Consider the following 57,671-nt stretch of genomic DNA (forward strand, 5'->3'; position numbering starts at 1 on the left):
GGAACTAAAAAGTATGTTGACATGGAGAAATTAAAAGAGTTAAAAACTTTAAAGCTCATGGCTTGATCGTGTGAGGAGAGCTCTTCTCAAGTTCTCATTTGTGCGAAACTTTAAGGACACTATCAAGTTCTTTGATCATACCCCGAAATACTAAAACGTAAGAGTTCCCACAACTTACGTCGCATTTGACATTCTACGAAATCCTCAATCGCTCTCTAAAAATCAAAAAAGGTGTGAGTTCCCACATTTTTAGTTTTAAAAGAATCCTTCAAGAAATCGGCGAACGAAATTCCGTCGGAACAGGAACCCGAGGAGATTCACCGGAATCGGGGATTGCGATTCTTTCCTCTCGGAAACGAATTTCGATCCCGTTCTCGGATTCCTCCAAAAAGGCGCTGAGATCCGAGAGGCAGTTCCGATCCGGTCTGAACTTAAGTTTATGATTTTTCGAAGTTCTTGCAAAAAGACAACCGTCGACATCTAAAAAAAATGAAAGGTCTTGGAGAGAAAAAACGATGTCCGACTCTGAAAGGAAGACTAACGTGCCTTCGGATTCTTTGCAGGAAGTGAGATGGATCGGATAACCGTCCAATTCTAAATAACCGTTTTCGGAGAGTTCGCCGAAACGATTGTCTATAAAAACGCCGAATTCATCCTCGCGCAGATTTTTGCGGAAGTAGGAAAGAACTTCTTTTTGAATGATCCGGTTCCCGTTAAAGATCCAACGATCCTCGGCGTCAACGTAGATCTCGCTATTGAATCTTCTCGGAGAATTTTGTCTTTGATTGTTCATAATTCGTATCTACCTTCGATCGTCTTTATATCGATAGGCGACACCTTCGATTACTCCCATTTCGTTGTTTACATAACCGATTGCAACGGTATTGCCGTCTCCGTTTCCGGATTGAACTATAGTCGGAGGAACGCTAATGATTCCCTTTCCCGTGAAAATAACGCCGTCCATGTGATTCTCAAAAAGTTCCTTTTTGAGAGATGCGATCAGATAATCCGGGACCTTCCCATTTGCAAAAGTTCGGATTAGAATTTTGCCGTAGGTTCGATACGGTTTCGGAGGAGAAGAATTTCGAATTTCGATTTCTTCCCAAGAAGACTTATGAGAAAAACCGAATTCTTCTCTGAGAACGGTTTCGGGGATAAATTCTACGGACTCACAAGAAAAAAGAGTGGAAAGTAGAATCAGTACCGGAAGAATCTTCGCAATCCGTAAAAAGAAGCGAAATCGGGACATTTTTTCCGGTTCCGGAAGCATGATTCCATTCAGAAAAAATGGAAATAAGGCGCAAGTGTTTTAATCTTGTTTCTCGATTGTCGGGAAGCGAGTTGTTCAAATTAAATTAAATGTTATGATAAAATGGGATAAGGGTAATTAGTTCGAACCTCGATTTTCGAGTCGTGCCATCCCTAAAACTTCAAATGGAAGATACAGAGTTAGAGAAAAGGTCTAGAGAGAACGTATTAAAAATCGGATACTGCTCTTTGGATGAGATTGAAGAAAAAGTAAAGGCGTTTCGAGTGATGAACCAGAACGCTGCAAAAAAGAGATATCTTATAACAAGAGAACCGATTCTTGACCCGAACGGAAGAACCATTCTCGCAAAAGCGGCGGAAATCGATATTTCTGCGGCTAAGCTCCTGAGAAGACAATTCAAAGGAAATCAGATGTTCAAAACCTTTCAACCGGACGAAGGAATTGTCATTATCTCCGATATGACTTCCGCGGAAGGAGTCTCTTTTACGATGGATATCGTAACTCAGATTATGAACCTCGGGGGAGGGGCTTACGAGGGGTTTATCGATCGTGTGGATAGTTTCGGAGAATTTATCAATCTTTTGAAAAAATCACTTTTTCCAAAATTGATCATCGTCGGTTATATTCCTCAAAGTCAGGTTCAGTCGGAGCTTTTGAATTTTGTGAGAGTGAAGCGCGTTGACAATTATCTTCGTGCAATCGAACTTTCTCACAGCCTTTTTAAACCGCAACCTTACTTTCCAAAGATCAAGCAGATTGAAATTTCTCAGAATGATCCAAAAAGCTGGGGACGGTTCGTGGTTGAGATCATTCGAGAATATACGCGTCCGTATCTTCTGGAAGAAATCTGAAAAGATTCTTTCATTCGTAAAGTTTTCCAAAAAAATATCTTGGAATCAGAAACTCGATTCCTTTGATCCAATTGGAAGCGATTGAGAAATTGTACATCAGCTTGATTACAGCCAACACTTCCATATTCTTTGAGTTCCAAAATCCTAAAAAAATAATCTTCAGAAACGGTTTTTCCAAGAAGAATTCCTTAAATAGAATCTCGCCTACGGTCGATGGAGGCGTCTTCTCTACATAGTATTTTTTTTCAAATTCTTGAATGCCGATTGCGACCGCTCACAAAATAAATTTCAAAAGAGTTCTGTATTTCAGTTGTCCTTGATCGCATAGCTTTTATCATAAAGGTCGAGTCATCTCCTAAAGGATTTGGGAGACAAACGAGGCGATCATGAAACCAAAGAAAAAATCAAAACCGACCGCGTCTCAACTTCAGATGAAAGGCGCAAAGGCTCACAGCATTACACCGTTTCTTATGTTCAACGCAAATCCCAAGGAGGCGGCGAAGTTTTACGTGTCTATCTTCAAAAAGAAATCTAAAATTCTCAGTGCGAATCCAATGCAGGCAGAGTTTATTTTAAACGGACAAAGATTTTTTTCTTACAATGGCGGACCGGAGTTTGTATTCAACTGGGGTGTTTCCTTCATGATCAACGTGGAGACACAAAAAGAAGTCGATTATTATTGGGAGAAACTCCTTGCGGGCGGCGGTAAGGAAAGTATGTGCGGTTGGGTGCAGGATAAATTCGGCGTTTGGTGGCAGGTGATACCTAATATTCTTTTGAAACTCCGTTCGGATAAAGACAGTGCGAAGGCTGAACGGGTTACACAGGCTATGCTCAAGATGGGAAAGATCGACATTGCGGCGCTAAAGAAAGCGGCCGCTTGAGACCTGAGACGATCCGTATTTGAAAAATCAAATGTAAGAATAGGATCCTTGTTCGGAAGTTTGGAGTGCACAGCGCCACATAACGTGGAAAGACTCCACATGCTCCAAGTTGCAGCCTTTTATTTCGGATAAGATTTGCATCGTATTTGCGAATCAGCGCTAAGACCCCCCCCCGTGTCCTCGCGTTAATTTTTCCGCTCAGGCGATCTGGATGGAAGAGGTGTGCGCTTATGCGAAGTTCGTATAAACGCAGCTGGTTTTTTCGATGTAGTTCTCGGGTCGTAGTTCCTGCACCGCGGGCAAAAAGAAACTCAATTCTCGCTAATGCACTTATGCGAAGTTCGCCTAAACGCGGAAAATCTAGATGATAGACAAATTGTCGTAGTTCCGACCTGCCAGCCTACAGGAAGACGCGGTTTATTCTTTACTTCATCCGCGCGTAGTCGTGCGCTTATGCGAAGTTCGTATAAACGCGGAAAATCTATATGATAGACAAATTGTCGTAGTTCCGACCTGCCGGCCTACAGGATGACACGGTTTATTTTTTACTTCATCCACGCGTAGTCGTGCGCTTATGCGAAGTTCGTATAAACGCAGCTGGTTTTTTCGATGTAGTTCTCGGGTCGTAGTTCCTACACCGCAGGCAAAAAGAAACTCAATTCTCGCTAACGCGCTTATGCGAAGTTCGCCTAAACGCGGAAAATCTAGATGATAGACAAATTGTCGTAGTTCCGACAAATCCTGCTAAAGCAAAAGATCCCTCGTGATTCGTTTCACCTCATACTTAGTCGGTTGCGCACTTATACGAAGTTCGCCTAAACGCAACTGCGGTATTTTAGTCATCCGTCATCGCACTTCCGACCCGTCGACTGTATAAGAGCGCCGTTCTATTCTTTACCTAAACTTAGCCCCGCACTTATGTGCAGTGGGGGCGGGTCCATTCCGAGGGAATTGTTATTGCATCCGGCTCAAGGAGGTCCGGGAGGATGGGACTCATTCTCGAACTTTCGAAGCATTTCTTTACGATGCCTCGCACATCGTCTTTCTCCGCAACCGAAAGTTTTGAAGAGAAAGCCATACCGCAGCTACGTTCTGGAAGTGCGATGCCGTAACCTTCGGGAAATAGCTGGTTGAGCTGAGATGCAAGGAGCAGTCGCGATGATCCTAGTCCATCGTCATGCATCATTGCTACCCACAAGAGGCTACCGTCATCGCGACGCTTTTCGTGAGTTGCGATTAAGTCCGTGCTGCGTTCTTTCAATTGCCGCAAAGAATCAATTTGAAGATCAAATCCCGATCGCCGCAATGCCTCCGACATTCCTGGATTGACGTATGACATAGACCGGTCCGCGAGCAAAACCCACGTCAAACTGAGACGTTCGTCCGGTAGTGGGTGCTGAGGTGCAGGAAAAGCACCCGTTTTAAAGTATTCAGACGGTACTATGAGTGGGTAAACGTCCGTTGTCTTTTTCTCTTTGAAGATATCTTTAAACATGAGAAATTCCTTTCGGTCCAGCCTCGCCTAACTGCGGCTTCTCGCATCGCTTCGAGATTGCTATCGTAACTCTTCGCTTGCCTTTCCGCACATTTGCTTTGTCGCTCGGTTTGCGAGACGCTCGCTAAGGTTCTCCCAAATCTCTTGCCGATTTTTCGCACGCTTATGCGTGAGAAAAATCGCGAAAGTCGGGAAGCGCATTTCGAAAATCAGAGTGCGAAACAATCGTCGCTGCTCCGACACGTCAGACCGAAGGTGAAAGTTCGCTCGTTTAGATCTGAATACTCTGAATCGTATACTTCTTCTCTGCTTCAAAGTAAAGGCGACAATGGTTCTTCTTTCGGAGTCAAAAAAACTTTCCAAGGACAATCATTGAACTTTGAACTTGAAAATCTAAAGGAGATCGACTTAGACTCGATAAAATTCCAAATTCTCCCGCAAAGGATCGGGAAGAGAACCCAGTGCGTTGAGATATTTTTTATAACGGTTTTCTAATTCGGTAAATTTACGATTTCGAATGTTGATAAAACGATTGTGAATTTCTCCAAAAGCGGGAGTTTTTGCGACCTTATCTCGGATCGGTCTACTGAAAGGAATGTGGCGGTAAAAAATACTTCTTACAACTTTGTTAAGTCTTTGAACGCCGTCCGATTCATATTTGATCCAGAGTTGATAATCGTTTGCAAAGATGTCCCTGTCATTTCGGAAACGCTTGAAGTCTCCGGCAAGTTTCTCTTTGATCTCGATCGAGAGGTCCTTATTCTTCTTAAAGAACTGGATGTAGTCGGTATAATCCGCGGTGATAGAAGGATTTCCAACGTTGTTCCATTCCGCTCCGAGAATGGATTTGGTAAGTTCCCATCGAAACGCGGCGAGCGCGTCGGAGATCATCGTTTTAAGATCGCCTTGTGAGAAGATCGGAACTACGATTCTTCCGGGACTTTCTTTCGAACCGGCTCCTCTGTGAACGGAAAGATCTTGCCACATCATAACTTTGGTTCCGATGGAAGGGACCAGAATAAAATCGGGAATCACACATTTCTGAATAAATTCTTTAGTGATTCCCAGCTCGTTGTTATTGTAGATGACTTCCCTATGAAAGACGGAGTAGTCGATCGCCATCAGATCGTGAACGATATCGGTAAGAATTTTCTTGGAAACATAAGACTTATCGATCGCCATCTGACTATGAAATTTGGTAAGAATCGGAAAGTGAGTCGCGGGACTTCCCGAAGTGAGTCTAACGTTCGCCTCGTAAAGAGACGCGAACTCGAACTTCAACCTCGTATCCGGATTATCAAGTTCGGGAGGAATGTCCGATTCTTTTTTGATGTTGATGGTTCTGTTTTCCATCTTCACTTTTTCGAAGAAGTTCTGCCCCATCTCGTCCAAGGACGTCGGAATCTCTCTCTTATAAATTCTTTCCAGCCACTCGGTTCCCAAAGAAATCGGGATATCCGAAACCGAATTCAGAGCGTCCTTATGAGTGTACATAAAGGCGATCTGAGAATCGTCCACCATCGTTTCGTCGAAAAAGCCGTATTTCAACATGAGATCGACCGCCTTGGGAACGTTCCGATTCGAGTTCATGTATTTCATGAAGCAGGCCTGATACATATCCCAATAGTGTCTTCCTAAAGTCCTTCTAATCTTTCGATTGTCGCCTTCGGGATCGAGCGGGTTTTTCAGACTTTTTACTTTCACCATAAGCGCGGAGAATTCTTTGACCCTTTCGGCGTCTAAGCCCGAGAACTGAATGATGACCGAGGCTGAATTGTCTAATTCTTTGCGGATCGCATCCACGTCCACACCGGCGGTAATGGCGGAAGCAGCAGCCGGCGCGGCTTTTGGCGCGGTCTCTTCCATCTTCTTCGCGAGGGAGCTCGCTTTTGTCTGGAACGCGCCCGCGTTAGGCGAAATGCCTGCGACAGGAACTCCGAAAAGCGCTTGATGTCCATTTTTATACTTTTCGATTTTTCCGGCCACGGCTCCCAGAACCGGAATGACGAATTCCGCGGGAGCAGTCCCGTAACCGGAAGAAGTGATGTCTAAGATGAGATAGAATTTTTCTACGAGGCTGTTCTCCCCGACAAAAAAGAGACGGAAAGCGTCGTCCAAATCCGTGAGACAGATTTTAAGAATTCCGGAAATCTGATCCAATACGTTCGCCAGTTTTACGCAAACGTAAGTTAGCATCGAAGGATCCGCCGTAAAAAGCGCGTTTAAAATCTTCGGATCCTGAAGGACGAGTTTCCGGATAAAGTTGAATTCTCCGTCTTGAAAGTCGATCTCTTCGGGATAAAGTCTCGTGAGTTGGGATTCGTGCTCTTCTTCTAAAAATTGAGGACTCGGTCTGTCGGGAAGAAGTCCTCCGTTGTCAAAAAATAATTTCAGATTTTCCCTGCAAAGTCGCATCACCGGATCCACGATGTCCGCGGATACTTCCGGAATCGGAGAACCGGGTTTGATATCGGGAAAGACGCTAGGATTGAATTGGTAGTAGAGAATGGAAAGATTATCGTTCACCTTTTCGATTTCGGAAGTGATCTTTCGGATCTGATTCGCCTTTTTAAAAAGTTCTGTGACTTCTCTCAAAAGGGTTCTTGCAACCATCATTCCTAAAGAAACTCGGGAACCCACGCTCTTCCCGATGGTTTGAGAATTCATCGCGTATGTTGAAATGACACAGGCTTCTTCGGCTTGGAGATGAAACGGATATCTTCCGCTCGTAAAAAGGGCGACGGAACCCGGAGTGAGGTTGGCGCCGTTGAGTTTGAAAAGTTCTAATTTTCTTCCGCCGGGGATTTCGGTCAGATAACGAACCGTTCCACTGTGAAGTACGTTCAGTGTGTTTGCGGGAGAACCCTCCGGAAATAGGAGCGTTCCTGCGGGAGCCTGGGCTTGTTGTTGTGGAACAGAAGGATCAAATGCCATAGTTAGATTATCGAAGGTTAAATGAAAAAGAAACTATTCCTAATCCCTGCGGAAAACACTTTTTTTCAAGGCTCAAGAAAAAACCAGTTTTCAACGCGAAGAATCGAGTTGGATTCTTGGAAAACTTGACTCCTTATGCCTCCTGAAAACCATAAAGAACGATGAATAAAATCGAAAAGCTTCTTCGAGTTTCCAGAATCGGAATGATCACAAATCAGAGCGCTTTCAGCCTCGATGGAGAATATCATTTTAAGACCGTTCACAAACATTATGATCTAAAAAAAATCTTCCTCCCGGAGCACGGACTTTTCGCCGAACTCCAGGACCAAGTTTCGGGTTCGCATCTTAGATACGATTTGGAGGGCGTGGAATTTATCAATCTCTATGGTGATCAGGAATCGAGCCTTGTTCCCGATTCCGTATCCTTGGAAGGACTGGATCTTGTGATCATCGACATCAGGGATACGGGCGCGCGCTATTATACTTTTTTGACGACTGCTTATTATTTTTTGGAAGAGATCTCGAAGTGGAACAGGGCCGGTAAAGAAGAAATTTCCGTTTTGGTTTTGGATTCTCCCAATCCGGCGGGAAGAAGAATCGAGGGAACTCCTCTTCAGGAAGAATATGAATCTTTCGTCGGAGTCAGAAGTGTTCCGCACAGACACGGACTAACACCCGGAGAATTACTCACGTACTATCGAAAGGAATTTTCCCTCGATTTGAAGATGAAAGTGATCGGCGAAGGCTGGTATTCGAAAAAAGATTCCGAATTTTTATGGATTCCTCCTTCTCCGAATATTCCTTTTATTTCCACATGTTACGTTTATTCCGGGCAGTGTCTTTTGGAAGGAACCAATCTTTCCGAAGGCCGAGGCACGACCAGGCCTTTTGAAACCTTCGGCGCGCCTTATATTGAAGAAGGAAACGAAAGGATAAGAAAGGAATTAGAGAATTTTCAAAAAGAAAGTTTCGTTCTTCGTCCTTTGAAATTCATTCCGACGTTTCATAAACACCAGGATGAAATTTGCGGAGGATATCAGATTCTTTTAAAGAAGCCTGAGAAGTTTCACAGCCTGTTTTTTTCCTTAAAGCTGATCCGATTGTTAAGAGAAGAATATCCGAAAGAATTCGCCTATCGAGACGGAGCCTACGAATTTCGATCGGATCGTCCGGCGATAGAATTGCTCGTCGGAGACCGTTTTTTATTGGATTATCTCAACGGAGAACATTCGGATTCCATTGTATTCGAATATTTGAAAGAAGAGGAAAAAAGATGGAAGAAAAAGTGTAGAAAGGTATTGGGCGGTGGTTTGTCCTAAGATTATTTTGCTCGGAATAAAATTCTCCGAAAGCGATTTCGATCGTGAGCGTCGGAAATACATCTTCGAAGCCGACTTGGAATTCTAAAGTAAAAATTCCGGAGCTTACGAATTTCGGCGGGTTTTCGGTGCGAAGTTCTTTTTTAGACGAGGTTGGGAATCGCTCGAATAAAAGTTATGCGAAACCGTTAATTCATTTGACCGGCCGAAAAACGATTGGACGATGCCGGCTGTGGTGAAAAAATTCTTCTTTTATTTGATGTTCTTTGGCAGCTCGTTTGAGGACGTCGACAAGTTTGCGAAGTTCCTTGAAATCGATCGTGGCTTTCGAAAGAACGAACTGTTTCGGAATGCGGAGGAGTTTTACGACGAATACGATTACTTGACGGGAGGAGACGAATTGGTCGAAGAGCGGGTTCTTCTGAAGATATCTAAAGATTTGTTTTTTAGTTTTATGATTTATCCTTCCGCATTTCTTTTGATCTTCTTTCTTTTAAGGGCCACTCTGGACGAGATCTCTTCGGCTCGTTTGGAAAGAAAATACACAGAGAAACAAACGACTCTCGTTAAAGTCAACGGGTGAATCCATCGACTTCCCGTTTTGAAAACTGAAATCGCGGCAATCAAGACGGCAAAAACAGGGGCAGGCTTTGATCGCTTCCTACTAAGAAGGATCGTATCAGATTTTTTTGGAAGAACTGGACTGCTTTCTTTCACAGTAAATCCCCTCGGTCGTTTTTCTAACCACCGTCAAATTCAAGTTATCCGAAAATCATGTTTGAGAGACTTGAGAATCTCGACAATCGATTGGACAAAAACGTTTTGAGACAACGGAAAAGAATCGGGTTTTACCGAATTCTAACTTTGTGTGAGTTCCTACGAATTACGTCGCATTGACTTTTTGGGGCTATCAATCATTTTCTAATATTTCAGAGGCGTGTGAGTTCCTACGAATTTAGTCCCATCCTCATCGTCGCGAAGATCTGAACCATTCTTTGCAATGGGAAGAACGTAAGAGTTCCCACACTTAATTTTCACGGAAAGCCTTGGAGTTTCGAATTTCCGAAATCGAAAGGAACGTTCTCGAATGATTCCGACAAAGTTTTTTCCACCATACAACCGGAAAGGGAAGGATTATTTAAGATCATGGATGCGTGGAAGATTTAGAGACGCCTCAAAATAAATTCTTCCTAAGAATAAATTTTGAAATCGAATTCCGAAAAGGAGGTCGCAAGCATTGGATTCTTACTCGCCGTTTTACTAAGTTTAAGAAAGCGGAAAGGATTGCTCGATCGTATCTTTTCAATCAAAGAAAATCAGTCTCGATTCTTTCCTTTGGAGTCGATTTGTTCTTTAGAAAGATTCCTGACAAATGTAGACAAAATCAAATTCCAAAAATTGAATCCTTTTGAAAATCAAAGGTCGATCTGTTTTGTCTTTCGGAAGAATTCGCGGGATATTATTCTTTCTGAGATGATTTGATTTTTCTAAGTTACCAAAGTTGAAAATAAAACCGGTTCCTTTGCGTAAGGCGGATTTTTACCGAATCGGCGACGGTTTCATAGAATCCGAAAGAAGGAAATTAGACTCGCAATCCAATTCATTTTAATAAAAATGAAAAGCAAAGGAGCCAGAACATGAACTTTGAAATTCTCGGATTGGACCACGTTCAAATCGCAATCCCCAAGGGTGGAGAAGAGCTTTCAAGAAAATTCTTTGTTGATATTCTTTCTTGTAACGAAATCGAAAAACCGGAAAATTTAAAACGAAAAGGAGGGGCCTGGTTCCAGTGCGGAGCAAATCAGATACACGTTGGCACGACGGATTCTTTTATTCCCGCAAAGAAAGCGCATCCCGCGATTCTTGTACGCAATCTTTACGAATTTAAAAAGCATCTCGAATCTCACGGTCTGACCACTCGAGAAGAAGATCCTCTCCCGGGTGCGGTTCGTTTTTACCTGGATGATCCGTTTGGAAACCGTCTTGAATTTTTAGAATGGTTGTAAAAAAGTCCGAAACAGGGTTTTCTTTTTTTTATCCGTTTTAAAAAGGAAACCGCAAAATCACAGAGAAGGAATTTGGTCGCGGTCGATACTTTATAAAATTCTCATGAACCCTCAAAGAATATCAGAGATTCTGAATGGTAAGAACGTTTTCCCCTTCCTTTCCGGAAATTTTCACTTCTAATTTTAAGCCGCTCTGATTGCTCTTTCTTCGGAAAATTTTTTCCAAAAAACTTCCTTCCGATTGAATTCTGCAATCGAGAGGAAGGGACAAAAATTCCTTCTCGTCAAATTGGAACCTTGCAAATTCTATTTTTCCCGGATCCAGATTTCTTTCGATTATATCCCAATCCTTCTCCAAACAGTTGAGGCCTTCTTGGTTGCTTAAAAGAATTCTAAACTTTCTGTCTTCTTCCGGAAATCGAAGTTCTTTCGAGTGGCCTTCGTTTTTCATAAAGAGGAAAAAAGTGGGAACTCCTTCTTTTCCTTCTCGGCTCGATTTTACGTAAACAAGGGCCGAGCCGATTCTTAATTTGGAAGAAGAGGACTGAACGGAAAACGCTCCCGGTGTCATCGTTTTTACGACCATCCCGACGACCAAAACGACCAAGACCAGATTTAAGACAAAGATCAATTTTACTCTCGAGAATCTTCCGGAGCTGGACCTCTTTCGGCTTTCCTCCAGAAATTTTCTGAATTCTTCCGGAGAACGAGAATGATAACCGCCGCCCATTTTAGTTTCCTCCCTTTTGTAAAAGTTTTCGAATTCCCGAAGCGGTCGGAAAACCTTTGGATCGTTTTGCCGCGTTCGTAAGAAGAGAAAAAGAAAGCTGAGTCGCGTCCGGGATCCTTAAATTTCTCGAAAGAAAAAAAGCCAAAATTCCGGCCAGAAGATCGCCCGTTCCCATCACCGCCAATTTCGGTTCCGTTTTTTCCCAGAAAAACAAATCTCCGTTCGGACATATTAAAAAAGATGAATGTCTTTTCCAAAGAATGTGAAGGTTATGCGCTTTTGTATATTCGGTCGCAAGGGAAATTCCCTGCTTAGTATTTCTAATTTTAGAATTCAGAAGCGTTTCTAATTCTCCCGTATGCGGAGTCAGAAGCGTTTTTTCGTGGAGTTTTTTTTCTTTGTAAGCCGGGATCGCACCCGCGTCCAGAACGCAGTATTTGTCCTCCGGCAAATCCAGGACCGGACATTCCTCCGGCTTCAAACCGGGACCGAGTAAAAAAACGGATGCCTTTTTGACAAAGGGTCTGGAAAGAATCTCGGAAGAATCTCCGATCCCGTCTACCATCAAGGAAGGATCCTTTTTTAAAACTCCGCGGACCGTTTTTTCCGAAGGACTCAAAAGCAGAGAGATTCCGCCGCCTAACTCATGGAAGGCGAGAAGCGACGACAACGCGGCTCCAGTCATTCCTTGCGAACCTCCGATCAAAAGTAAGGATCCGTTTTTGTATTTGTGAGAATCTTCTTCTCTTTTCAGATATTTTTTCAGCAAAGAATCCGGAATTCTTTTCCAAAGGGTTTTTTTCGGTTTAGAATCCGGACCTGAGACTTTACTTTCCGAGATCGGAAATCCGATTCTGTGAAACGTCTTTTTGACCTGGTTCGAAAGAAAGCGGTTTCTCCACTTTTTCATTCCGATTTCGGCTAACGCGTCGACTTCGAAAGGAGGAATCGAATCTTCTGAAAAACCCGACACTACGTCCAGGCTCAGTACGAACGTCCTTTTGGGATTTTCTTTTTTTTGTCTCCGGACCTTTTCAAAAACGGAAGAGTAGGGTTCTCCGATCGGAGGTTGAAATCCGGTTCCTAAAAGCGAGTCTATGATACAAACGTTTTCTCCTCCGAATGAAAGAAGTTCCGATTCCAGATCCAGAATTTTTCCGCCGGCCCGAAGAAACAGATTTTTATAATATTCCGATTCTTCGGAAAGTTTTCCTTTTTTTAAAAAAACGTCTGATTCTTTTCCTTCCTGAAGCAGAAAGAAGGCGAGGGCGAGTCCGTCTCCTCCGTTGTTTCCGTTTCCGCAGAGGATGTAAACGGAATCGTATTTGATGATTTTTTTCCGATATTGTTGATAGACGGACAAGGCCGCGAAGCCCATCAGATGAGAACCGGAAATTCCGTATTCTAAAATTGTTTTCCGATCCAGATCCCTGCTTTCCACATCGTCAAACAGAGATTCTGAATATTCGGAAAACCTTATTTCCATTTATGAATTTCCAGATATCCGGATTTGATTCTCGCCGAATAGATTTCGTCGTTCAAATCCATCCAGGTTTCTCTCCAGAGCCCCCTCGGAGGAAGGTAGTTGAGTCGGATATTGTTTACGTGGTTTCCTTCCTCGTCGTGGACCTGAAGACGGATCGAACTTTCCTCTTCGGTTTCCGTTTCCCAAAGAAAGAAGTTGTTGTCCTTTAGGATCCAATACAAGGATTCGGAAGGATCCTGGATCTCTTTGATCAAAGTCGCGGACTTGGTTTCGAAATCGTATTTAAAGATCTTTCTGGATTTAAAACGGGAATTCTTCTTATCAAAAACGCTAAACGACGCGACCGCGTATTTCCCTTCCAGATGCGGAAGGATCGTTTCTAATCGGACCTGGGTGGAATCCGAATCCGAAATTACGTTCGAAAAATTGGAAGCTCCGATCGATCGCAAAAGTGCGCCTTTGTCGTAAACTGAAAGTTTCATTTCACCGTTCGATCTGTGAAATACGAAAAGAAGATCGTCTTCTCCGGTTTCCATTCTTTCTATATATCCGAAAGGCGTGTTTCCCGAAGAGCCTTCCACGTAGATCGTATTCAATAATTTTCCGGCGTCGGAAAAATGAAGAATGGCCGAAGGGGTCGCTTCTCTGTACTCGGTATCGAACGAACCGCTCTTCTTTAAAAAAATATCTTCGGTCGCCGGATCCACTTTGGGTTGTTCTTCTTTTCCGGTTCTGGATTGAAGATAAATCTCTTCGTCTCCGTTTACCGTCACGAGTCCGATCTTTCCGATCTTTGCGGGAACGAGTTTGTATTTATCTCCGATCTTTTCCTTTAAAGATCCTAATATGAATTTTAATTCTCCGTCCGTTGAAAAAACTTTCAGCAAGGATTGTTCGAAATCGGGAACGTAGATCTTTCCTCCGACAACGGGCAGCGTCTGAGGAAGATTGGTCGGAACTCCGTTCAAAATTTTTGCCTGAACGTCGGCGAGAGTATTGCCTAACTTGATTCTTCCGTACAGATAAGAATTGTAGTTGTCCACTTTGAATCGGGTACAGCTTACGATTACGGCGACGATCAAAACAATTGTATAAGGAAGAATCGAAATTCTTCTTTGATAGGAACGATTGCGGGAGATTGGATTGAGATTTCTCATGAAAACCTGGTTGGATCTGGGAATGTAACGATACCATTCCAGTGGATCGATTGGAAAACAAGCAATAATCCGTGGAATTCAAAGCCTCGCGGAATCCATGGCTTTTTTTACTTTACACTGTAGCCAAATTTGAATAGTTTGATTAGGATATCAGGAAAAATTCAATCATTTGTGAGTTTTCTCTCTATAAGGCCGGGGTTTGACAGTAAGCAGGGAAGAAATCGAGACGATTCTGGATGGCGCCTTGCATTTGCCTGTCAAGCTGTACTCATTAAAGGTCAACCAAAGGCCTAACCATTCGTTGATCGAGGTTGTCTTGGACAATCTTGAACATCCGTATGGTTCAGTCAGCCTTCTGGAATGTGAGCAAGTTTCCAGAAAACTGAAAGAAGAGTTAGAACGGATCGCACCGGATCTGGATTATACTCTTAAAGTTTCCTCCGCAGGGGCGGAAAGGAAACTTGACCTTCCGGGGGACCTGGATCGATTCCGGGGAATACCGGTTCGTCTGGTTTTTCTATCCGGAGAATCAGAGAATCCTCAGGAAGGAATTTTCCGGATAATGGATCGAGTTGAGGATCAGTTGATTCTGGAAAAATTCCAGAAGGGAAAAAAATCTGCCGGAAAAAAGCAGACGACCCTGAACCTCAAGGATATACTGAAAGGGAATCTCTACGTAAGTATTTGATATGGCAGTTAAGAAGACACAATCGGAAGGAAATCTGTTGGAAGCAATCCAGCAATTTTGTGCGGACAAGTCCCTCGATAGGGAAGCCGTTATGGGAGTCATACGCGATTCTCTCATAACCGCCTATAAGAAAAAGTCCGGACTGGAAGGATTGGAAGAATCCGAAGAAGCGGATAAACCTTCTCCTGTCACAGTAGAGTTTGCGTCCGGCAAAGACAGCGTCGTTATAGCAATAGCAAAAAAAGTAGTGGAAGGAAGCGCTTCTTCCCCGCTCGAAATCGGTTTAGAAGAAGCTAAAGTGATCGATCCTTCCGCGGAAATTGGTTCCGTCGTTTCTTTTCGCGAAAAGCCGGTGGAGCTTTCTCGAATCATTTCCAGCCAAGCCAAACAGATGGTTTTCCAAAGACTCAAAGACATGGAGAAGGAACTTCTCTATAACGAGTATAAGGCGAAAGAAGGCGAACTCACTCACGGTTATTTTCAGAGATGGAAAAAAGACGCGATGAGCATCGACCTCGGAAAAGTGGAAGGAATCATGCCTCGTCGCGAGCAGAATCCGGGTGAAAAGTATCACAGCGGGGACAGACTCAAAGCAATCATTCAAAGAGTGGAACTTCGTCCGAGAGAGCCGATCCCAGTGATCACTCTCTCGAGAGCTTCCGCGGATTTTGTTCGTAAACTTTTCGAAATGGAAATTCCCGAAATCTACGACGGACTCGTTGAGATCATCAACGTAGCGAGACAACCGTCCATCCGAACCAAGGTTGTGGTGCGCGCGACCCGCGGCGACATCGATCCCGTCGGCGCTTGCGTAGGTATGAAAGGGGTTCGTATCCAGTCCATCGTAAGAGAACTCGGAAACGAAAGAATCGATATCGTGGAAGCGTCCGATGATCCATCCGAATTTATAGCGAACGCGATTTCTCCGGCAAAACCGGTGGAAGTCAAAGTGGACGGTTCCGGAAGAGAAGCGATGGTCGTCGTTCCTGACGATCAACTTTCTCTCGCGATCGGAATCAACGGATCCAACGTGAAGCTCGCTTCTCAGTTGGCCGGTTACAAAATCGATATCAAAACCGTAGCGCAGTACAACGCAGAGTTGGCCTCCCCGGAAGCGAGAGAAAGGCTGGAAAGACTTTTCTATTCTCCTTCGGAAGAATCCAAAGCCCAAGTGGAACAAGAAGAAGAGGAAGAAGGCCTGACTCCTCTCGAAGATCTTCCCGGTCTTTCAGCCCGCATCGTGGGAATTCTGAAGAGCGAAGGAATTAAAGATCTGGAAACCCTGATCGAATACAGTCAAGACGATCTGGCAAAACTGCAAGGAATCGGACATACAACCGCCGGACAGATTCTTAAACTATTGAGAGAATCCGTAGAATGGGTGGAAGATAACTGAGAAAGACCCAAAGGGTTTTTCTCAGGGCCGGAGATTTTATGATTCCGGAAAGCCAGGGTATCAATTATGGAAGATAAAAATAAGACGATCAAGGAAACGCTCCAGGGCGCGGCTGATGCGGGAAAACGCAAGAAGCTGATCATTAAGAAGAAAGGGGACGAAGCGCCTTCATCTCCTTCCGCCTCTGCATCTCCTAAAAAAGAAACGACGGCAGAATCCTCTGCTCCGTCCAAACCGGTGACGCCGCTTCCTCCTAGGGGAGATTCCGGTCAGTCCCCGATCGTTCGTCAGGCGCCTTCTTCCTCCAGAGAAGTGAAAAACGAAGAACCTCCAAGAAGACAACCGGATTCTCATTCCGGATCTCAGCAGAGACCTCCTCGCGATTCTCAGGGACATGGAGGAGATTCTTCCTATTCTCCGTCCCCATCTCCTTTTCAGAAAGAAGATTCCAGCATCATCGTATCTAGGCCGATTTCAAGACCGGCCCCGCGTCAGAACACGGGCGGCGGTTACCAAGGCAATCGTGGACCGGGTCAGGGCGGCGGTTACCAGGGCAATCGAGGACCGGGTCAAGGCGGCGGTTATCAAGGCAATCGTGGACCGGGTCAAGGCGGCGGTTATCAAGGCAATCGTGGACCGGGTCAAGGCGGCGGTTACCAGGGCAATCGTGGACCGGGTCAAGGCGGCGGTTATCAAGGCAATCGTGGGCCGGGACAAGCCCCTGGACCTGGAAATCGTTTTGGCGGCAGCGGTCCTGGAAATCGTTCCGGTGGACCGGGTGGACGTCCGATGCCGATCACTTCCGCAGAAGTGGAGCTTTCTCAGGCGAGAGGCGCCGCCGGTGCGAGCAAGAAGAAGGGACACGACAAAGAAAAATCCTCCTCCGATAAGAGAGATTTTTCAGGCGCAGAGAATACGAAATTCTTCAAACAAAGATTCAAAAAATCGAAAGTTGTGGGAGTTTCGGGAATTTCCGTTCCTAAAGAAATTACTATATTAGAAAATGTTCAAGTAGGCGAACTCGCCAAAAAGATGAACCTAAAACCGGGAGACGTCATCGGAAAACTCATGAAGATGGGAATGATGGTGACGATCAACAATATCATCGACGCTGAGACCGCGGGTCTTTTGGCGGACGAATACGGTTGTAAGGTAAAAGTGGTTTCTCTTTACGAAGAAACCATCATCGAAGAAGAAAAAGACAACCCTGAAGATTATATCAACCGTCCTCCTGTCGTTACCATCATGGGTCACGTAGACCACGGTAAGACAAAATTGTTGGATACGATTCGGACCAGTTCGGTGATCGATACCGAGTCCGGCGGAATCACTCAGCATATCGGTGCGTATCAGGTTCGAACCGCAAGAGGACTCATCACATTCTTAGACACCCCGGGCCACGAAGCCTTCACTTCGATGAGAGCGCGGGGAGCTAAGGTTACGGATATCGTAGTTCTCGTGGTCGCGGCGGACGACGGGGTAATGCCTCAGACTCTCGAAGCGATCAGTCACGCGAAAGCCGCGGAAGTTCCGATCATCGTCGCGATCAACAAGATCGATCTTCCAACGGCGAATCCGGAAAAGATCATGCAGGAATTAGCCAACCACGGTCTTCAATCGGAAGAATGGGGCGGGCAGACCATGTTCGCCAAAATTTCGGCGAGAGAGAATATCGGAATTGATAAACTTTTGGAACTGATTCTTCTCCAGGCGGAAGTGATGGATCTGAAGTCCAACCCGAAACGGAAGGCAAAAGGAACGATCATCGAAGCCAAGCTCGATCCGGGTCGCGGTTCGGTCGCAACCGTTCTCATTCAGAACGGAACTTTGCGCGTAGGAGATCCGTTCGTGGCGGGAATTTTCTCCGGTCGTGTTCGGGCGATGTACAACGATCACGGTCAGGCGATCGAAGAAGCGGGACCTGCGTTCCCGGCCCAGGTGACCGGTATCGACGGCGTTCCGGACGCGGGCGCTCCTTTTGACGCGATGGCGGATGAAAAAGAAGCCAGAAACATTTCTCAACACAGAATCGAATTTGAAAGAATCGGAAACGCGGGGGCTGCGGCCGGATCCGCTTCGAAAGTCACTTTGGAAAATATGAACGAGTTCATCAAACAAGGCGCTTTGAAAGAACTCAAGGTAATCATCAAGGCGGACGTTCGCGGTTCTGCGGAAGCGATCAAAGAATCTTTGGAAAAACTTTCCACTCCGGAAGTAAAGCTGAACGTAATCCAATCCGGCGCCGGTGCGATCGTGGATATGGACGTGATGCTTGCATCCGCATCGAACGCTCTGATCATCGGTTTTCACGTTCGTGCAAATCCGAAGACGATCGCTCTTGCGGAAAAAGAACAGGTTCAGATCAAATATTACAATATCATCTATCAAGTTGTGGATGAGATCAAACTTGCGATGGAAGGTCTTCTCGAACCCGAAAAGATCGAAGAAGTTATCGGAACCGCGGAGATCAGAGAAATTTTCAAAGTCTCCAAGATCGGAAACATCGCGGGTTGTATGGTTACATCCGGAAAGATCGCGAAGTCTGCGAACGTGCGCGTAATCAGCGACGGCGTTCTCAAGTTCGACGGAAAACTCAAATCTCTCAAACGGGTCAAAGACGACGTCAACGACGTGGTTTCCGGATTCGAGTGCGGGATCCAAGTGGACGGATTTAACGATTTCAAAACCGGAGATATCATCGAAGCGTATAACGTAACCGTAATCAAGCGTAAACTTGAGTAGTCGGAGTAGCGGACCGTGAATCCGATCCGAAGAAGAAAAATCGAAGCGGAAGCGGTTCGAACCGTTGCTATGATGATCCTTTCCGGAAAGGTTAAGGATCCGAGGGTGCACATGGTCTCCGTTCACAGAGCGGAGATCTCCGAGGACGGAAAGAATATGCGAATCTACGTGACCGCGATCTGCACTCCGAAAAAACAGATCAAGGTTTTAGCCGGACTCAATAGCGCCGCCGGATTGTTTCAGACGACGTTATCGGAAAAGCTCAGTTTAAGAATCGCACCAAGAATTCAATTCCTCTGGGACGAGGAATACATTCAGAGTTTGGATGAATCACTCAGACTTACCAGAAAACCCACCCATCCGGACTGAGTCCGGATTCTTACTCATTCACAAGCCCGAGGGAATGACTTCTTCGGATCTTGTGGTGGTGGCCCGCAAAAAACTCCGTTTAAAAAAGGTCGGTCATACAGGAACGTTGGATCGCGCCGCGAGCGGGCTTATGATTCTTCCCATTGGAAGTTGTACGAGTTTTTCCAGCGTTTTTTTGGAAAAGGAAAAATCCTACGAAGCCTGGGTAAAACCCGGAGAATCCACCGATTCCGGAGACAAGGAAGGTGAAATTTTAGAATCTCTTCCCAAAGAACAAACCGCCGCGTGGTTCCAGGAAAATCAAAACCTTTTGAAAGAACTTTTTATCCAGGTTCCAACTTGGGAAACTCAGGAAGCCCCGGACGTTTCCGCGCTCAAGGTCAATGGAAGAAGAAGATCCGACTTGTTCAGAGAAGGTGTGGCCCTCGTCCCCGCCGTCAGAAAGATTCGAGTCTATCAATTTGAACTCGGAGACTTTAGCGCTGAATCGATTCACTTTAAGATCCGAGTTTCCGCTGGAACTTATATCCGAAAGATCGTCATGGACATTTCCGACCGGGTGGGATTTCCCTTGCGGCTCGAAAGACTGGTTCGGACGAGCATCGGAAAGATTCATCTGAGTCAGGCGGATTCTTACGAGAATCTTTTAGAAGGAAGGGTCAAAATCCATCCTCCCGAGGCGATCTTAGAATTTCCGACCTTGGAAATTCCCGGAACCGAAGTTCGAAACGTCCTGAACGGACGCAAAACGAAGTTGGAATGGATTCCTCCGACGGAATTTTTGCTCGTCTCACCTGAAGGTGAGATTCTTGCGTGGTGCAAAAAAGAAGAACATGGAATTCATGAGTTAGATTATAAATATTTAAGAGTCTTCCCTAAAAATTAGCTTTAAAGGGGGACCTATGACCTGAAAAATGGTAAAAAGGTATATTCACGATATGATAGCTACTGAACAGAAAAAAACAATTATCAGTAATTTTGCCCGTAAGACGGGTGACACTGGTTCCACAGAAGTGCAAGTCGCTCTGATTGATGCGAGAATCAAAGAACTCAACGAACATTTTAAGTCCCACAAAAAAGATTTTCATTCCAAGACCGGTCTTTTAAGACTCGTGAGCAAAAGAAAGAAACTTCTGGATTATCTCAAAAGAACCGAACTAGACCGTTATAAAAAACTGATCGAAACTCTCGGACTCCGTAAGTAAGCGAGTCCGCCATGACACATACAATTTCCGGCCAATACGGTCGTGATTCTATCGTTTTAGAAACCGGTAACTGGGCGAAACAGGCTCACGGGTCCGTAGTTTATAAGTCTGGTAATCTGGTTTTATTAGCCACCGTCTGTGCGGCCGATGACGCGAAAGAGGGACAGGATTTTTTCCCTCTTACCTGCGAATATACCGAGAAACTTTATTCCGTCGGTCGTTTCCCGGGCGGTTATTTCAAAAGAGAAGCCAAACCTCCTGAACACGAAATTCTCATTTCAAGAATCATAGACAGGCCGATTCGTCCCTTATTTCCGGAAGGATATTTCTGCGAAGTGCAATTGCAAGTGCAGGTTCTTTCCGCGGATGGAGACGTTTCCGTCGCCGGACACGCGTTAAACGCGGCCAGCGCCGCATTAGCGGTTTCTGATATTCCTTTCAACGGTCCGATTGCGGGCGCGAGAATCGGAAGAATCAACGGAGAATTGATTCTCAATCCGACCACAAAAGAAATCGTAAATTCCGATTTGGATCTGGTGGTTGCCGGAACTAAAACTCATATCGTGATGATCGAAGGCGAAGCAAAAGAACTCAGCAATGAGGAAATGCTCGCTGCGCTTCGTTTTGCTCAGAAATATATCGCGGAATTCGTGACTCTTCAAGAAGAATACGCTAAAAAAATCGGCGTTGTCAAAAGAGAAGTAAAACTTAGAAAGAAAGACGAAGAGCTTCTCGCAAAAGTGAAAGAATACGCTTTTGAAAAACTCAAAGCCGCGAATCAAACGTCCGATAAAACTTCTCGTAACAAAGAAATCGCAAACGTAAACAAAGAAGTCGTGGAATTCTTCAAACAGACCGTGGAAGAATCCGAGAAGATCAAGGACATCAAAACTTATCTTCACGAATTGGAATATGAAATCGTCCGCGAACAGGTTTTGACTCAAGGAACCCGTTTTGACGGAAGAAAGTTAGACGAAATCCGTCAGATTTCCGTCGAGATCAATCCTCTTCCTGGTCCTCACGGTTCTTCCGTTTTTACAAGAGGTCAAACTCAGTCTCTCGGAGTGGTAACTCTGGGAACCGGTTCGGACAATCAGAGATACGAAACTCTCGAAGGACAAAAAGAAAAATCCTTCATGCTGCATTATAACTTCCCCGCATTTTCGGTGGGAGAAGTTCGCAGATCTTCCGGTCCGGGAAGAAGGGAAATCGGTCACGGAAATTTGGCGGAAAGAGCTCTGAAACTCGTTCTTCCAAAACCGGACGAATTTCCTTACGTTATCCGCGTTGTATCTGAAATTTTAGAATCCAACGGCTCCAGTTCGATGGCGTCCGTTTGTTCCGGATCTCTCGCGCTCATGGCGGCGGGCGTTCCGATCAAGGGCAGCGTTTCCGGAATCGCGATGGGGCTTTTCTCCGATTCTTCGGGGAAGTTTGCGGTTCTTTCCGATATCGCGGGTTTGGAAGACCATTTCGGAGATATGGACTGTAAGATCGCCGGAACCAGAAAAGGAATCACCGCATTCCAGATGGATTTGAAAGTAACCGGCGTGAGCTTCGACGTTCTCGAAAGCGTCTTTACTCAGGCTCAAAAGGGTAGATTCCATATTCTTGATATTATGGAGAAACATATCTCCAAAGCCGCGGATCATCTTGCGGGAACCGCTCCGAGAATCATCGTGAGAAACATTCCGAAAGATAGAATCGGAGAATTGATCGGACCTGGCGGTAAGAACGTTCGAGGAATCAGCGAACTCACCGGCGCTGAACTTTATATCGAAGACGACGGCCGTGTAACCATCTCCGGTTCAAACCAAGAATCGGCTGAAAAAGCCGCGAAGATGGTCGACGGATTTTTCACCGAAGTGGAAGTAGGAAAGATTTACGAAGGAAAGGTGAAACGGATCGCCGACTTCGGAGCCTTTGTCGAAATTCTTCCCGGAAAAGAAGGTCTCTGTCATATCTCCAAGATCGACTTCAAGAGAGTCAACTCCGTGAAAGATATCGTGAAGGAAGGAGATATCATCCGTGTGAAAGTCCTCAACGTGGACAAAACCGGAAAGATCGACCTTTCCAGAAAAGACGCGCTCGAAGAAGAGCAAGTCTAAATTTCAAAAGCGCCCTTGGAGCAAGAACCTTCACAGCAAGTCTATAGGAAAGTTCTTCCCGGGGGCATTACAGTCCTTTTTCAAAAAGCCCCTCATACCGTCAGTGTTTCCGCCGGCGTTTTTGTCAGAGTCGGATCCAGACACGAATCTTCTAAGAACGCGGGTTACTGCCATTTCCTGGAGCATATGCTCTTTAAGGATACGGAAAAACGCACCGCAAAAGAACAAGCCGAAGATATCGAACGAGTAGGCGGTTTTACGAACGCCGCGACTTCCAGAGAATACACTTACTTTCACGTTACGGTCGCGGGCAAACATTTAGATCTCGGATTGGAATTGTTATCCGAAATGATTTATCAGCCTTTGCTGAAACAATCGGACATCGAAAACGAAGCCGGCGTGATCTTGGAAGAATTGCAGGGTTACGAAGATTCTCCCGAGGATTATATCCACGATTTTTATTATCAGAATTTTTTTCCTAAGAATCCTTTGGGACGAGATATCATCGGTACGAGAGAATCCATTTCAAAAGTGAGTCATAAGAGTTTATTAGAATTCTATGATACGAATTATCATTCCGAAAATATGTTTCTTTCGATTTCAGGTAACTTCGAACCGGATGAAATTTTTTCGATAGCCGGAAAACATTTCAGTAAAACGAGAAAGAAAAAACAAGAAGGAAACGGTCTGATTCTTCCCAAAAAAAAATGGGGATACTTTCCAAAAAAGAAAAAGTTGGAACAGGTCTATTTCATTTTGGGCGGAGAAGGTTTTCAGAGAGAATTCCACAACGCTTCGAAGGCAAGTCTGTTCACTCATATTTTAGGCGGAGGAACTTCTTCCAGACTTTTTCAAAAGGTGAGGGAAGAAAAAGGGCTTTGTTATCAGATCACTGCGTATCCTTCCTCTTACGCAGACGTCGGGATCAACAGTATCGTGTGTTCCACTTCGAAAGATAAATTTATCACTTGTATGGAGACGATCTCGGACGAAATCAAGTCGATCCTGGATCACGGCATTACCGAGAAGGAATTGAGGGACGCGCAGACCAATCACGAAGGAACTCTTTCTATCAGCTACGAGCAGACGGAATCCAGGATGAACACGATCGCCCTCATGGAACTCTATTACGGTAGAAATTATACGTACGAAGAACGTGTCAAAGAAATTTATTCGATTACTTTGAACGATCTCAACGAGTTTGCTGAATCCGTTTTTGGAATTCCGAAACTTCATCTCTCCGCCCTCGGAAATCTCGGGGCGAAAGAAGAAAAAGCGGCGATGAAAATTTTCTCTTTGTAAGAACCGCTTTTGAAATAGATCAATCCTCGATGATAGCGAAATAGTTTCCTTCGAAATCGGAAAAGTTGAACACCTTTTTGCCGTTCGGAAAATTCACCATATTTCCCACCGTGATCTTCTCTTCTTTGAGTTTTTTGTAAAGAGCGTCTATGTTTTCGTCCGTGGATAAGAGAATGGACGGTGTTCCCAGATTCATACCCGGATTGGAAGCTGCTACGGCCTCTTTGTTTTGCAATACCAATTTGGTGGAGTTCGGTCTTCCATCGGAGAGGATGATCGCGAAGGTTTCACCGTATTCTTCCCTTCCCTCCACCTTATATCCGAAGTAATTTACCCAAAAGTCCGAGATTCTTTTTTGATCGTTCACATAGAGCATGACTTGATTGAATTTGATCATTTTATTTTCACCTTTTTGAATTTGTCTTGATAACGGCGACTTACAATCGTCGCAACGACAAAAATTTCAAAAAGATCAGCTTCTATTCTGCGCGTTTATACGAAGTTCGTATAATTTCGCGTGAAGATTGATGGGCGAACTCCCACAGAAATGTTTTCGGTGTTTATACGAAGTTCACCTAATTTCGCGGTGAAGATCGACGTGGGAACTCCTGCGGGAATGTTTTCGGCGTTTATACGAAGTTCGTCTAATTTCACGAGAAGATTGATGTGGGAACTCTGACAGAGATGTTTTCGGCGTTTATGCGAACTTCGGCTAATTTTACCGTGCAGGGCGATGTGGGAACTCCTGCAGAATTGTTTTTTGGGTTTATACGAAGTTCGACTAATTTCGCGGTGAAGATCGACGTGGGAACTCCTGCGATAATGTTTTCGGCGTTTATACGAAGTCCGGCTAATTTCGCGGTGAAGATCTACGTGGGAACTCTGACAGATATGTTTTCGGCGTTTATACGAACTTCGGCTAATTTTACCGTGCAGGGCGATGTGGGAACTCTGATAGTAATGTTTTCGGCGTTTATCCGAAGTTCGCCTAATTTCACGAGAAGATTGATGTGGGAACTCCTGCGGAAATGTTTTCGGCGTTTATACGAAGTTCACCTAATTTCGCGGTGAAGATCGACGTGGGAATTCTGACAGAGATGTTTTCGGCGTTTATACGAACTTCGGCTAATTGCAATTGATAAAAGATTGTGGCGGAGGTTAGGAGAGAAAAGATGGAAATCTCTTTTTTGAGAAAAATGCCGAGGAGTTTCTAAGAGGATGAAAATTTCAGTAAAAAAAATAAAGTCGAAAGCGGAAATACCGGTCTTACAAACGACTCATTCTGCAGGATACGATGTTCACGCCTGTCTGGAATCGAATCTGACATTAGAGCCGGGAAAGGTCGTCCTGATTCCGACGGGACTCTCTTTTGCGATTCCATCCGAATACCATTTCGAAATTCGTCCTCGCTCCGGATTTTCCACTAAGAACCGAATTCTCATTCCGAATTCTCCCGGAACGATCGACAGCGATTACAGAGGAGAATTGATGATCCCTCTTTTAAACTTAGGAGATTCGCCGTTTGTTGTGGAACATGGAATGAGAATCGCTCAGTTGCTCATTCGAAAAACCTGGTATGCGGAATGGGAACTTGTCGCCGAATTTTCGGATCGGACCGAAAGAGATGCGGGTGGCTTCGGTTCAACGGGCGTATAACGTGCTATTCTTATAAACTGATTTTATCTTCGGAGATTCAAAACGAAAAAAGCGTAGAATTCTAAACGAAGAATTGTTGTTTGTGGAAGGCTTCTCGTTTTCAGAGATCGGAAGTTATCCTAAGGCGACGCATGGAAGAAGAAAGCAGTTTATCTCGTTGGTTTCACATTCTCAGGATCTTATTGGGCTTCGGTATTTCCTCCGGATTCTTTCTCTTGAAAGCAAAACGAGACCGCTCCGATCCCGTCTCCTCCTCTTTGGCGATTCTCTTCGCTTGCGTCGCTTTTGCGGCGGCGATCGTGTGGATTTTACGTTCTTATCCTAAGCTAAGAATAGAATCGGATCGAAAGTTGCGCTTTTTCGTTTTAACGAGTTGTATCTTCTTTGTATTATTCTTTCTTTTTGGAATAATTCAGAATAATTATTATTTTTTGAATATTCTAAATAAAGAATATTTTGCATCAACGCCGTTTTGTGAATTTGCGTCCTATTCGATTGTGTTGGCCCTTTTTTCCTTTTTGGAAATCAAATTTTTGGAGAACGTCTTCGGAGAAAGTCTTGCTTCGGAATCGAGAAGAAACGCCGTTTTTCTTTCCATTCTTCCCTCATTTACCGTTTTTGTCGCGGATCACGAATGGACACGGTCGGTCGCAAGGGGCTTGAAAATTTTGGAGGATATGTCCGAAGAACTTGTCAAAGGTCAAGATTTAACTATGGCTTTCGCATTCTTTTTTTGGCATTTGAATATAGGGTTCTATGCGGTTCGCCTGTTTGAAAGTAAAACGCATGAGGAGCCTTTGTTTGATCGGAACATTGGAGAGAAAATCAGTTGAAGAATAAAAACCAATATCTTTTGGATTGTTATCAGGCCGCATTTGGAACGGTCCTTCCCTCGGCTTTGAGCGAAAAAATTCTTAGCGGGGAATTTATTAAGTTCTCTAATAAAGAATTTTTAGAAAAAAAATCGAATCAAGTTTTCGAGATCGAATTGATCAAGGACATAGGGAATCGTATGGGAGGGTTGATCGATCAGAGTATTCGGCTCGCAATCGCCGAAGGTCTTGATACGGATGAGCCGATCGCCTTTGCGGAATTAAAATCGGAGTTTGTCAAAGACTCCTTCACTTATAACCTCGTTTTATTCCCGACGTATGATCCCGAGGATCCTTGCGCGGTCTATCTCCTCAAACACAAGGGTTACCCAGGCGAAGAATTTGAAGACGAGGATGAAGACGAAGATATTTTCGAGAGCGATCTTGAGTTTGAGATGGAGCCTGCATTTGATTCTTTGGCTGATCTTTTTTCACTGCCTGAAAAAAGATAAAAGTCCTGTAAAAAATAAGATCATCTCCTAACTTAGAGTAGGCTCTAAGCCCGAATGATTCCTTGTTTTTGATCTCCATTGATTCTAAAACTTGTCTAACTCTTAAAGTAATCGGAGTTATAGAATTTAATGGAAACAATGTTAAAAGGCAAAAAGGCCCTTGTTACCGGTTCCACGGCAGGAATCGGTTTTGCTATCGCAAAACAACTGCTAAACGAAGGTGCGAAAGTATTCATCAACGGGAGAACTGAGTATAGGGTGGACCTGGCGGTTGAACAACTTAAAAATGAAGTTCCGAACGGCGAAGTAAAAGGACTGATCGCCGATTTCGGAAGAAAACAAGAGATAGATTCGATTTTAAAAGAACTGCCCGAGGTCGATATTCTCGTCAATAATGTTGGAATTTTCGAACCGAAAGATTTTATTGAAATTTCCGACGAGGACTGGTTTCGTTTTTTGGAAATCAATCTGTTGAGCGGAGTAAGACTTTCTAGATTCTATCTTCCAAAAATGTTAAAGAAAAACTGGGGAAGAATTCTTTTTATTTCAAGCGAATCGGGAGTTCAGATTCCGGAAGAAATGATTCACTACGGAGTGACAAAAAGCGCGCAGATTTCTCTTGCGAGAGGACTCGCCGAGTTGACAAAGGGGACTAACGTTACCGTAAATTCCGTTCTTCCGGGACCTACGCGTTCGGAAGGAGTTGATGGATTTATCGAAAATCTTGCGGCCAATCAGAAAGTTTCAACAGAAACGGTTGAGAAAGAATTTTTTAAAAACGCGCGCCCTTCTTCTTTGCTTCAGCGATTTGAAAGTGTGGATGAAATTGCCAATTTAGTTACGTATCTTTCCAGTTCGCTTTCCTCGGGCACGAACGGCGCCGCAATGAGAGTGGACGGAGGAGTCGTGAAGTCGGCATTCTAAATATGAAACTAAGCGTATTGGATCAGTCTCCCATCCGAAAGGGAGGTTCCGCGAGACAAGCGATTTTGGAAACCGTAGAGCTCGCCAAACTCGCGGACGAACTCGGATATACTCGACTTTGGGTATCAGAACATCATAATATTCAAGGACTTGCAGGTTCCACTCCCGAGGTTCTGATCTCGCATCTTGCGGGAGAGACAAAAAGAATTCGGATCGGCGCCGGCGGAGTGATGCTTCCCAATCACAGTTCTCTGAAGGTCGCTGAAAATTTTAGGATGTTGGAAACTCTTTTCCCGGGAAGGATCGATCTAGGTTTGGGAAGGGCTTCCGGAAGCGATCGATTGACCGCGTCCATTTTGAATCCGGGTTCTCAATTTATTCGAAACGATTTCGGTCAGCAACTTCTGGATCTTCAGTGTTTTCTTACGGATCGTGCGGATGAAGATTCGATTCAGACAAAGGTGAAGGCGATTCCGAAAGCGGATACGGTTCCGGAATTGTGGATTCTTACGTCGAGTGGAGAGAGCGGACTTCTCGCGGCTCATTTCGGTTTAGCGCTTTCCTTTGCGCATTTTATCAATCCGCAGGGAGGACCGAACGCGGTTAACGCTTATAGGGAACGTTTTCAGCCTTCCGAATTTTTGACGTCTCCGAAAGCGAGTCTCGGGATTTTTGTTTTCTGCGCAGAGACTGAAAGAAAAGCAGAAGAGTTACAAACCGTCATGGATCGGCAGTTGTTGAATATCGGCAAAGGAATCAGCGAAGGTGTGATTTCATACGAAGAAGCCGTTCAAACTCAATATACTGAATTTGAAAAAGCCGTGATTTTACAAAATCGCGGACGGATGGTCGCTGGAACTCCGGATAAAGTAAAAGAAGAAATTTTTCAATTAGCGAAAGAATACGATGTGGACGAAGTCGTTGTGACAACGATCACTTACGATTTTGAAGATAGACTTTGTTCCTATCGTCTTCTTGCAAATGTTTTCGATCTAAAGCCGAACGATTCCGTTCAATGACCTACGTTGCATCCCAGGCATCATCGCTCTGAGCGATGTAAGCCGGATTGTCTTCAAAAAATACCGGATGAATTCCTAAGCATCTTATATTTTCTCCCTTGTAGATGCACCTTTGAGTTTTGTAGTCTGTCTGTCATTATAACAATGAAGATCAAAAAATCGCATAACTTCTTTTCACCCCGTGATAGATCATTACAACTTCCAAAGAATCTGAGGAGCCTCATTGTCGATAAAGGTATTTTAAGAGAGATTGATGTCGATAGTCATTCGGAAAGTTCGTTGCCAAGGTTGTTGGAGAGACGCATTCGAAGAGAGGAGATTTGACCGATTACGCGAGGTTCGCCTAAACGCAGAGAAAATTCTACAAATAGAATCGATTGTTTTCTATGTTTTCGACCTTGTTTCCTATATTATTTTTCAATTGTACTGGATCGTATTCAAAACGGGTTTATACGAAGTTCGTCTAAACGCAGAAGTCAAAGAGGGTAATTGTCGTAATTCCTACTGATTTGACTAAAGGCGCCAACGCCTACGTATTCGGTGTTATTCGGGTTTATGCGAAGTTCGTCTAAACGCAGAAGTCAAAGAGGGTAATTGTCGTAATTCCTACCGATTTGACTAAAGGCGCCAACGCCGACGTATTCGGTGTTGTTCGGGTTTATACGAAGTTCGTCTAAACGCGGAAGTCAAAGAGGGTAATTGTCGTAATTCCTACCGATTTGACTAAAGGCGCCAACGCCGGCGTATTCGGTGTTGCTCGGGTTTATACGAAGTTCGTCTAAACGCGGCTTCCCACCGAGCTTCGAAATTACGAATTTGACATTCGCTTGGTTTTCTGCTGCTTCGTTTGCCGGACGGCAATAGATCCCTCAAAATTCTTTCGTCCTGTAAGGCATTTTCAAAACAGCACCCCTGAGAAACCGCGGTAAAACCTAAAACCCCGTATCTCCAATACAGCATCGCTTTTTTCCTAACAAGGGCGCGAAAAAGTAGGAACTCACACAAAATAAATTCTCATCCAAAAAAACCCGAAATTAAGTCTCTTTTCTTTTTCTCGACGGTTTCCGATATAAAGAGCATGGAATCCAAAGACCTCAAGCCGGCCTGGAACTTGCAGAATGGGAGAAAAATTCTTCCCTATGTTTTACTTTTTTCCGGGATTATTCTGACTCTTTCCTTAGGATCCTTCGACGCGGGGGAACAAGGGATTCAAAACAATTTCTTCGGAAGGCTCGGATTCTATCTTTCTTACGGAATGTTTTTTATGTTCGGTGCAGCGTCCTTCCTTCCAGGACTTTTCGCGATCGGTCTCGGGTCCCTTCGTTTGGTAAAAGAGGAATTCGACCTTACGAACAGGTTATTCTCGCTTCCCGTTTTTTTATTTTGTTTTACCGTAACTCTTCAGGTGACCGGGCATGTATCCACGATTCCTTTTGCGTCTCAAGGCGGTTTTGTGGGACAGTTGCTTTCTTCCGGGTTGGAATTCATCTTCGGATCCACCGGAAAAATTCTCATCCACCTCGTTTTCTATTTCTACGGATTAATACTTTTGTTAAACGAATCCCCCCTTCATTTTTTGGGAAGAGTTCTCGGTACGGCCGGAGCAAAATACAAGGAAGGATTTCAATCCGGTTTCGGAAAGAGCGGAGCGAGTTTGGGAACCTTATTTCAATCCGCAGTGGAAAAAATTCAGAACAGAGAATCCAGTCCTCCCTGGTTTACTTCTCTCACGAGCGGAAACCATTCTCCGGAGGAACTCTTTCAACAAATGCATTCCCGCAAAAAAAATCCCGTTAGAAACGAACCCTCTCCTTTGCAGACCGCGCTTCATTCCACTTTCGGAAAAGAGGGAAGACTTTCGGATCTTCTCTCCAGAGTCGATTCGGGGTCGCTCGTATCTCAGGAAATTTCCCGGATTCGTTTTCAAAATCAAGGCGCGTTCTCCGGGAATTTCGAGGAAGAAGGAAAGGTCTTTCGTTTTCAATCGGTTTCTTCCGCTCTCTCGGAAAAAATCAGAGAGGAGAAAAGTTTTCAGGAGTCCTCATCCAGTTGGGAGATCATAGATTTTAGAACTTCGGAGAAGAACAATCCTTTTGCGAAAAAAGAAAAGACCATCTCGATGGTTTCTCCGAAAGAGGAAGAATCGGTTCATTCTTTTCAAAAAGAAGAAGAGGAAGATTGGATCGAAGATTCTTCGGAAGAAACGGAAGAGGAATTTTACGAAGACTCTTTGGATGAAGAAGAATCCGAGGAACGCGCATCGGAGGACGTATCCGAAGAATCCTCAGCGGAGGTCGCTGAAGTTTCGGAAGAAAAGACGTTTGTTTCCTTCTCTCCGATCTCAAAGTTGGTTCCAAGTTTTGAAAAGAAAGAATCAAAGTTGGAGCAGGGTCTTCCTTTTCCTCCGGTTACATTGATTCCCGAAGTAAAATTGAAACGTTCCATCTATCACGTTCCTCTAAAGAGTCTCAAGACAACGACCACAAAAATTCAGGATCCCCTTTTTAAGATCGAGTCGGACAAGGTCGCGAGGAAGATCGAAGAGATCATTCGTCAATACGGTTACGAATCTCAGGTCGTTTCTATGGAGAGAGGTCCGATCATCACTCGTTACGAGCTCACTCCTCCTCCAGGAGTCAAACTCGGTAGAATCACTTCTCTTGCCGACGAACTTCGTCTTTATCTGGCGGTGAAGAACATCCGGATCGTCGCTCCGATTCCCGGGAAGTCTACGATCGGAATAGAAGTTCCTAATACGATTCGAGAAGACGTCTTTCTCGGAGATATTCTGCATCAAAACTTGAGCCTGAGGCCGAAGAAGGATCTTTCGATTCTTATAGGAAAGGATATTTCCGGAAAGTTAGTCAGCATTGACTTGAACAAACTTCCTCATCTTCTTGTAGCGGGAACGACCGGTTCCGGAAAATCGGTTTGTTTAAATTCTATGATTTCCTCCCTTGTGGTTCACCTTTCTCCTGAGGAAGTCCGTTTTATAATGATCGATCCGAAGATGGTTGAACTTACTCTTTACGAGGATATTCCTCATCTTCTCATGCCGGTGATCACCGATCCGAAAAAGGCGACTCGCGCTTTGGCTTGGGCGATCCAAGAAATGGAAGCACGTTATCATTCCGTCTCGAAACTCAAGTGTAGAGATTTTAAAACCTACAACGAAAAAGTCGAACAAGGCGCGCACAGAGACGGATACAAGAAGATGCCTTATATCGTGATTTTTATAGACGAGCTCGCGGATCTTATGATGGTTTCCGGAAAAGATCTCGAAGACGCGATTACAAGAATCACTCAGAAATCCCGAGCGGTCGGGATCCATTTGATCATGGCGACACAACGTCCTTCTGTGGACGTGATTACCGGACTTATTAAAGCGAACTGTCCGGCGAGGATGGCGTTTCACGTCGCGCAGAAGACGGATTCTAAAATTATCTTAGATCAGAACGGAGCCGAATCTCTTCTTGGAAAAGGAGACTTTCTCTACAAGTCTCCAACCGCCGCGGACCTCGTGAGAATTCAGTCGCCTTATGTTTCCGAAGAGGAGATCGAGAAGATCGTGGAAGAAGCGAGGAAGTTCGGAAAACCTTCTTACGTGGATTTCGATTTGGACGAGGAGCCGGAAAGCGCTACGATCGATGAAGAGGATGAAGAACTCTTCGAGCAGGCTTGGGAGATCGTTCGTTCCGATCGGAAGGCTTCCGCGAGTTATCTTCAGAGAAGAATGAGGATCGGTTATAACAAAGCGGCCCGACTTATGGAACTTATGGAGGAGCGCGGCTATGTGAGCGCGCAGATCGGCTCGAAGGGACGAGAGATTCTCAAGTAAAAAAGAACGGGGGAAGGAGTTCCTACGCTGTGGAGTTCGGGAAGTCGATATCTCGCTTTCCGATCGAGTTCTGAAGGGGGAAGTCTCCCCCTCGCTTCAGCCGCTTCGCGTCTTACGCTACCCCCTCGCCGGGAAATCTTTCCGGAAAGGATCCCGGACCTTGTATTTTTGAAGAGAAGTGTAGGAGCTACCACTTTTTCATTTCAGTTCCTATGGCAAAGGGGGCTGAAGGAAAGAACCTCAATGATCGGAAACGTAAAAGAAATATCTCGGATTGCATTTTAATCTTCTGGAAATCCTGTGATTGGATAGATCGAGGTGAAGAATATATCTGTAATCCTTGTGAAATGTGGGAGCTCCTTGATTCATCGTCTTGACAATAGAATCTCCGACCTCAGATTCTTCCAGATACAAGAGATAGTTGAAGAGAAAACAACGAGAAACCCCATGAGTTTGGGCTAAAACTCCCAAAAGAACCCAACTTTCTATTCCAATCCGGACATTGATCTTTTTCATTTTTCTTTTTCCGGGACTTGATTGATACAAGGTCGTCTCCGCCCTTTTTCCCAAACGTCGTGAGGAAGATAGAAACTTTCCATAACGTTTCAAGAGAATGGGGATTCTCTTAGGAAGAATTCTTCTCTCTTTCTCCGGATAACGTAAAAGGGTCCTTTCCGGAATGAGAAGAGTAACGACGTTTGTTCGATTTCCCCGGAGGCGTGATTGAATGAGTTGATCCCCGTTGAGCAATAATATTCCCATACCTCTTTCGGTTCCGGGAAGAATCGCCAAGGAGCCTTCGTTTGAATGAAAATTTCGGAAACGGAAAAAAAGCGAATCTTCTCTTTCGCCCTCCCTCCGTGAATTGAGCGAAGATCTCAACTGAACCCGTGTGCCATGGGAACTCTCACAAATTCCCTCCACAAAAAAGTCCACCCAGTCCTCGGCCGCACCCGGGCTTTCCTCCTTCGAAAGTCCCATAGGAGTTCCAACACCCCCGGTCGCACCGAAATTCCTCGGAACCGCGCCGGCTCTAATTTTAGAAAGTGACAAGGTTCCCAATGCGTCCGAAGGTAGTAAAAAAATCCCGGGAGATCCGGTTTTTCTCATGAAAAAAACAATCATTCTCTCCTTTTGTTTCTCATTTCTAATCTTAGAATCCGCTCTTTGGGCGCAACCCGCGCACAACTGGAATTCTCCTTCCGAAGTCGTAAAACAGGTGAAGAAGAAGTTTAGCGATCTGAATTCCTACAAAGCCGATTTTCAGATTCAAACCGTCTCCAATAAAAAGAGTAAAAATATGAGAGGAGTCTGCCTCTATAAAAAGGGTGGAAGAATCCGCTATCAATTCAGCGATCCTTCCGGCGACGAGATCGTTTCCGACGGAAAAACTCTCCACATCTACATCGCTCGACTGAATGCGGTCGGAAAACAGGATCTTACATTAAATAAATCGAATAAATCAGGACCGATCTTCTCCAGTTTTACCGACGAAGGTCTTTCTCGGATTTTTAGAAAGTATCACTATAAGTTCGATTCCATCGAACAACCTCAAACTTCTCCGAAAGACGGAAGAAAATACTTTGTTCTCAATTTAGAACAAAGAGAAAAGGTCGGAGGTTTCGAGACGATGCTTCTCTACGTGGATGCAGAAAGTTATTTTATTCAAAAAGCCGTGGCGAGCGACGGAAGAGGAAAGGAAACTACAGTAGAATTTTCTAATATAGAAATCAATCCCGATTTGGAAGACGGTCAGTTCAATTTTCACATAAGCGGAAACGCAAAAATCGTAAACAACCCTCTTGTGTCGGAACAATAACCAAAGTCCGAGAAAGGAGCGAAAACATTGAATCAGAAAAGAGTAGGACAAATTCTCCGCGAAGCGAGAGAAGAAAAAAAGCTAAGCGTAAAAGACGTAGCCAAAGAAACCAACATTTCCGTAAAATATATCCTCGCACTTGAAACCGAGGACTATTCCCAATTCCCGGGCGAAACGTTCACCATGGGATTCTTAAAAAACTACGGAAGTTATCTGAAACTCGACACTGGGCAGCTGATCAACTTGTATCGAGGAGAAAAGATAGAAGAATCGCAAGCCCCTCTCGAAGAACTCACGCGTCCCACAACTTCTTATTATTCTAAGATCAACGTGGATAAGAATAAGATCTTTACGATCGCGGCAGTTCTTGTCATTCTCATCTGCGCGTATATCATCATCGACGTAGCGACCGATTCTTCTTCCGGCGACGACGCGGTGGAAGAATCCGGTAAAAAACTCGACATTCCCGAAAACATCGACTTCTCTTCCAGATCGATTCCGGATAACAGAAGCGAATCCTTTATCCTCACCCCGGATAAGGGAGTCAGTTTTTCGGTCAGCAACCAACAGTGTAAACTTTTCATCGATTCCGTGGAAAAGGGCGGCGCCGTAAACACCGCGGTTCTTGCGTTCAACGTCTATCCCGAACTCACGGTATATAAATTCCGATTGAGCGAAGGTCAGGAAAAGGTCTTAAGTTATACGATTCCCGAAATTTCCAGCCTCAGACGCAACGTAAGAATCATAACCCAGGCCGTAACTGAAAATTCCGCAAAGGTTTTAGTAACGTTAAGCGAAGAAGAACAAAAACCGGAAAGCGCTGTCGACACGACAAAGACGTTAGGCGACGTTCCGATCCAAGTGACTCTTTTTTTCAGCAAAGCGAGTTACGCTGAGTTCATCATCGACGGACAGATGGGATTCAGAGGTCTTGTGCAAGCGGGTGAGAATCGAAGCCTGGAAGCAAAGGATCGTCTCGAACTGAAAGTGGGAGACGGATCCGCGGTGGAAATGATTCAGAACGGAAAACCGAAGATCACGTTGGGACGTCCCGGAAAACTCGTAAAGAAGATCTTCGTCAAAACGCAAAACCCCTATGATAGTACACAATCCGTCATCAGGGAGTTGGGAGAATAGAATTTCTTGGAAAAGAAATTCTTCATCACAACACTAGGATGTCCGAAGAACACTGCGGACTCCATGAGTATGCATCATTCTCTTCTGGAAGAGGGATTTGTTCCCGCGACGCTTCCGGAAGAATCCGATTTTCATTTTATCAACACCTGCACTTTTATACAGTCCGCCACCGAAGAAACGATTCAGACCATTCTTTCCGCGGCGCAGGTCAAAAAACAAAACCACCAAAAACTCGTAGTCGTCGGATGTTTTGCGGAACGTTATCCGGATAATATCAGCGCGGAAATTCCCGAAGTGGATTTGTTTTTCGGAACCGGAAAATACAACCAAGCGGGAAAACTTCTCAGGGAAAAATTCCCGGAACTTTCTCCTCCAAAATTAGAATTCAACGAAGACATTCTCGAAAGACTGAAACTTTCTGCGGGGATCGAAAACTATTCCAAACCGTACGCATACGTAAAAGTGTCGGACGGTTGCAATCGAGGTTGTTCCTTTTGTATCATTCCTTCCTTTCGAGGAAAGTTCAAAGAATCTCCGATCGAAGACATCATCCGAGACTCGAACCGCGCGATCCGGGCCGGAGCCAAAGAGATCTGTCTCGTTTCCCAGGACACGGTTTATTACGGAAGGGATTCCGAAGTTCTTCTGGAGATGGTCCGTAAGGTTTCCGAAATCGAATCCCTCAAGATTCTAAGATTGTTGTATTTGTATCCCGATAAGAAGACGGAAAAACTCATCCGCCTCATGGGTCAAACTCCGAAGATCGCGCCTTATCTGGAATCTCCGCTGCAACACGTATCTTCTAAAATCCTAAAGAGCATGAACCGCGCGGGTGAGAGTTCCTACTTTAAGGATTTGTTTTCTCTCGCGAGAGAAGTCAAACCCGGTCTCGAAATCCGGACTTCGTTTATCATCGGTTATCCGGGAGAAGAACCGGATGACGTGGATCAGGTTCTTCGTTTTATCGAAGAGACAAGACCCGAAAAGGTGAACTTATTTTCTTATTCTCCGCAGGAAGGAACTAAAGGCGCCGAGGTCAAACAGACCGTATCCGAAAAGGAAAAATCGAAGCGAATCAATCTCATTCGGGACGCGCACCTTGCGATTTTGGAGGAGATTCACGAATCTCGAATCGGCCGAACCTACGACGCGATCGTCGACAATATTGAAGACGGTCAGGCGGTTGTAAGAAGACTTCAGGACGCTCCGGAAATGGACGAGGTCGTTTACGTGGACGATCCTTCTTTGGTTCCCGGAACTCTTGGAAAAGTCAGGATCGATTCTTTTTACGAGTATGACATGAACGGAACCTGGGTTTCCCAATGAACAAAGCTATTTTCAATATTCCTAATATTCTTACGATGCTCCGCGTGGCCGCGGTTCCTTTTTTTGTCTGGTTTTTATTTCAGAAGGAATTGGAATATCATATAGCCGCTTTGATTCTTTTTATCGCGGCTTCTTTGACGGACCTCGTCGACGGTTATCTCGCCCGTAAATGGAACCAGGAAACCGAGTTCGGTAAATTTTTGGATCCTCTCGCCGACAAGATCATCGTGACCGGATGTTTTGTGACGTTTATCTTTTTACAGGAACAGATCGAATTTTGGATGGTTTGTCTGATCATCGGAAGAGACATGCTCATCACGAGTCTTCGTTATCTTGCGATCCGCCAGGGACAATCGATCCGAACGACGATGCTCGGAAAAGTAAAGACCGTCTTTCAGATGGGAGCGATCGTTCTGATTCTTGTCTTTTTTGTTCTCGTTTCGAGTAAGAAAAGAATTCTGATCAACGAAGCCTACGCATCGGGAAAGGCGTCCGGTCTCACCGTATTCGAGATCGCGACCGGAAATGCGATTTACTTTTTTCAAAACCTAAACAGGAACACAACCTTGGGAGATATCATCTTCGGTCTCGGCGCCTTTGTTCCCTATTGGGGAATGCTCATAACTACCGCGATCACCGTGTTCTCAGGAATACGTTATATGGTATCCAACAGCCAAGTTCTTTATCTCTCTAATATCAAAAGGATGTTTCAGAAAAGTGGAACCAAGAGCAGCCGTTCTTAAACTGATCGATCGAAAGCACCTCACTTCCGAAGAAGCGGAGTCTTTTCTAAATCACGTCATGAAAGGAGAAGTTTCCGAAATTCTTCTTTCTTCATTTCTAACCGCGATGAGAGCCAACGGAGAATCCGTGGACGAGGTTCTCGGTTGCACCTTGGCCCTTCGCAAAAACGCGCTTCGGCCCAAGACCGTATTTCCCTTCGACCTTTTGGATACCTGCGGAACCGGCGGGGACGGGCAGGGGACGATCAATATCAGCACCCTTTCCGCGATCACACTCGCTTCTTTGGGAATCAAGGTCGCCAAACACGGAAACAGATCGGTTTCTTCTCACACGGGATCGAGCGATATTCTTACGAGACTCGGGTACAAAACCGAAAAGACGCAAGAAGAAGTGGAGGAGCATCTGATCTCTCAGGGCTTCACGTTTCTCTTTGCACCGATGTGGCATCCTTCCATGAAATATGCGGGTCCGGTCCGAAAGGAATTGGGTTTTCGGACCGTCTTCAATATGATCGGTCCTCTTTCCAATCCGTTTTCCCCTCAGTATCAGATCATCGGGGTTTACCAGCCCGAACTTATGGAACTGTTTATCAAGGTCTTACAGGCCCTCGGTTTGAAACGGGCGATGGTTTGTCATTCTCGGGACGGTTTGGATGAGTTTTCGATCTTTTCGATCACGGATTATTCTTTTCTGGAGAATGGGGTCATCAGCCGTCATTCTTTTGATCCTTCTTTCTTAAAACTGCCGACATTAAAGAAAGAAGAAGTCTACGCTTCTTCCTCCGATCACGCAGAAGCCTTGGCGAGAAGGGTGTTGCAGGGGGAAGAGATCGCGGGATCGTACGCGGTGGCTTTGAATGCGGGAGCGGGACTTTTTGTGATGGGAAAAGCCTCGAGTATCGAAGAAGGATACAAAACCGCTCTGGAAGCGATTCTTTCGGGAAAAACAAAGAAGTATTTCGAAGATTTAATTTCCAAAGGGTAAACGAGAAAAATACTGGTTAGAATCCTCTATCCAATCTAAACAGGGAATTAGAAATGACTCTGAATTCAATGATACTACTTCAATTGGCGCAAGCCGCCGGAGACGGAGACAAATCTCCTTTCTCCACGTTACTCTTGATTCCAATCATGCTCGTGATCATGTATTTTCTCGTGATTCGTCCGCAAAGAAGCGAAGAGAAAAAACGCAAAGAGATGATCGAAAGCCTTAAAAAAGGAGACGAGGTCGTTACTTCCTCCGGGATTCACGGCAAAGTTGTGGAAATCAAAGACAACAACGAAGTTGTAGTTTTAAATATCGCAAAGGATACAAACGTTTCCTTTACTGCCAGCACAGTTCTTAAAAAGAAACAAGCGGACAAATGAAAAAAGCTGCGGTCTTCATTCTAATCTTTCTATTTCTTGGGAATTCCGTTTTGTTTTCCCAGGACGGGGAAGAAATCGACTTCCTCGAAAAGGTTGCCGAACCGAAAAAGACCGTCAGCAAAAAGTCTTCCAATTCGACGTCGTCTTCTTCCGTAAAAACTTCCAAGAAGAAAGAGAAGAAAAAGTCCAAGAAGAAAAAATCGAAAAAGTCCTCCACGTCTCCTCAGAACCCAGAGAATTCCAAAAAGAACGTGGAACCTTCGAACAACGGAGAAGAATCCTCGAACTCCGGAAACAATTCTCAGAACAATTCGAATTCATCCAATTCTTCGAATACGAATTCGCAGACGAGAGAATCTTCTTCTCGTAACGTGGAAGAACAACAACTCGCCGGCTCATCCAAAGTGGATCTGGGAGATCTTCCAAAACCGTATTGGGTAAACGAAGAAGTCAAAGTAAAACCTTCCGGGCTTCCGGGTTATACCGCCCCGTCGGAACCTGAAAAATCCGAGCAAGGTCCTTCTTTTCAAAACCGCCTTTCCGACATACTCAAGTTAGGCGAAGATAAGAAAAAGGAAGAAGAGAAAAAGAAAGTTCAGGAAGGACAGAAGTCAGGTTCCTTTACCGGATTTATCTCCGATTACAAAAAGCCCATCATCATTGTAGTATTTATTTTATTATTTGCTTTGTATCGATTGAAAGCGGGAAAATCGCGCGGAAGTTCCGGTCGCAGATCCCCGGTGACGATCAATAAAATGAGAAGAGACTAGGAGTTCCCCTTTGAAATCTGCGACATGGATTTTCCTGCCGCTCGCCATTATTTTAGCGGCCACAGTAATATTGTATCCCAACTTCGCTCAGAGAGAGTTGGAGCTTGCGGTAAAAAAAGAATTTGCATCCCTTCCGGAAGAGCAAAAAAAAGAGATCCTTTCCAAGTTTGAAAAACGCTGGAACTCGGAATACAAACAATCCGATTGGGTCATCTCGCCTTCTCCTCTCGAATTAAAAAACGAATCCTTTCTTTTGGTGAAGGGAAGATTTGTAACTTCCGCAAAGATCAATCAGATCTCTCAGGAAAATCCGGAACTCATCCTCGAAGCAAAGAACAGGCTACGACCCACTCTCGTGGAAGAATGGATCACAAAGGGACGTCCTCTTACGATCAAACTCGGTCTCGACTTACAAGGTGGGATGAGGGTCGCGATGAAAGGGGACTTCGAAGACTACGCTTCGAAACTTCGTGAAAGTTATATTAAAGAAATCGAAAATTTAAAGAAGACCGTAACCGATCCTTCTTCCGATGAAAAAGAAAAGAAAAAAGCGAAGGATCGACTGGAAGAAATCGAAAGTTATTTCGAACTTTCTCCAAGCCGCAAACTTTTGGAACTCGAGAAGGCGAAACTCATCATAGACAATCGTCTCACGAGCCAAAACTTGACCGAGCCGCAGGTTCGGATTCAAAAAGATCAGGATTCCATTGAGGTTTCCCTTCCCGGTGTGACCAATTCTTCACAGATTCTGGAAATCATCCAGAACACGGAAACCGTGGAATATCGTCTGGAAGAACCCGAAAATTCGGCGGGGAACGGAGTCACGTATGCTTCGATCATTCAACAGGAAGAAAACAAACTTCTGGAAGCCGGCAAAAGAGAAGAAACGGATATCGTTAAATATCAGAATATCGTAAAACAGAAACTCGGAAAAGCGGAACAGGATCGATTCCTACAATCGCTCGAAGACAAGTATAAGATTCCAAAAGATAAATACAGAGTTTTTGCATATTGGAAACGGGGAAACAGTCAAAATTCTCCGCAGCTTCCGAGAAACTTCATCGTTCTTGAAAAGGCGATCGCTCTTGATGGAAGGGACATGAGGGACGCAAGACCGGCGTTTGAAAACAATTCTTTCGGTTATATCGTTTCGTTTACTCTTACGAGCAGCGGAGCCGAAAAGTTTTTCGAAATCACTTCTCAGAACAAGGGAAGAAATCTCGCGATCGTCTGGGGAGACAAGGTAGTTTCAGCGCCGACGATCCGAGGCGCGATCGCCGGTGGTATGGCGCAGATCGACGGTTCTTTTACAAAAGACGAAGCCGTGGATCTTGCGAACGTAATCAGTGAAGGGGCGCTTCCGATCCCGCTTCGGGTTTTGGAGATGAGATTTATCGGACCGACGCTCGGGATCGAATCGATCGAAGTCGGTATCAAGGCCGTCGGAATCGGATTCATTCTCGTGATGCTCTATATGCTTTTGATTTACAGACTCTCCGGAATGGTCGCAAACATCGCTCTTTTTGCAAACATCATCATCCTGAGCGCTCTTCTTTCTTTGATGGGATTTACGCTCACGCTTCCCGGTTTTGCGGGGATCATCCTCACGGTCGGTATGGCGGTGGACGCTAACGTGATCATCTACGAAAGAATCAAGGAAGAATTGATGGCAGGGAAGTCCGCGTCCGTCGCCGTCGCCCAGGGTTTTGACAACGCTTTTTGGACGATCATCGACAGTAACGTGACTACGTTGATTTCCGGAATTCTCATGATCCGTCTCGGAAACGGACCGATCAAAGGATTTGCGATCACACTTTGTTGGGGTATCGTTACTTCTCTTTTTACGTCCTTATTCCTGAGTCGTCTGATCATGGATCTTTTGGTCAATAAGCTGGGAGTTCAAAAGCTCCAGATCGGCTTTAAAAAATTGGAGTCTTAAGAATGTTTGATTTTATAAAATATAAATACGTTTCTATCGGCGCTTCAATCGCCCTGATTTTTTTCGGATTCGGTTATACGTTCGCGGTCCACGGCGGATTTGCAAACTCTCTCGATTTCAACGGCGGACTCAGAACCGTGATCGAGTTCGATAAGAGCGTGGATCGAAAAAAATTGGAAACCTATTTTGCAGACAATAAGATCGAAGCGGTTCTTTTGCTGTTGGAAAAAGAGAAGAATCACTTTCAGATCGATATCGGACTCGGTTCCGTCGACGCGATTCTGCAAAAATACAAAGAGAAGAACGGTTTAAAAGCGGAAGACAAAGTGGACGTTTCCGCAATCGACGCATTGATCTCCATCTTAAGCGCTGACTTCGGAATCAATAAGGGCCAGGTATTGAGCGCCAATCAGGTAGGAGCCGTAGTAGGCGGAGAATTGTCTTCCACAGGGGTGACGCTTCTCGGACTCACGATGGCGATCATTCTTGCCTATATCAGTTTTCGATTTCAGTTTAAGTTCGCTTTGGGAGCGATTATCGCTCTTACGCACGACTTAGTCCTGACCATCGCCTTTATCGGATTCTTTCAGATTAAACCGAGCGTCCCGATCATCGCGGCGCTATTGACGTTGCTCGGATATTCGATCAACGATACGATCGTAGTCTTTGACAGAATTCGCGAGAATGCCGCGGGCAAACTGAATGAAACTTTCGGACAAACGATCAATTCTTCGATCAATCAGACGTTGGGAAGAACGTTTAACACTTCTTTTGCGACTTTGATTTCGATCGTCGCGATCATCATCGGAGGAGCGACTGAACTTTTCGACTTTGCTTACGTGCTTACCTTCGGGATCGTGATAGGAACGTATTCTTCGATATTCATAGCGGCTCCGCTGGTCGATATCTACGATCACGTTTCAAGAAGGATTCGCGCCTGATGTCTCTCCTCCCGGAATCTTTTCGGGAGGAATTGTGCAAGCTTGCCTTTCTCTCCACGGGCGAAAGTTCTCCGAACCCGCCCGTCTCCTGTCTCATCACAAACGCAGACAACACTAAAATTTTAGCGCAGGGAAGAACTTCTCCCACCGGCGGACCACACGCGGAAAGAAACGCATATTCCGACTTTCTAAAGAACGAAGATTCCGCAATTCCGCATAACGTATGGGTGACTCTTGAGCCTTGTACACATCACGGAAAAACCCCTCCCTGTATCGATTTAATCTTGGAGAACAGACCGAAAACCCTATATTACGGATGGAAAGATTCCAATCCATTGGTCAAAGCCGAAAACGGACTGGAAGAATGCCGAAGACAGGGAATCCAGGTCGTACAAGATCCGGACTTACAAAGGATCGCGGAAGAAAGTCTTTTCGGATTTTCGTCCCGAATCGAGACTCAAAATCCATCGATGATCATCAAGACAGCGGTTTCAAAAGAGGGATTTTTCGCTTCCAAAGATAAAAGTAGAACTCAACTTTCCGGAAAACAATCCTCCTATTACGCTTCCTTGCTCAGAGCCAAATGCGACGCGGTTCTTGTCGGACCGGGGACGATGTTTTACGACAATCCCGGATTGGATTTCCGGTTTTCAAATGAAGAATTTACAAATTCAAAACGAATTCTTACGAAAGAGGTTTCGAAGAATCGGACCGGAGCCTCGGCTCTGATTCGAAACGTTTTGAAATACGGACTCGACACGGACGTCCAAAGGATTCACGGAGTTTTTGAAAACGCTTATCAACCGTATCGAGTATTTATTATATTCGAAGAAAAGAATATAACCGAAGAATTTTTGGAAAAACAAAAACGGATCAATCAAAAATTCGGCTCTCGAAAATGCGTGTTTTTCATCAAAAAAGATTCGCATATCGGATCGAAAACAAAGGAAGAATTGAAATCCCTTTCCGAAAAAGAATTATTTTCGGCGGATTCCGAGTTTCTTGCCGACGAAGTATTGATAATTCTCGCGCAGATCGGAGTGAATCTTCTTCTCGTAGAAGGCGGAAATCTGATTTACGAAAAATTTCAGTCTAAGATGAAAACGAACGACGCAGTTTTAAAAATACAAACTCAAGTTTCCATTCCGGACGGAATCCATCCGAAGATAAATACGGAAGGTTTGGAGTTGCTCTGGAAGGCGGAGTTGGAAGAAGATCTCTGGGAGGTGCACAGATGTTTACGGGACTCGTAGAAACGACCGGTACGATTTTAGAAATCAAAGACACGACGGACGGAAAGGATTTTCTTGTGGAAACGACTTGGGTTCAACCCGATCTAAAAATCGGAGATTCCATATCCGTAAACGGATGTTGTCAGACCGTGACCGAGTTCACCGATCAGGGAAGTCGATTTCGATTCTATTCCAGTTTTAAAACCTTGGAACTAACAAACTTTGGAAACCTAAAATTAGGAGAGGAAGTGAACCTGGAAAGGAGCGCCTTGCCTACGACTCGTCTGGGCGGACATCTGGTGAGCGGTCATGTCGACGGAACCGGAACCATTCTTAAAAAAGAAGAAAGGGAAGGCGGAACCGTCGTCAGCTATACTTTGAAAAACGATTCTTCTTTCTCCAAATACATCGCGCCTCGGGGAAGTATTACCGTGGACGGAATTTCTCTGACCGTTGTGGATTCCAGACCGGAAGAATTCGATCTCGTCCTGATTCCGGAAACTCTCAAAAAAACAAACGCAAAGTCCTGGAAGCCTGGCACGATTCTCAATTTAGAAATCGATCTTGTCGCTCGCTACTTGGAACAACTCCTAAAATATAAATAGTTTAGAATTCGAACTATTTGAGGCGAAATCTGGATTTGATTCCGAAGATTTAAGTTTCTGTAGCCAAATTTCAGTCCAATAGAAGAGATGGTAACTAAGAGCTATGATCAAACCCATTGAGAACGCAATCGAAGAAATCAAATCCGGAAGAATGATCATTCTTGTGGATTCCGAAGATAGGGAAAACGAGGGAGATCTCGTAGTCGCGGCCGAATTTGCGGATAAGGAAAAGATCAACTTTATGGCAACCTATGGTCGAGGGTTGATCTGTATGCCGATGGAAGGCGAGAGATTGAAGAAGATCGGCCTCAATCGGATGGTGGATGATTATTCTCTGGGGGATAAACACGGAACCGCATTTACGGTTTCTGTGGACGCAAAACACGGCACCTCAACGGGAATTTCGGCTCAAGATAGAGCGATTACGGTCCAAGCGTTGTTGGACGAAAAAACGGTCGCGGGAGATTTGGCGAGACCCGGTCATTTGTTTCCTTTGCAAGCGGTCCCAGGCGGCGTCTTGAGAAGGGCGGGGCATACGGAAGCCGCAGTGGACCTTTCAAAACTTTCCGGACTTTATCCCGCGGGCGTGATTTGTGAGATCATGAACGACGACGGAACGATGGCTCGTCTTCCGGACTTGGAAAAATTTGCGGAAAAACACGGGCTCAATATTTATACGATCGAAGATCTTATCCGGTATAGAAGGGCAAAAGAGAATCTGATCCGTTTGGAAGTGGAATCCAAACTTCCGACCGAATACGGAGAATTTACGATCCGAGCTTATTCGACTTTGATCGACGATAAGATTCACGTTGCGTTGATCAAAGGGGAAATCAAAAAAGAAGAGACAGCGATGGTTCGCGTTCACAGCGAATGTTTGACGGGAGATATTTTCTCGAGCAATCGCTGCGACTGCGGTCCTCAACTTCACGCTTCATTGGAAATGATCGCCAAAGAAGGTAGAGGTGTTCTTCTTTATATGAGACAGGAAGGACGCGGAATCGGTCTGATCAATAAATTAAAGGCTTATAATATTCAAGATAAGGGATATGATACGGTGGAAGCGAACGAAAAACTCGGCTTTGCGCCGGATTTGAGGGACTACGGAATCGGCGCGCAAATCCTGAGAGAAATCGGAATCGGGAAGATGAAAATTCTCACCAACAATCCGAGAAAGATCGTAGGGTTGGAAGGTTACGGCCTCGAAGTTGTGGAAAGAATCCCGATCGAAATTCAACCCGGTTCGGATAATCACGGTTATCTGCTGACAAAAAAATTGAAGTTGGGGCATATATTAGGTTTAGGTTGAACTCTTAGAAAGGGTTTGTTGGAGTTCCGACAAGGGTTTGTGATATAGATTATTTTTAATTTAATTAGAATTTTCCGACGGAAGTGATGCCTGCCCGAGGTTTTCACACCATTAAGATCAGAATGAACTTTACAGAGAATGTTGGAAGAAGGATTTGGAATCAACACAGGTTCGGATGGGACTTTTTATAGGAGTTCCCACACCCAAAACTTTTTACTTGCAAAAATCTTGATTTTCTGATAGAGCAAAACCACCCGGAGCTTTTCCACCACCCACCCCGCCACCCAAAATCAGGGCGGGGCGCCGCGAGACTTTCACGGAAAAAGACGTCGGAGTTCCGACAATCTTCTCATTTTAGTGGTTCTAAATTCTTATCTACTTCCTGAACTTTTTTCTCAAATTTTGAAACAAAATTCCCCCGTAATAAACAAGAACGCTCGCGATGATCGCAAAAGGAAGAATCCATAACAAATAGTAACTCAGTTGTAAAAAGGCGTTTAAGATTCCGACAAATGCGTTTCTGTATTCGGGAACTTCAATCGCATCCGGAGGAGCGGGTGTTCCGAAGTTCACGGCGATCGTCGCCCAGCTTACTCTGTCTTTGATCTTCCAAGTTTCTTGTTCCGCGAGATCCAATTCGTCCTCGCTTCTCTCGATCGATTCTTCGATCACTTCCCAGTTTTTTGAAGCCGCGCCTATTTGCTGATTGGCATTGTTTCTTCTCGAAAGACGGATCTTTTCGCGCGTCGTTTTCCGTTTCTGCCAGACCATTCCTTCGGTGTGATCGATCGTCGATATGTCTTCCGAGATCAAAACCCCGAGTTTGTCTAGATCCAAAAGCGCTTCGTATAATTTCGCTGAACGAACGTGCATCCGTACGCTCATATACGGAGTTTTGGAATTGATCGCGGAGCTGCTTTCTAAGTATCCGTATTTTGCGATGTAGTCCAAGAGTTCCTTTCTAGTCTTAACCAGATCCGTACAAGTATAAGAAAGTTGAATGTTATATTCCAATAACCTTTCGGTGGAAGCAGAGATCGGCGCGAAAACTTTTCCAAGCTGATCGTCGGTTTTATCGAACGTATCCTTGAGATTTCTTTCTTCCTTTTCACTCGAGACTTTTTTTGCGTCTTCGGAAGGCGGCATGGGCGAACCCAGTTGTCCGGAAACATCGGCGCTTCTCATCGCGGTTTTTTCGGTTTCACCCGAACTACCTTCGGCGTTGGAATCTTTCTTTTTACCGCAGGCGACAAACGCGGCGATACAAAGCGCGAGTAAGAATAAAATCGTTTTTTTCAAGGTTATTTCTCCGGATTCGAAGTGCTTTCAAATTCTTTAACATACGAAAGGACCGAAATTTTCCCTTAAAAGGTTCCAATTGCAACCTTAAAACAGAATGAATCGATAAGCTTTTTCTTATACGATCGGAGGGAATGAACTTCCAATCAAAAGGAAGGAACGACTCGAGTTAAGGAGCGACTCGAGTTAAGGAGCGACTCTGAACTTTTTCCAAGAAGAATCGGGATTCTTTTCAAATACGATTCGGTCGTGAAGTCTGCTCGCTCTTCCTTGCCAGAACTCGATTCTTTCCGGAGTAACCGCATAACCGCCCCAGTGATCCGGAAGTTCCACTTCCTTTCCCTCGAATTGTGATGAGAATTTTTGAAATCGCTCTTCTAAAAATTTCCGATCCGGAATCACTTGACTTTGAGGCGAAGAGTGCGCGCCGATCTGAGATTCTCTCGGTCTCGAGTGAAAGTATTCTTCCGATTCTTCTTTGGAAATTTTTTTCACGTTTCCTTCGATTCGAATCTGGCGTTCCAGTTCCGGCCAAAAGAAAACGAGACAGGCTCTCGGATTTTCATCCAATTCTTTTCCCTTTCTGCTCTCATAATTCGTAAAGAACAGAAAGGCATTTTCCGCGATTCCCTTTAAAAGAACGGTCCTTGCGTCCGGTTTCCCGTCCTTCGACGCGGTCGCCAATGTCATCGCGTTGACTTCGAAAACTTCGGATAAGACGGCTTCTTGAAACCATTTTTGAAAGAATACGACAGGGTCGTCTCCGGTATCGGCGATCTCCAAAGAAGAACGAGTGTAACTGTTTCGAATGTCAGCGATTTTTGAGGTCATAGTTCTTAACTTCAAAAAGTATTCTCGCGTGAAAAGTAAAAGTAAAAATTAGAATTCCGAATTTCATTTTTAGGAATTCTTTACTGTTCGTTAAGGAATATTTCCTTTAATAAAAATTGTTAAACGAAAAACATAAGTCCCGATCCAAAAATTCGGATTCTAAGATTAAAGAATTTCGATTACGATGAGGGTTAGATCGTCCTGGATCGGGGAACCTTGTAAGAATTCGTCGAGATCGTTCTGAATTTTTGAAAGTTGAATTTCGGGTGTTGATAGATCCGAAGAACGGATCGATCCCAAAAAACGGGTTTCCCCGTATTCGCTTTTTCCGGAATTGAATTGTTCGTAGATCCCGTCCGTAAAAAGAAAAATTCTATCTCCCGTTCGGATCTTTATTTTTTCGGAATAATATTCGTAGTCTTTTTTCAAACCCAAGATCGCCCCCGTTTTGTGCATCAACTCGAAGTTTCCGTTTCTGGAAAGAATTTGTGCGGGATGTCCCGCGGAGGAATATTCCAGAGTATGAGTCTTCACGTTGATGTCGGCTACGATACAAGTGAGATAAAGAGTTTTGAACTTTTCAAGAATCACAAAGTTCAATTCTTTCAAAAGATCCGCCGGGGATTTATGGACTTTTTTCAAATGTTCGTATTCGCTTTTGATCGCCATTGTTATGAGCGCCGCTTGAACTCCGTGGCCCGTCGCATCGGCCACAAAAAAACGGTAAACTCCGGGTTTCAATTCGAATAGATCGTAAAAATCTCCGCCGACCTCGTCCATCGGCTGATAGGAAACGGAATATAAAATACCAGCGAGTACGGGATGTTCCGGAAGAATGCTCCTCTGAATTTTTTTGGAATAGAGAAGATCCTTTCGGATGATCTTTAAGGATTGCATCAATTCCTGAGTTCTTGATTCCACTTTTTTTTCCAACTCTGAATTCAAACGCGTGATGTCCTCGTATAGTTTAGCATTTTCTAATGAAATCGCCGCTTGAGAGGAAAGGATCTCGAGAATCTCCAATCTATGTTCGTCGAAAACTCCGTATGTGAGGCGATTCTCCAGATAAAGAACGCTCAGAATTTTCCCCTGTTTTGTGATCGGAAGACAAAGGAGAGATTTCGGTTGTTGAATCGCGATATAAGAATTGAGAGAATACAGGGATTCTTTCGATGCGTTTCCCAAAAGGATTCTCTGACCGGAACGATAACAATAGTAAACGAGTTCGACCGGAAGAAGTTCGGCGGAGGCGTCTAACGCTAACGGTTCGGGAAGGATGTTCTCCGATTCTTCGATGTCCTGTCCTGTTTCCACGTAGAGTCCGTTGTGTCTGGGAAGAATCAAAAACCCTCTCGTGGCGCCGGCGTTTTCCATGATGGTTCGCATCAATTTTTTTAGGAGCTCGTCCTGTTCTATGATTCCAGAAATGGATTGAGAAGATTTGAGCACGCTCCTCAGATCCAGATTTTCCGCAGACTTCAAAATCGTATCCAACAAGGTTTCTTCTCTCGTATGCAATAAGAATTCGGTTTCGTCGTCGAGTTGATCCCGTTTTGCCTGGATAAGATCCGCTTTTTTTACCGCACCCCAGGAACGATATTGTTTTTGTGCGACCTTTAAGAGATAGTTTCCGTATTGTTTTCTTCCCCTGGAAATTTCCCAGAGTCCGGCGTGTTCGTTTACGATCGCCTTTCTCAGATTGTTTTCGGATTTGGAAAGGGAAAGAATTGATTTTTCAAAGAAGGATTCCGCCCTTTTGAAGTTTCCCTTAAAAACTGAATATTCTGCTTTTAGAATATAGTATTGCGCCATAAAATTGACCGGGTAAACTTTGGACCAGGTTTTGAAAAGGGAAACGGAACCCCGCAAAAACAAACGGTCGGCCCAGGATATTTTTTTCCCGTTTTGAAACGAACGGATCAAATGTAAGGATCTGTAGAACCTATATTCGGAATAGATAAAGATGGTTCTTGATCTTTCCAAATCCTCTTTGAACCTTGCAAAGATCTTCAAACCTTGCTCCCATTCTCCGTGAAGATAGGTTTCTTTTCCTCTTAAAACCGCGTACCAAGCGAAGGCGGTTCCATTGCCGCAAGGAACGAGGATTTTATCCTCGAAGGTTTCCAGGGAAACATTCTCGTCCTTATAAACGGCTTTCGGATTTTCGGTTTCCAACCTTCGGATAAAATAATCGGAACTAGCAAGAACTACGTGGATGATTTCGTAGTTTAGACTTTCGCCTCGTTTCGCGTCCTTGGTGAGAATTTCACGATAACTTTCCGAATTTTCGGAATGATACAATTGATATATCGAATGTGAAATGAGCGAAAACGCCGCCCAAAGATAATCTCCGTATTGGATACTCTTTTGATAAGCGTCTTCCGCTAATAAGACAAGTTTTGAAAACGGATTCTGGAAATAATCCAGGAGCATGTTTTTCCCCAGTAAAAATCTCCCTTTTAAACGATCCGAAGGAAAAATTTCCAGGATTCGTTCTCCTAATCTCCAATAACGAAGCGAGGTCTGAAAGTTACCAGTCACCGCGAAAACGAGGGAACCGAAGCCGGCGTAACCGAAAAAACTCACGGAAGAATTTCCTTCTTTGAGGGTGATGTTCATCAGTTTCAAAAATAAGAATACGAAAAGTTTGCTATCGAAGTGTTTGCCATAGTTCAACATGTTCGTGAGAATGTTGATCACTTCGATCTTATACGGATTCAGATTTTTCTTCGCCTTTTCCAAGACCTCGGGACTTCTTCCTCTCTGAAAATATACCATCTTCAAAAATTCAAAAAGGAGAATCAGAATTCCGGGTTTTTCGGGAAAGTCTTCGCCCATGGATTGAAGCGCTTTGATTCCGATCTTATACGCTCCTTCGAGATCGTTCTTGATGTTCATGACTTCCAATTGCATCAGACGAACGTCCGCGATTTCGATCCGGTCGTTTAAATGATCCAATAAAACCTGAACTACCGCTTCCGCTTCGGAAGTTTTGGAAAGGAAGTAGGCGGACTCCGCAAGGGATTTATAAATCTGAACCGTTCGATCTTTTTTTTCGATCCAAGATTCTTCCGTTATCCTTTTTTTGAGAAGGGAGAATAGCGAATAAGCGGTGTTAAACGCCGCTGAAAGTTTCGCCGCATTTCCGGCGAGAAGGATGTAGTGGACAAATACGTCGACTTCTTCTTTTGAGTCGATAATTTTCTGAGCTCGGATCAGATGATTTGCGATTTCCGGAATTCTTTCCTGTTTGGAAGATTTTCGATCGCGGTCGATGAGAATCCAAGCCAAACTTTTATGAATCTCCGATCTGTCTTTCTGAGCGATCGATTCTCCGATCACTTGGTTGATCTTATCATGAGAAAATCGGAATGTGATTTCCTCGAAGACCGAATCTTGAGATCTTTCCTCTTCTGTTCCGCTTTTTAGAATTTGAAGAATTGGATAAAGACTTATCTGAGATTCTTGAAAGATGATGATGCCGCGTTTGATACATTCTCGAATTCCGCTTTCGATGATTTCCGGAGCGTCGCGGAAATAAAGAAAAAGGGTCCCCAGATCGAAAAGCCCTCCGATACAAGCCGCGACCTTTAAGAATCTTTGTGTTTCCTCCGGAAGTCTTTTGATTTCTTCGGTGAGAAGGTCGAGAACGTTTTCAGTTACGGTCTTTTTGATGATGCGGTCCCAATCCAGACTCCAGATTCCGGAAGCCTTCTGATACTGTATAAAGGATTCGGTATATAACGTATTGAAGAATTGATTGAGGAAGAACGGGTTTCCGTTCGTTTTTTGGTAAAGAATATCCGTCAGTTTTTCGCTGTCTTCCCGCTCGAGATCCAAACTGTCGGAAACGAAATTATGGATCATATTCCGATCGAGAGGTTTTAAGGAAATTTCCTGCAAAAGAATTTCCGAACTAAGCAATTTATTTCTAAACTGATTCAAGAAAGCCTCGTTTTCCTCGTCGTTTCTGCAGATGAATACGAAAAGCATTCCCTCCCAATCCGTTTGTCTTGAGAAAAATTCGATAAGAGCTATGGAAGCCGGATCCGCCCATTGGATATCGTCTAACACAAGTAAGGCGGGACTTCTCCGATTGAAACAGATGGAAAGAAACCGGAGAATCACGACGAATAAGAACTGATCGTCCTTTTGACTCGGAGGCTCCGGCGATTCCGAGGATATTCCGATCAAATTCCTGATTTCAGGGATGAGTTGAACGAGAAGATCGACGTTTTCCCCCAAGGTATCTCTGATCCCTTTTCGTAAACTCTGGATTTCATATTCGGATTGAGTCAGAAGGTGATTGGAAAGCTCGACAAGGATTTGTCTAAGCGCGTAGTAGGGGATTTCTTTTTTATCTTCGTCGAACTTGCCTTTAAAAATTCTCAAAGCGTTGAAATCGGTCGCAAAAATTGAATCCATCACCAGAGATGTTTTGCCCGTTCCGGATCTTCCCTTGATAAGAATCGAGGCCCGAACTCCGGCGTAGATGGAGGCGATCGAATCCTCTATGATCTTCTTCTCCTTGTCCCTTCCGTATAACTTTTCGGTGATTCTAAATTTATCTTTTTTTTCGGCGGAAGCGGGAATGAAATCCAGAATGCTCTGGCTCGAACGGATCGAGTCGTATAAAATTTTGAGATCGTTGGAGAGAGTTTCCAAAGCGAAATAACGTTCTTCCGGCATCTTGGAAAGAAGTTTCATCACTAGGTTCGAAATCTGAACCGGAACTTCCTTTTTTTTGGAATGAACCGGAACGGGAACCCTAGCGATATGAGAGTGTATGATCTCGAGCGGATCGTTGGATTCGAACGGAGGTTTGCCGGTAAGAATCTGATAAAAGAGCGCGCCGAGAGAATATCCGTCGGATCGAAAATCGACAGTACGGTTCATTCTTCCTGTCCTTTCGGGAGAACAATAGGCGAGTAACGCGGGCGATATTTGAAGCGGGGCGAGATTTCCTTTTTCACCGATGAGCAGGGACGAAGACCCGAGCCAAGCCAGCTTCGACTTGCCCGAGTTGGAATCGTAAAAGAAAGAATTAGGGCTGATCTGGTTGTGAAGAATTCCCTTCGAATGAAGCGCGACTAGGTTTTCGGTGATTGAAATCGCGATCTGAAGAAATTCCTGAATCGGAAGCGAGCTAACTTTTTTTAGATGATCTCCGAGTAAGGACGATTCTATGTTTTCGTAGACGAGGCAATACTTATCTTGAATTCTTAAAAGTCGACTGGGTTTCAGAATCTGATCGCTTTCGATCAGCTTTCCGATTTCGTATTCGTTCAGAAAGTAGAACGAATCCTCTTCTTTAAATTTCTCCTTTTGAATACGAAGAATTTTCGTATCGGATTCTTCCTCTAAAATCCCTCTGCAGATAGTGGATACATGGTCTTCTAATATTATTTCCCGTATCCGATAGGAAGAAGACCTAGGTTCCGTTCGAAAAGACATCGTTTAAGTTCTTCGTTTGGAAAATATATAAACGTAATATGCGTCCGCGATAAAAACCAAAATTCCCAGGCAAAGGACGAAGTATTCCTTCGGAAAATATAAAAACAAAAACACGGTGAAAAATACGGTTCCTAAAAACTTACACCACGCGATCGGATAGGAGAATAATTTCGAATTCCCCATGCTCAAAAATAGAACGGGATACATTCCCGATATGAATAAATTTAAGATGTATGCCGAATTGGATCCGGTAAATAGGTCGTATCGATTGATATAATAGGTGTAGATCAGCGCTCCCCAAGAAATCAGCAAGACTAACAGTAAAAGTCTATATTCTAAAATACTGATGGATGTTCTGAATTGTTTTTGTCCGAATCGGATTACGTTGATAAAGATGAAAATATCCAGTACAAAAGCGATCTTATATCCCCAGTTGAGAACGATTCCCATGTCCTCCTTGATTACGAAACCCCAGAGGAATTCCCAGATTATATTTCCGCATGCGATAAATACCGGCATCTCAATAAATTGTTTCCGATTGGAATCCGCTATCAAAGCGTAATATACGTAAGCCCAGAGGATCACTCCCAAAAATAAGAAGAAATTTTCAAGAGGCGTGAATTTCCCGAGATAATAAGGATCGGTAAGAATTTTTTGCCAGAATTCCATCGTGTTACACTCCCCAGTTTCCCTTCAGAGAAGGAGGAATCTCGAATTTCGCTTTTTTACCCTTGTAGTAAAAATGATCCATCCCGAGGATAAGTTTCGACGAAAAATGAGAAACAAGTTTTTGAAAATGATCGTTTTTGCTGAGAGTTTTATCGAAGTCCATCATGATCTTTTCAAGAATCTCGCCTATGATTTCTTTCTCTTCCCAAGGCAAACCCAAGATGAGACAGTTTTCTTTTCCCAAATAACTCTGGAGAAAATACAAAGGGACTCCGTCCAATAAATTTCCAGGCAACATATATTCCATAAAATCCAAAAGTGATTTGGCAAGAATTTTCCCGCTTTCGGAGGATCTTCTTTGTTCTTGAAAGATCGCAAGGCCGATCGAATAAGCGTCCTCGTATTTTTCGGGCGAAAGTTCCGGTAGAACTCCCAGGATATGTCCCACAACTCTCCAAAGATGAATGAACGCGTTTTTTTGTTCGGAGGAAAGTTCGACGCCCGAGAACGCGAGGCCGTCCAAGATCAGACTGGAGAACGCTTGCAAGGTTCCGGCCATATCTTCCTGATTGATCGGTTCCCCCCATTCTAAATTCCATTGTCCTGATTCTTTTATGAAGCGGCGTATGGACGCGTGCATGAGTCTTACTTTTTGAGCGACTCGAATTCCGTCGCCGTTCGGAGATAAACCTCCTTCTTGCAAAACGGCTACGACGAACTGAGTCGTTTCCATCAATCTTCGATAGACTTTGTCGGTGGATCCGTTCTGTTCCACCAATCTTCCCGTATGAACAAGCACTTCGGCGCCGTTGCCGCAGGTATAACTCATGGGCAGGGATTTACAACAAAGGATCATAAGAATCTGAGGTCCGAACGAAGTGAAAATTTTTTCAGCGAGTTCGATCTTCCGGCGATCGGCCCATTCCGGTAATTCGCTCGTTTTTTCAAAGTAGTCTTTGAAGTATTCCGGAAGTTCGGAAGGGATCGGTGCGAAGTTTTTTGTGAGAGTATCGAACAGTATTAGACTTTTGAGTTTTTCTTTTTCGCCGGACAGAAAGTATTCCTCTACGATCCGATCCGCGTAAGGATCGGTCAGAGTCCTGTATTTCGTAAAATTTTGCATTGAACTTTCCTTAATTGAGTCACAAAGTTTCCACATTCGCTAAACGGTGAAAAGAAAAATAACTTTCCAGAATTCTAAAATTAGAAAGAGTTATCCAATGCAAAAAGCGAAAATTTATTTCCCAATACATTCAAAAATCTTTCTTTTCGTATGTATCGTTTTATTAATGGGTTTTTCTTCTTTGTTCGGGGTCGGTCTGTTTCAACCTTCGCATAATACGCGCTACGCGGGGATGGGCGGGGTCAATCTCGCGATCGGCGGTTCTCCTATGGATATCGCGACCAATCCCGCAAATCTTACAAAAAATCAGAGAGGCGGTTTGGAGTTCGGCATCGGTCTTCCCTATATTCGATCCACTTATAAGGACCAACTTTCGGATCCGAATCCCGATTACGCGTATTCAAATTCCCAAAATTATAATATTCTTGCGCCTTTACCTTATTTTGGTCTGAACGTTCCTATCACAAACCGCTTAAACTACGGGGTCGGGGTTTATATACCGGGGGGAGGAAACGGACAAGTCGATGGAATTCTCAGGGTGACGCCTAACGGACAATCTTTTCGGGATTGGTCCGGAATCGACATTCCCGGTCCGATCGGGGACAGTAGAAAAATCAAAGAAGACCTTCTCACCACGTTCTACGTAGTAAAGATGACTAACGCTTTGGCTTACAAGTTCGGAAATCTTTCCGTCGGGTTCGGAATCGAAGCGATCTATTCGAAGCAGATCGCCTATCAGCGATTTTACGATATCACAAACACGCTGGAGGTTCCCGGACAAGGTTTCGACTACCGGAGCAGAAACGCCTATTCTATTGGAGCCATTTTCGGCGTTACCTACGCTTTTACGGATTGGTTCAAGGCCGCTTATTCTTACCAGGCGAGAAATATTCTTCCTTTGGACGGAGGAATGCAGGTAGGAATCGGAAACGCGAACAATTATAGAAGGACCGGAGTTTCTGCGACGTTCAATCTTCCGGAAAAACACGGGATCGGCCTTTCTTTCGGAGACGAGAATCTTAGGGTTGGAATCGATTTTCTTTATTATAATTACAATTCATACGATCAATCCTTCAAACAGACCTTGGAGGATCCGTGGTTTCCGACTGCATTCGGAAAAACGAATACGGTTTCTCAAAATATCGCCTATCACGATTCGTGGGCCGGTGCGATCGGCGTTGAATATAAAACGGATTCTTTTGCATATCGTACGGGTTATCGTTACAACACGGGCGTCGTTCGATCGGAAGGGATGAGCGCGTTGCAGGCCGGAATTATGGTTCAGCAATTGGCTACTCTTGGAATCAGTTTTCTTTCGGGAAACTGGAGTTTCGATTTTGCGGTCAACTATCTCTTTTCCAGAAAGATCGTGGCCTCGCAAGGAAACGATTGGTCGGTGTTACATTCGGTATTCGGCCCGAACGACATTCGGATTTTGAATTATTCTCAGTCTTTACAGTCCGACGTTCCCGCGATCCTGTTCGGAGCTTCGTATCGATTTCAATAAGATATCTTTTGTTTCGTCCTTCTCTAGTTGACTCCGTGGACCCTACGAAGTTATCTATACGTCGATGGCTTCGCTCGATTGGGAAACGATTCGATATCCGGTATTATTGACCTTGAGCGTAAGCGCACTTTCGACTTTTGTCGCCACCGTCTTCGGTGTGTTAGGCGCATATACTTTGTCGAAAGCCGAATTTTTCGGAAAGGAGCTCGTGGATTCGATTCTTACTCTTCCGCTCGTCTTGCCGCCGACCGTGCTCGGTTATTATCTTTTGGTTCTTTTGGGAAATAAAGGAATCGTCGGATCCTTTATTTCCGATCATTTTCATTTTAGCGTTTTGTTTCATTGGTCGGGCGCGGTCATCGCCTCCGTTTTAGTTTCCTTTCCGCTGGTATACCGATCCGCGAGAGCCGCCTTGGACGACGTCGATTCCGATTTGGAAGACACGGCGAAAACTTTGGGAAAGGGAAATTTCGCCATCTTCTGGGAAATTCTTCTTCCTTTGTCCTGGAGAGGAATTCTTGCCGGAGCAATGCTTGCCTATGCAAGGGGTATGGGAGAATTCGGAGCGACTCTTATGATCGCCGGAAATATTCCCGAACGAACGCAGACCCTTTCCCTTGCGATATACGACGCGGTTCAATCCGGAAACGACGCGGTCGCGTTCAATCTTGTGGTTTTGACTTCGATTCTTTCCGTGATCATTTTGACCGCCTCCACAAAACTTTTTAAAAAATCTCATTGGTAGAATATTAGGTAAATAGAATATGCAAAAAATAATGATTGTTTTTTTAATCTCCTTTTCTCTTTTGTTGTCTCCGATTTTCGGAGAAGGGGAAAGGCAACTTATCGTCTCTGCGGCATCCAGTCTGACTCAGGCTTTCACTGAAATCGGAAAG

The 57,671-nt window shown here is 44.5% G+C and carries 50 protein-coding genes (1 of these 50 running past the window's edge); 35 read left to right on the forward strand and 15 right to left on the reverse strand.

Annotated elements, in window-relative coordinates; genetic code table 11:
* Positions 1-268: 268 nt before the first annotated feature.
* Together CH376_RS09015 and CH376_RS09020 are read right to left on the reverse strand one after the other, a co-directional pair.
* On the reverse strand, positions 269-793 hold the full coding sequence (locus CH376_RS09015; protein ID WP_100785637.1) for a hypothetical protein: 525 nt from the start codon (positions 791-793) through the stop codon (positions 269-271).
* A gap of 9 nt (positions 794-802) precedes the next feature.
* Complete coding sequence (locus CH376_RS09020; protein WP_165781751.1) at positions 803-1,270, reverse strand: hypothetical protein; 468 nt, start codon at positions 1,268-1,270, stop codon at positions 803-805.
* A gap of 164 nt (positions 1,271-1,434) precedes the next feature.
* Between CH376_RS09020 and CH376_RS09025 the strand changes: the two genes are divergently transcribed.
* Positions 1,435-2,121 (forward strand): hypothetical protein, encoded by a 687-nt coding sequence (locus CH376_RS09025; RefSeq protein ID WP_100785636.1) that lies wholly within the window; start codon positions 1,435-1,437, stop codon positions 2,119-2,121.
* Between the two features lie 10 nt (positions 2,122-2,131).
* Here the strand turns inward: CH376_RS09025 and CH376_RS24220 are convergent, their stop codons facing one another.
* A complete protein-coding gene (locus CH376_RS24220) occupies positions 2,132-2,299 on the reverse strand; it encodes a hypothetical protein (protein WP_165781750.1) in 168 nt (55 codons plus the stop codon).
* Between the two features lie 205 nt (positions 2,300-2,504).
* Here CH376_RS24220 and CH376_RS09030 point away from each other — a divergent pair, with 205 nt between their 5' ends.
* A complete protein-coding gene (locus CH376_RS09030; protein ID WP_420843541.1) occupies positions 2,505-3,005 on the forward strand; it encodes a VOC family protein in 501 nt (166 codons plus the stop codon).
* Between the two features lie 916 nt (positions 3,006-3,921).
* On the opposite strand, the gene CH376_RS09035 is transcribed toward CH376_RS09030, so the two are convergent.
* Together CH376_RS09035 and CH376_RS09045 are read right to left on the reverse strand one after the other, a co-directional pair.
* Positions 3,922-4,500 carry a hypothetical protein gene (locus CH376_RS09035; protein ID WP_100785634.1) on the reverse strand — a complete coding sequence of 193 codons (579 nt, stop codon included), beginning with the start codon at positions 4,498-4,500 and terminating at the stop codon, positions 3,922-3,924.
* A gap of 408 nt (positions 4,501-4,908) precedes the next feature.
* Complete coding sequence (locus CH376_RS09045; protein ID WP_100785633.1) at positions 4,909-7,434, reverse strand: cyclic nucleotide-binding domain-containing protein; 2,526 nt, start codon at positions 7,432-7,434, stop codon at positions 4,909-4,911.
* 161 nt (positions 7,435-7,595) lie between these two features.
* Between CH376_RS09045 and CH376_RS09050 the strand changes: the two genes are divergently transcribed.
* From CH376_RS09050 to CH376_RS09075, 3 genes are all read left to right on the forward strand, one after another.
* A complete protein-coding gene (locus tag CH376_RS09050) occupies positions 7,596-8,753 on the forward strand; it encodes a DUF1343 domain-containing protein (protein ID WP_100785632.1) in 1,158 nt (385 codons plus the stop codon).
* A gap of 223 nt (positions 8,754-8,976) precedes the next feature.
* Positions 8,977-9,336: a hypothetical protein gene (locus CH376_RS09060; RefSeq protein ID WP_100785630.1), complete on the forward strand. Its 360-nt coding sequence runs from the start codon at positions 8,977-8,979 to the stop codon at positions 9,334-9,336.
* A 1,054-nt stretch (positions 9,337-10,390) separates the two neighbouring features.
* Complete coding sequence (locus CH376_RS09075; protein WP_100785628.1) at positions 10,391-10,759, forward strand: VOC family protein; 369 nt, start codon at positions 10,391-10,393, stop codon at positions 10,757-10,759.
* Positions 10,760-10,880: 121 nt separating this feature from the next.
* Here the strand turns inward: CH376_RS09075 and CH376_RS09080 are convergent, their stop codons facing one another.
* The 3 genes from CH376_RS09080 to CH376_RS09090 are packed head-to-tail and all read right to left on the reverse strand — an operon-like array spanning position 10,881 to position 14,132.
* Positions 10,881-11,489, reverse strand: a complete 609-nt coding sequence (locus tag CH376_RS09080) for a hypothetical protein (RefSeq protein WP_100785627.1) — start codon at positions 11,487-11,489, stop codon at positions 10,881-10,883.
* Position 11,490: 1 nt separating this feature from the next.
* Entirely contained in the window at positions 11,491-12,975 is a 1,485-nt protein-coding gene (locus CH376_RS09085; protein WP_100785626.1) for a bifunctional ADP-dependent NAD(P)H-hydrate dehydratase/NAD(P)H-hydrate epimerase, read from the reverse strand.
* Positions 12,966-14,132, reverse strand: coding sequence for an LIC_12708 family protein (locus CH376_RS09090; RefSeq protein WP_100785625.1), 1,167 nt, complete (start codon positions 14,130-14,132; stop codon positions 12,966-12,968). The genes CH376_RS09085 and CH376_RS09090 overlap by 10 nt, the downstream gene beginning before the upstream one ends.
* 199 nt (positions 14,133-14,331) lie before the next feature.
* Here CH376_RS09090 and rimP point away from each other — a divergent pair, with 199 nt between their 5' ends.
* From rimP to CH376_RS09130, 8 genes are all read left to right on the forward strand, one after another.
* Complete coding sequence (gene rimP, locus CH376_RS09095; RefSeq protein ID WP_100785624.1) at positions 14,332-14,820, forward strand: ribosome maturation factor RimP; 489 nt, start codon at positions 14,332-14,334, stop codon at positions 14,818-14,820.
* 1 nt (position 14,821) lies between these two features.
* On the forward strand, positions 14,822-16,216 hold the full coding sequence (gene nusA / locus CH376_RS09100; RefSeq protein ID WP_100785623.1) for a transcription termination factor NusA: 1,395 nt from the start codon (positions 14,822-14,824) through the stop codon (positions 16,214-16,216).
* A 66-nt stretch (positions 16,217-16,282) separates the two neighbouring features.
* A complete protein-coding gene (gene infB, locus CH376_RS09105) occupies positions 16,283-18,958 on the forward strand; it encodes a translation initiation factor IF-2 (RefSeq protein WP_100788057.1) in 2,676 nt (891 codons plus the stop codon).
* Between the two features lie 15 nt (positions 18,959-18,973).
* On the forward strand, positions 18,974-19,327 hold the full coding sequence (rbfA, locus tag CH376_RS09110; protein WP_100785621.1) for a 30S ribosome-binding factor RbfA: 354 nt from the start codon (positions 18,974-18,976) through the stop codon (positions 19,325-19,327).
* On the forward strand, positions 19,284-20,213 hold the full coding sequence (gene truB / locus CH376_RS09115; RefSeq protein WP_100785620.1) for a tRNA pseudouridine(55) synthase TruB: 930 nt from the start codon (positions 19,284-19,286) through the stop codon (positions 20,211-20,213). Before rbfA ends, truB begins: the two co-directional genes overlap by 44 nt.
* 52 nt (positions 20,214-20,265) lie before the next feature.
* Positions 20,266-20,532: a 30S ribosomal protein S15 gene (gene rpsO, locus CH376_RS09120; protein WP_100785658.1), complete on the forward strand. Its 267-nt coding sequence runs from the start codon at positions 20,266-20,268 to the stop codon at positions 20,530-20,532.
* 11 nt (positions 20,533-20,543) lie between these two features.
* Entirely contained in the window at positions 20,544-22,640 is a 2,097-nt protein-coding gene (gene pnp, locus CH376_RS09125; RefSeq protein WP_100785619.1) for a polyribonucleotide nucleotidyltransferase, read from the forward strand.
* A gap of 15 nt (positions 22,641-22,655) precedes the next feature.
* Positions 22,656-23,942, forward strand: a complete 1,287-nt coding sequence (locus CH376_RS09130) for a M16 family metallopeptidase (protein ID WP_100785618.1) — start codon at positions 22,656-22,658, stop codon at positions 23,940-23,942.
* A gap of 19 nt (positions 23,943-23,961) precedes the next feature.
* Here CH376_RS09130 and CH376_RS09135 read toward each other — a convergent pair whose 3' ends face one another.
* Positions 23,962-24,339 (reverse strand): VOC family protein, encoded by a 378-nt coding sequence (locus tag CH376_RS09135; protein ID WP_100785617.1) that lies wholly within the window; start codon positions 24,337-24,339, stop codon positions 23,962-23,964.
* Positions 24,340-24,608: 269 nt separating this feature from the next.
* Here CH376_RS09135 and CH376_RS09140 point away from each other — a divergent pair, with 269 nt between their 5' ends.
* The 7 genes from CH376_RS09140 (at position 24,609) to CH376_RS09170 (ending at position 32,703) form a co-directional block, all read left to right on the forward strand.
* On the forward strand, positions 24,609-25,013 hold the full coding sequence (locus CH376_RS09140; RefSeq protein WP_125232016.1) for a hypothetical protein: 405 nt from the start codon (positions 24,609-24,611) through the stop codon (positions 25,011-25,013).
* A gap of 147 nt (positions 25,014-25,160) precedes the next feature.
* Positions 25,161-25,598 carry a dUTP diphosphatase gene (dut, locus tag CH376_RS09145; protein WP_100785615.1) on the forward strand — a complete coding sequence of 146 codons (438 nt, stop codon included), beginning with the start codon at positions 25,161-25,163 and terminating at the stop codon, positions 25,596-25,598.
* A gap of 215 nt (positions 25,599-25,813) precedes the next feature.
* Positions 25,814-26,431: a hypothetical protein gene (locus CH376_RS09150; RefSeq protein WP_125231936.1), complete on the forward strand. Its 618-nt coding sequence runs from the start codon at positions 25,814-25,816 to the stop codon at positions 26,429-26,431.
* Positions 26,428-26,922 carry a hypothetical protein gene (locus tag CH376_RS09155; protein WP_100785613.1) on the forward strand — a complete coding sequence of 165 codons (495 nt, stop codon included), beginning with the start codon at positions 26,428-26,430 and terminating at the stop codon, positions 26,920-26,922. Before CH376_RS09150 ends, CH376_RS09155 begins: the two co-directional genes overlap by 4 nt.
* Positions 26,923-27,051: 129 nt before the next feature.
* On the forward strand, positions 27,052-27,846 hold the full coding sequence (locus tag CH376_RS09160; RefSeq protein WP_100785612.1) for an SDR family NAD(P)-dependent oxidoreductase: 795 nt from the start codon (positions 27,052-27,054) through the stop codon (positions 27,844-27,846).
* A gap of 2 nt (positions 27,847-27,848) precedes the next feature.
* Positions 27,849-28,865, forward strand: a complete 1,017-nt coding sequence (locus CH376_RS09165) for an LLM class flavin-dependent oxidoreductase (RefSeq protein ID WP_100785611.1) — start codon at positions 27,849-27,851, stop codon at positions 28,863-28,865.
* A 1,078-nt stretch (positions 28,866-29,943) separates the two neighbouring features.
* Positions 29,944-32,703 (forward strand): FtsK/SpoIIIE family DNA translocase, encoded by a 2,760-nt coding sequence (locus CH376_RS09170; protein WP_100785609.1) that lies wholly within the window; start codon positions 29,944-29,946, stop codon positions 32,701-32,703.
* Positions 32,704-32,943: 240 nt separating this feature from the next.
* Here the strand turns inward: CH376_RS09170 and CH376_RS09175 are convergent, their stop codons facing one another.
* On the reverse strand, positions 32,944-33,465 hold the full coding sequence (locus CH376_RS09175) for a DUF1564 domain-containing protein (protein ID WP_100785657.1): 522 nt from the start codon (positions 33,463-33,465) through the stop codon (positions 32,944-32,946).
* Between the two features lie 346 nt (positions 33,466-33,811).
* Between CH376_RS09175 and CH376_RS09180 the strand changes: the two genes are divergently transcribed.
* The 12 genes from CH376_RS09180 (at position 33,812) to CH376_RS09235 (ending at position 45,892) form a co-directional block, all read left to right on the forward strand.
* Entirely contained in the window at positions 33,812-34,522 is a 711-nt protein-coding gene (locus CH376_RS09180; RefSeq protein WP_243394723.1) for a LolA family protein, read from the forward strand.
* 27 nt (positions 34,523-34,549) lie between these two features.
* Entirely contained in the window at positions 34,550-35,659 is a 1,110-nt protein-coding gene (locus CH376_RS09185; RefSeq protein WP_100785607.1) for a helix-turn-helix domain-containing protein, read from the forward strand.
* A gap of 6 nt (positions 35,660-35,665) precedes the next feature.
* Positions 35,666-36,985, forward strand: coding sequence for a 30S ribosomal protein S12 methylthiotransferase RimO (gene rimO / locus CH376_RS09190; protein WP_100785606.1), 1,320 nt, complete (start codon positions 35,666-35,668; stop codon positions 36,983-36,985).
* Complete coding sequence (gene pgsA / locus CH376_RS09195) at positions 36,982-37,728, forward strand: CDP-diacylglycerol--glycerol-3-phosphate 3-phosphatidyltransferase (RefSeq protein ID WP_100785605.1); 747 nt, start codon at positions 36,982-36,984, stop codon at positions 37,726-37,728. Before rimO ends, pgsA begins: the two co-directional genes overlap by 4 nt.
* Positions 37,703-38,713, forward strand: a complete 1,011-nt coding sequence (gene trpD, locus CH376_RS09200; RefSeq protein ID WP_100785604.1) for an anthranilate phosphoribosyltransferase — start codon at positions 37,703-37,705, stop codon at positions 38,711-38,713. The genes pgsA and trpD overlap by 26 nt, the downstream gene beginning before the upstream one ends.
* Positions 38,714-38,772: 59 nt before the next feature.
* A complete protein-coding gene (yajC, locus tag CH376_RS09205; RefSeq protein ID WP_207767178.1) occupies positions 38,773-39,096 on the forward strand; it encodes a preprotein translocase subunit YajC in 324 nt (107 codons plus the stop codon).
* Positions 39,093-39,866, forward strand: coding sequence for an SRP-less Sec system protein (locus CH376_RS09210; RefSeq protein ID WP_100785602.1), 774 nt, complete (start codon positions 39,093-39,095; stop codon positions 39,864-39,866). The genes yajC and CH376_RS09210 overlap by 4 nt, the downstream gene beginning before the upstream one ends.
* Positions 39,867-39,876: 10 nt before the next feature.
* Positions 39,877-41,805 carry a protein translocase subunit SecD gene (gene secD / locus CH376_RS09215; RefSeq protein WP_100785601.1) on the forward strand — a complete coding sequence of 643 codons (1,929 nt, stop codon included), beginning with the start codon at positions 39,877-39,879 and terminating at the stop codon, positions 41,803-41,805.
* A gap of 2 nt (positions 41,806-41,807) precedes the next feature.
* Positions 41,808-42,746 carry a protein translocase subunit SecF gene (gene secF / locus CH376_RS09220; RefSeq protein WP_100788060.1) on the forward strand — a complete coding sequence of 313 codons (939 nt, stop codon included), beginning with the start codon at positions 41,808-41,810 and terminating at the stop codon, positions 42,744-42,746.
* Positions 42,746-43,999 (forward strand): bifunctional diaminohydroxyphosphoribosylaminopyrimidine deaminase/5-amino-6-(5-phosphoribosylamino)uracil reductase RibD, encoded by a 1,254-nt coding sequence (ribD, locus tag CH376_RS09225; protein WP_100785599.1) that lies wholly within the window; start codon positions 42,746-42,748, stop codon positions 43,997-43,999. The genes secF and ribD overlap by 1 nt, the downstream gene beginning before the upstream one ends.
* Positions 43,981-44,583 (forward strand): riboflavin synthase, encoded by a 603-nt coding sequence (locus tag CH376_RS09230; RefSeq protein ID WP_100785598.1) that lies wholly within the window; start codon positions 43,981-43,983, stop codon positions 44,581-44,583. Before ribD ends, CH376_RS09230 begins: the two co-directional genes overlap by 19 nt.
* Positions 44,584-44,686: 103 nt before the next feature.
* A complete protein-coding gene (locus CH376_RS09235; protein WP_100785597.1) occupies positions 44,687-45,892 on the forward strand; it encodes a bifunctional 3,4-dihydroxy-2-butanone-4-phosphate synthase/GTP cyclohydrolase II in 1,206 nt (401 codons plus the stop codon).
* Between the two features lie 375 nt (positions 45,893-46,267).
* Here the strand turns inward: CH376_RS09235 and CH376_RS09240 are convergent, their stop codons facing one another.
* The 5 genes from CH376_RS09240 to CH376_RS09260 all read right to left on the reverse strand — a co-directional run bounded on the left by CH376_RS09240 (position 46,268) and on the right by CH376_RS09260 (position 55,268).
* Positions 46,268-47,191 carry a DUF4349 domain-containing protein gene (locus CH376_RS09240; RefSeq protein WP_100785596.1) on the reverse strand — a complete coding sequence of 308 codons (924 nt, stop codon included), beginning with the start codon at positions 47,189-47,191 and terminating at the stop codon, positions 46,268-46,270.
* A gap of 186 nt (positions 47,192-47,377) precedes the next feature.
* Positions 47,378-48,022 (reverse strand): pyridoxamine 5'-phosphate oxidase, encoded by a 645-nt coding sequence (pdxH, locus tag CH376_RS09245; RefSeq protein ID WP_100785595.1) that lies wholly within the window; start codon positions 48,020-48,022, stop codon positions 47,378-47,380.
* A 165-nt stretch (positions 48,023-48,187) separates the two neighbouring features.
* Positions 48,188-53,476 (reverse strand): trifunctional serine/threonine-protein kinase/ATP-binding protein/SpoIIE family protein phosphatase, encoded by a 5,289-nt coding sequence (locus CH376_RS09250; RefSeq protein WP_100785594.1) that lies wholly within the window; start codon positions 53,474-53,476, stop codon positions 48,188-48,190.
* Between the two features lie 3 nt (positions 53,477-53,479).
* The gene (locus CH376_RS09255) at positions 53,480-54,145 is read right to left on the reverse strand and encodes a transmembrane-type terpene cyclase (RefSeq protein ID WP_100785593.1); all 666 of its coding nucleotides are present in this window, start codon (positions 54,143-54,145) and stop codon (positions 53,480-53,482) included.
* Positions 54,146-54,149: 4 nt separating this feature from the next.
* Positions 54,150-55,268: an oxygenase MpaB family protein gene (locus CH376_RS09260; protein WP_100785592.1), complete on the reverse strand. Its 1,119-nt coding sequence runs from the start codon at positions 55,266-55,268 to the stop codon at positions 54,150-54,152.
* Between the two features lie 97 nt (positions 55,269-55,365).
* On the opposite strand from CH376_RS09260, the gene CH376_RS09265 reads away from it, so the two are divergent.
* From CH376_RS09265 to modA, 3 genes are all read left to right on the forward strand, one after another.
* The gene (locus tag CH376_RS09265) at positions 55,366-56,775 is read left to right on the forward strand and encodes an OmpP1/FadL family transporter (RefSeq protein WP_100785591.1); all 1,410 of its coding nucleotides are present in this window, start codon (positions 55,366-55,368) and stop codon (positions 56,773-56,775) included.
* A gap of 64 nt (positions 56,776-56,839) precedes the next feature.
* Positions 56,840-57,520, forward strand: a complete 681-nt coding sequence (modB, locus tag CH376_RS09270) for a molybdate ABC transporter permease subunit (RefSeq protein WP_100785590.1) — start codon at positions 56,840-56,842, stop codon at positions 57,518-57,520.
* Between the two features lie 31 nt (positions 57,521-57,551).
* Positions 57,552-57,671, forward strand: the beginning of a protein-coding gene (gene modA / locus CH376_RS09275) for a molybdate ABC transporter substrate-binding protein (protein WP_243394722.1). 636 nt of this gene lie beyond the right edge of the window; 120 of the gene's 756 nt are visible here — the first part of the coding sequence; the start codon lies at positions 57,552-57,554; its stop codon lies beyond the right edge, outside the window.

It is taken from the genome of Leptospira adleri (assembly GCF_002811985.1).
Classification (GTDB): Bacteria; Spirochaetota; Leptospiria; order Leptospirales; family Leptospiraceae; genus Leptospira; species Leptospira adleri.

Coding starts and splice junctions, on each gene's coding strand:
- ribD (WP_100785599.1), top strand. CDS start 42,746: ATGTCTCTCCTCCCGGAATCTTTTCGGGAGGAATTGTGCAAGCTTGCC.
- CH376_RS09090 (WP_100785625.1), bottom strand. CDS start 14,132: ATGAGAAATCTCAATCCAATCTCCCGCAATCGTTCCTATCAAAGAAGA.
- secF (WP_100788060.1), top strand. CDS start 41,808: ATGTTTGATTTTATAAAATATAAATACGTTTCTATCGGCGCTTCAATC.
- CH376_RS09045 (WP_100785633.1), bottom strand. CDS start 7,434: ATGGCATTTGATCCTTCTGTTCCACAACAACAAGCCCAGGCTCCCGCA.
- CH376_RS09015 (WP_100785637.1), bottom strand. CDS start 793: ATGAACAATCAAAGACAAAATTCTCCGAGAAGATTCAATAGCGAGATC.
- CH376_RS09180 (WP_243394723.1), top strand. CDS start 33,812: ATGAAAAAAACAATCATTCTCTCCTTTTGTTTCTCATTTCTAATCTTA.
- CH376_RS09035 (WP_100785634.1), bottom strand. CDS start 4,500: ATGTTTAAAGATATCTTCAAAGAGAAAAAGACAACGGACGTTTACCCA.
- modB (WP_100785590.1), top strand. CDS start 56,840: ATGGCTTCGCTCGATTGGGAAACGATTCGATATCCGGTATTATTGACC.
- CH376_RS09165 (WP_100785611.1), top strand. CDS start 27,849: ATGAAACTAAGCGTATTGGATCAGTCTCCCATCCGAAAGGGAGGTTCC.
- dut (WP_100785615.1), top strand. CDS start 25,161: ATGAAAATTTCAGTAAAAAAAATAAAGTCGAAAGCGGAAATACCGGTC.
- CH376_RS09020 (WP_165781751.1), bottom strand. CDS start 1,270: ATGCTTCCGGAACCGGAAAAAATGTCCCGATTTCGCTTCTTTTTACGG.
- truB (WP_100785620.1), top strand. CDS start 19,284: ATGAATCACTCAGACTTACCAGAAAACCCACCCATCCGGACTGAGTCC.
- CH376_RS09235 (WP_100785597.1), top strand. CDS start 44,687: ATGATCAAACCCATTGAGAACGCAATCGAAGAAATCAAATCCGGAAGA.
- CH376_RS09075 (WP_100785628.1), top strand. CDS start 10,391: ATGAACTTTGAAATTCTCGGATTGGACCACGTTCAAATCGCAATCCCC.
- CH376_RS09160 (WP_100785612.1), top strand. CDS start 27,052: ATGGAAACAATGTTAAAAGGCAAAAAGGCCCTTGTTACCGGTTCCACG.
- CH376_RS09085 (WP_100785626.1), bottom strand. CDS start 12,975: ATGGAAATAAGGTTTTCCGAATATTCAGAATCTCTGTTTGACGATGTG.
- CH376_RS09230 (WP_100785598.1), top strand. CDS start 43,981: ATGTTTACGGGACTCGTAGAAACGACCGGTACGATTTTAGAAATCAAA.
- CH376_RS09175 (WP_100785657.1), bottom strand. CDS start 33,465: ATGGGAATATTATTGCTCAACGGGGATCAACTCATTCAATCACGCCTC.
- nusA (WP_100785623.1), top strand. CDS start 14,822: ATGGCAGTTAAGAAGACACAATCGGAAGGAAATCTGTTGGAAGCAATC.
- CH376_RS09255 (WP_100785593.1), bottom strand. CDS start 54,145: ATGGAATTCTGGCAAAAAATTCTTACCGATCCTTATTATCTCGGGAAA.
- pdxH (WP_100785595.1), bottom strand. CDS start 48,022: ATGACCTCAAAAATCGCTGACATTCGAAACAGTTACACTCGTTCTTCT.
- CH376_RS09025 (WP_100785636.1), top strand. CDS start 1,435: ATGGAAGATACAGAGTTAGAGAAAAGGTCTAGAGAGAACGTATTAAAA.
- CH376_RS09250 (WP_100785594.1), bottom strand. CDS start 53,476: ATGTCTTTTCGAACGGAACCTAGGTCTTCTTCCTATCGGATACGGGAA.
- CH376_RS09050 (WP_100785632.1), top strand. CDS start 7,596: ATGAATAAAATCGAAAAGCTTCTTCGAGTTTCCAGAATCGGAATGATC.
- infB (WP_100788057.1), top strand. CDS start 16,283: ATGGAAGATAAAAATAAGACGATCAAGGAAACGCTCCAGGGCGCGGCT.
- CH376_RS09260 (WP_100785592.1), bottom strand. CDS start 55,268: ATGCAAAATTTTACGAAATACAGGACTCTGACCGATCCTTACGCGGAT.
- CH376_RS09170 (WP_100785609.1), top strand. CDS start 29,944: ATGGAATCCAAAGACCTCAAGCCGGCCTGGAACTTGCAGAATGGGAGA.
- pgsA (WP_100785605.1), top strand. CDS start 36,982: ATGAACAAAGCTATTTTCAATATTCCTAATATTCTTACGATGCTCCGC.
- CH376_RS09060 (WP_100785630.1), top strand. CDS start 8,977: ATGCCGGCTGTGGTGAAAAAATTCTTCTTTTATTTGATGTTCTTTGGC.
- CH376_RS09135 (WP_100785617.1), bottom strand. CDS start 24,339: ATGATCAAATTCAATCAAGTCATGCTCTATGTGAACGATCAAAAAAGA.
- CH376_RS09265 (WP_100785591.1), top strand. CDS start 55,366: ATGCAAAAAGCGAAAATTTATTTCCCAATACATTCAAAAATCTTTCTT.
- rpsO (WP_100785658.1), top strand. CDS start 20,266: ATGATAGCTACTGAACAGAAAAAAACAATTATCAGTAATTTTGCCCGT.
- pnp (WP_100785619.1), top strand. CDS start 20,544: ATGACACATACAATTTCCGGCCAATACGGTCGTGATTCTATCGTTTTA.
- CH376_RS09080 (WP_100785627.1), bottom strand. CDS start 11,489: ATGGGCGGCGGTTATCATTCTCGTTCTCCGGAAGAATTCAGAAAATTT.
- CH376_RS09210 (WP_100785602.1), top strand. CDS start 39,093: ATGAAAAAAGCTGCGGTCTTCATTCTAATCTTTCTATTTCTTGGGAAT.